General features: G+C 63.9%; 58 protein-coding genes and 1 tRNA gene. 27 read left to right on the top strand and 32 right to left on the bottom strand.

Annotated features, from left to right (window positions below; genetic code table 11):
* Positions 1 to 9: 9 nt before the first annotated feature.
* Both HMP06_RS04330 and HMP06_RS04325 read left to right on the top strand, forming a co-directional pair.
* A complete protein-coding gene (locus HMP06_RS04330) occupies positions 10 to 927 on the top strand; it encodes a haloalkane dehalogenase (RefSeq protein ID WP_176495998.1) in 918 nt (305 codons plus the stop codon).
* Positions 924 to 1340 (top strand): DUF1330 domain-containing protein, encoded by a 417-nt coding sequence (locus tag HMP06_RS04325; protein ID WP_176495997.1) that lies wholly within the window; start codon positions 924 to 926, stop codon positions 1338 to 1340. Before HMP06_RS04330 ends, HMP06_RS04325 begins: the two co-directional genes overlap by 4 nt.
* A gap of 11 nt (positions 1341 to 1351) precedes the next feature.
* On the opposite strand, the gene HMP06_RS04320 is transcribed toward HMP06_RS04325, so the two are convergent.
* Positions 1352 to 1726, bottom strand: coding sequence for a hypothetical protein (locus HMP06_RS04320; RefSeq protein WP_176495996.1), 375 nt, complete (start codon positions 1724 to 1726; stop codon positions 1352 to 1354).
* A gap of 112 nt (positions 1727 to 1838) precedes the next feature.
* Positions 1839 to 2924 carry an MBL fold metallo-hydrolase gene (locus HMP06_RS04315; protein WP_176495995.1) on the bottom strand — a complete coding sequence of 362 codons (1086 nt, stop codon included), beginning with the start codon at positions 2922 to 2924 and terminating at the stop codon, positions 1839 to 1841.
* A 116-nt stretch (positions 2925 to 3040) separates the two neighbouring features.
* On the opposite strand from HMP06_RS04315, the gene HMP06_RS04310 reads away from it, so the two are divergent.
* The 3 genes from HMP06_RS04310 to HMP06_RS04300 are packed head-to-tail and all read left to right on the top strand — an operon-like array spanning position 3041 to position 5702.
* Positions 3041 to 3439, top strand: coding sequence for a hypothetical protein (locus HMP06_RS04310; protein ID WP_176495994.1), 399 nt, complete (start codon positions 3041 to 3043; stop codon positions 3437 to 3439).
* Positions 3436 to 5127 carry a sulfatase-like hydrolase/transferase gene (locus HMP06_RS04305; RefSeq protein ID WP_176495993.1) on the top strand — a complete coding sequence of 564 codons (1692 nt, stop codon included), beginning with the start codon at positions 3436 to 3438 and terminating at the stop codon, positions 5125 to 5127. The genes HMP06_RS04310 and HMP06_RS04305 overlap by 4 nt, the downstream gene beginning before the upstream one ends.
* A gap of 8 nt (positions 5128 to 5135) precedes the next feature.
* The gene (locus tag HMP06_RS04300) at positions 5136 to 5702 is read left to right on the top strand and encodes a TetR/AcrR family transcriptional regulator (protein WP_176495992.1); all 567 of its coding nucleotides are present in this window, start codon (positions 5136 to 5138) and stop codon (positions 5700 to 5702) included.
* Positions 5703 to 5715: 13 nt separating this feature from the next.
* On the opposite strand, the gene HMP06_RS04295 is transcribed toward HMP06_RS04300, so the two are convergent.
* Positions 5716 to 7536 (bottom strand): DUF885 domain-containing protein, encoded by a 1821-nt coding sequence (locus tag HMP06_RS04295; RefSeq protein WP_176495991.1) that lies wholly within the window; start codon positions 7534 to 7536, stop codon positions 5716 to 5718.
* A 126-nt stretch (positions 7537 to 7662) separates the two neighbouring features.
* Here HMP06_RS04295 and HMP06_RS04290 point away from each other — a divergent pair, with 126 nt between their 5' ends.
* Both HMP06_RS04290 and HMP06_RS04285 read left to right on the top strand, forming a co-directional pair.
* On the top strand, positions 7663 to 8646 hold the full coding sequence (locus HMP06_RS04290) for a polysaccharide deacetylase family protein (RefSeq protein WP_176495990.1): 984 nt from the start codon (positions 7663 to 7665) through the stop codon (positions 8644 to 8646).
* A 49-nt stretch (positions 8647 to 8695) separates the two neighbouring features.
* Positions 8696 to 9358, top strand: coding sequence for a hypothetical protein (locus tag HMP06_RS04285; RefSeq protein ID WP_176495989.1), 663 nt, complete (start codon positions 8696 to 8698; stop codon positions 9356 to 9358).
* 109 nt (positions 9359 to 9467) lie between these two features.
* Here HMP06_RS04285 and HMP06_RS04280 read toward each other — a convergent pair whose 3' ends face one another.
* Entirely contained in the window at positions 9468 to 9740 is a 273-nt protein-coding gene (locus HMP06_RS04280) for an HU family DNA-binding protein (protein ID WP_133191967.1), read from the bottom strand.
* Between the two features lie 138 nt (positions 9741 to 9878).
* Positions 9879 to 12308 carry an endopeptidase La gene (gene lon, locus HMP06_RS04275; protein WP_176495988.1) on the bottom strand — a complete coding sequence of 810 codons (2430 nt, stop codon included), beginning with the start codon at positions 12306 to 12308 and terminating at the stop codon, positions 9879 to 9881.
* Between the two features lie 190 nt (positions 12309 to 12498).
* Between lon and HMP06_RS04270 the strand changes: the two genes are divergently transcribed.
* Together HMP06_RS04270 and HMP06_RS04265 are read left to right on the top strand one after the other, a co-directional pair.
* A complete protein-coding gene (locus tag HMP06_RS04270) occupies positions 12499 to 13050 on the top strand; it encodes a hypothetical protein (protein ID WP_232089860.1) in 552 nt (183 codons plus the stop codon).
* Positions 13047 to 14774: a M1 family metallopeptidase gene (locus tag HMP06_RS04265; RefSeq protein WP_176495986.1), complete on the top strand. Its 1728-nt coding sequence runs from the start codon at positions 13047 to 13049 to the stop codon at positions 14772 to 14774. The genes HMP06_RS04270 and HMP06_RS04265 overlap by 4 nt, the downstream gene beginning before the upstream one ends.
* 65 nt (positions 14775 to 14839) lie before the next feature.
* On the opposite strand, the gene HMP06_RS04260 is transcribed toward HMP06_RS04265, so the two are convergent.
* The 5 genes from HMP06_RS04260 to HMP06_RS04240 form a co-directional block, all read right to left on the bottom strand.
* Entirely contained in the window at positions 14840 to 15490 is a 651-nt protein-coding gene (locus HMP06_RS04260) for a DUF4893 domain-containing protein (RefSeq protein ID WP_176495985.1), read from the bottom strand.
* Between the two features lie 118 nt (positions 15491 to 15608).
* Positions 15609 to 16196 (bottom strand): GNAT family N-acetyltransferase, encoded by a 588-nt coding sequence (locus HMP06_RS04255; RefSeq protein ID WP_176495984.1) that lies wholly within the window; start codon positions 16194 to 16196, stop codon positions 15609 to 15611.
* Entirely contained in the window at positions 16193 to 17461 is a 1269-nt protein-coding gene (gene clpX / locus HMP06_RS04250; RefSeq protein WP_176495983.1) for an ATP-dependent Clp protease ATP-binding subunit ClpX, read from the bottom strand. The genes HMP06_RS04255 and clpX overlap by 4 nt, the downstream gene beginning before the upstream one ends.
* Before the next feature lie 143 nt (positions 17462 to 17604).
* Positions 17605 to 18279, bottom strand: a complete 675-nt coding sequence (locus tag HMP06_RS04245; protein WP_176495982.1) for an ATP-dependent Clp protease proteolytic subunit — start codon at positions 18277 to 18279, stop codon at positions 17605 to 17607.
* Between the two features lie 75 nt (positions 18280 to 18354).
* The gene (locus HMP06_RS04240; RefSeq protein WP_176495981.1) at positions 18355 to 19308 is read right to left on the bottom strand and encodes a glycosyltransferase family 2 protein; all 954 of its coding nucleotides are present in this window, start codon (positions 19306 to 19308) and stop codon (positions 18355 to 18357) included.
* 104 nt (positions 19309 to 19412) lie between these two features.
* On the opposite strand from HMP06_RS04240, the gene HMP06_RS04235 reads away from it, so the two are divergent.
* Entirely contained in the window at positions 19413 to 20006 is a 594-nt protein-coding gene (locus HMP06_RS04235; RefSeq protein WP_176495980.1) for a DUF4328 domain-containing protein, read from the top strand.
* Between the two features lie 54 nt (positions 20007 to 20060).
* Here HMP06_RS04235 and tig read toward each other — a convergent pair whose 3' ends face one another.
* Together tig and HMP06_RS04225 are read right to left on the bottom strand one after the other, a co-directional pair.
* A complete protein-coding gene (tig, locus tag HMP06_RS04230; RefSeq protein WP_176495979.1) occupies positions 20061 to 21701 on the bottom strand; it encodes a trigger factor in 1641 nt (546 codons plus the stop codon).
* 64 nt (positions 21702 to 21765) lie between these two features.
* A tRNA-Leu gene (locus HMP06_RS04225) sits at positions 21766 to 21850 on the bottom strand.
* 132 nt (positions 21851 to 21982) lie between these two features.
* On the opposite strand from HMP06_RS04225, the gene HMP06_RS04220 reads away from it, so the two are divergent.
* Both HMP06_RS04220 and HMP06_RS04215 read left to right on the top strand, forming a co-directional pair.
* Positions 21983 to 22156, top strand: coding sequence for a hypothetical protein (locus tag HMP06_RS04220; RefSeq protein WP_176495978.1), 174 nt, complete (start codon positions 21983 to 21985; stop codon positions 22154 to 22156).
* Complete coding sequence (locus tag HMP06_RS04215) at positions 22153 to 22362, top strand: hypothetical protein (protein ID WP_176495977.1); 210 nt, start codon at positions 22153 to 22155, stop codon at positions 22360 to 22362. Before HMP06_RS04220 ends, HMP06_RS04215 begins: the two co-directional genes overlap by 4 nt.
* 33 nt (positions 22363 to 22395) lie before the next feature.
* Here HMP06_RS04215 and HMP06_RS04210 read toward each other — a convergent pair whose 3' ends face one another.
* From HMP06_RS04210 to HMP06_RS04200, 3 genes are read right to left on the bottom strand one after another with little or no spacing between them, the layout of a single operon-like run.
* Entirely contained in the window at positions 22396 to 23004 is a 609-nt protein-coding gene (locus HMP06_RS04210) for a hypothetical protein (RefSeq protein ID WP_176495976.1), read from the bottom strand.
* Positions 23005 to 23015: 11 nt separating this feature from the next.
* Positions 23016 to 24218 carry a M48 family metallopeptidase gene (locus HMP06_RS04205; RefSeq protein WP_176495975.1) on the bottom strand — a complete coding sequence of 401 codons (1203 nt, stop codon included), beginning with the start codon at positions 24216 to 24218 and terminating at the stop codon, positions 23016 to 23018.
* A complete protein-coding gene (locus HMP06_RS04200; RefSeq protein WP_443026496.1) occupies positions 24218 to 24805 on the bottom strand; it encodes a hypothetical protein in 588 nt (195 codons plus the stop codon). Before HMP06_RS04200 ends, HMP06_RS04205 begins: the two co-directional genes overlap by 1 nt.
* Before the next feature lie 206 nt (positions 24806 to 25011).
* Here HMP06_RS04200 and HMP06_RS04195 point away from each other — a divergent pair, with 206 nt between their 5' ends.
* The gene (locus HMP06_RS04195; protein WP_176495974.1) at positions 25012 to 25833 is read left to right on the top strand and encodes an IS5 family transposase; all 822 of its coding nucleotides are present in this window, start codon (positions 25012 to 25014) and stop codon (positions 25831 to 25833) included.
* Between the two features lie 187 nt (positions 25834 to 26020).
* Here the strand turns inward: HMP06_RS04195 and gatB are convergent, their stop codons facing one another.
* From gatB to HMP06_RS04165, 6 genes are all read right to left on the bottom strand, one after another.
* On the bottom strand, positions 26021 to 27496 hold the full coding sequence (gatB, locus tag HMP06_RS04190; protein ID WP_176495973.1) for an Asp-tRNA(Asn)/Glu-tRNA(Gln) amidotransferase subunit GatB: 1476 nt from the start codon (positions 27494 to 27496) through the stop codon (positions 26021 to 26023).
* On the bottom strand, positions 27493 to 27906 hold the full coding sequence (locus HMP06_RS04185) for a type II toxin-antitoxin system VapC family toxin (RefSeq protein WP_176495972.1): 414 nt from the start codon (positions 27904 to 27906) through the stop codon (positions 27493 to 27495). Before HMP06_RS04185 ends, gatB begins: the two co-directional genes overlap by 4 nt.
* Positions 27903 to 28202 carry an AbrB/MazE/SpoVT family DNA-binding domain-containing protein gene (locus tag HMP06_RS04180; protein WP_232089859.1) on the bottom strand — a complete coding sequence of 100 codons (300 nt, stop codon included), beginning with the start codon at positions 28200 to 28202 and terminating at the stop codon, positions 27903 to 27905. Before HMP06_RS04180 ends, HMP06_RS04185 begins: the two co-directional genes overlap by 4 nt.
* A gap of 47 nt (positions 28203 to 28249) precedes the next feature.
* Positions 28250 to 29734: an Asp-tRNA(Asn)/Glu-tRNA(Gln) amidotransferase subunit GatA gene (gatA, locus tag HMP06_RS04175; protein ID WP_176495971.1), complete on the bottom strand. Its 1485-nt coding sequence runs from the start codon at positions 29732 to 29734 to the stop codon at positions 28250 to 28252.
* A complete protein-coding gene (gene gatC, locus HMP06_RS04170) occupies positions 29734 to 30036 on the bottom strand; it encodes an Asp-tRNA(Asn)/Glu-tRNA(Gln) amidotransferase subunit GatC (RefSeq protein WP_176495970.1) in 303 nt (100 codons plus the stop codon). The genes gatA and gatC overlap by 1 nt, the downstream gene beginning before the upstream one ends.
* A gap of 65 nt (positions 30037 to 30101) precedes the next feature.
* Entirely contained in the window at positions 30102 to 31901 is a 1800-nt protein-coding gene (locus tag HMP06_RS04165; RefSeq protein ID WP_176495969.1) for a DUF4153 domain-containing protein, read from the bottom strand.
* A gap of 132 nt (positions 31902 to 32033) precedes the next feature.
* On the opposite strand from HMP06_RS04165, the gene HMP06_RS04160 reads away from it, so the two are divergent.
* Positions 32034 to 33137, top strand: coding sequence for a DUF3089 domain-containing protein (locus HMP06_RS04160; protein WP_176495968.1), 1104 nt, complete (start codon positions 32034 to 32036; stop codon positions 33135 to 33137).
* Positions 33134 to 33598, top strand: coding sequence for a Holliday junction resolvase RuvX (gene ruvX / locus HMP06_RS04155; protein WP_176495967.1), 465 nt, complete (start codon positions 33134 to 33136; stop codon positions 33596 to 33598). Before HMP06_RS04160 ends, ruvX begins: the two co-directional genes overlap by 4 nt.
* On the opposite strand, the gene HMP06_RS04150 is transcribed toward ruvX, so the two are convergent.
* Positions 33595 to 34008, bottom strand: coding sequence for a hemerythrin domain-containing protein (locus HMP06_RS04150; RefSeq protein WP_232089858.1), 414 nt, complete (start codon positions 34006 to 34008; stop codon positions 33595 to 33597). The genes ruvX and HMP06_RS04150 overlap by 4 nt on opposite strands.
* A gap of 191 nt (positions 34009 to 34199) precedes the next feature.
* On the opposite strand from HMP06_RS04150, the gene HMP06_RS04145 reads away from it, so the two are divergent.
* The gene (locus tag HMP06_RS04145; RefSeq protein WP_176495965.1) at positions 34200 to 35186 is read left to right on the top strand and encodes an aspartate carbamoyltransferase catalytic subunit; all 987 of its coding nucleotides are present in this window, start codon (positions 34200 to 34202) and stop codon (positions 35184 to 35186) included.
* On the top strand, positions 35183 to 36424 hold the full coding sequence (locus HMP06_RS04140; protein WP_176495964.1) for a dihydroorotase: 1242 nt from the start codon (positions 35183 to 35185) through the stop codon (positions 36422 to 36424). The genes HMP06_RS04145 and HMP06_RS04140 overlap by 4 nt, the downstream gene beginning before the upstream one ends.
* On the opposite strand, the gene HMP06_RS04135 is transcribed toward HMP06_RS04140, so the two are convergent.
* The 3 genes from HMP06_RS04135 to HMP06_RS04125 are packed head-to-tail and all read right to left on the bottom strand — an operon-like array spanning position 36421 to position 39074.
* Entirely contained in the window at positions 36421 to 37746 is a 1326-nt protein-coding gene (locus tag HMP06_RS04135; RefSeq protein ID WP_176495963.1) for a tetratricopeptide repeat protein, read from the bottom strand. The two genes, HMP06_RS04140 and HMP06_RS04135, sit on opposite strands and share 4 nt — an antisense overlap.
* Before the next feature lie 22 nt (positions 37747 to 37768).
* Positions 37769 to 38353: a hypothetical protein gene (locus tag HMP06_RS04130; protein ID WP_176495962.1), complete on the bottom strand. Its 585-nt coding sequence runs from the start codon at positions 38351 to 38353 to the stop codon at positions 37769 to 37771.
* A 1-nt stretch (position 38354) separates the two neighbouring features.
* The gene (locus HMP06_RS04125) at positions 38355 to 39074 is read right to left on the bottom strand and encodes a ParA family protein (protein WP_176495961.1); all 720 of its coding nucleotides are present in this window, start codon (positions 39072 to 39074) and stop codon (positions 38355 to 38357) included.
* Between the two features lie 229 nt (positions 39075 to 39303).
* Here HMP06_RS04125 and HMP06_RS04120 point away from each other — a divergent pair, with 229 nt between their 5' ends.
* Positions 39304 to 40251, top strand: coding sequence for an SPOR domain-containing protein (locus HMP06_RS04120; RefSeq protein ID WP_232089857.1), 948 nt, complete (start codon positions 39304 to 39306; stop codon positions 40249 to 40251).
* Between the two features lie 603 nt (positions 40252 to 40854).
* Here the strand turns inward: HMP06_RS04120 and HMP06_RS04115 are convergent.
* Positions 40855 to 41055 carry a hypothetical protein gene (locus HMP06_RS04115; protein WP_176495959.1) on the bottom strand — a complete coding sequence of 67 codons (201 nt, stop codon included), beginning with the start codon at positions 41053 to 41055 and terminating at the stop codon, positions 40855 to 40857.
* Between the two features lie 88 nt (positions 41056 to 41143).
* Complete coding sequence (gene serB / locus HMP06_RS04110; RefSeq protein WP_176495958.1) at positions 41144 to 42025, bottom strand: phosphoserine phosphatase SerB; 882 nt, start codon at positions 42023 to 42025, stop codon at positions 41144 to 41146.
* A gap of 114 nt (positions 42026 to 42139) precedes the next feature.
* Here serB and miaA point away from each other — a divergent pair, with 114 nt between their 5' ends.
* From miaA to HMP06_RS04080, 6 genes are all read left to right on the top strand, one after another.
* The gene (gene miaA, locus HMP06_RS04105) at positions 42140 to 43054 is read left to right on the top strand and encodes a tRNA (adenosine(37)-N6)-dimethylallyltransferase MiaA (protein ID WP_232089944.1); all 915 of its coding nucleotides are present in this window, start codon (positions 42140 to 42142) and stop codon (positions 43052 to 43054) included.
* Positions 43055 to 43144: 90 nt separating this feature from the next.
* Complete coding sequence (locus HMP06_RS04100) at positions 43145 to 44890, top strand: acetolactate synthase 3 large subunit (protein ID WP_176495957.1); 1746 nt, start codon at positions 43145 to 43147, stop codon at positions 44888 to 44890.
* Positions 44890 to 45102: a hypothetical protein gene (locus HMP06_RS04095; protein ID WP_176495956.1), complete on the top strand. Its 213-nt coding sequence runs from the start codon at positions 44890 to 44892 to the stop codon at positions 45100 to 45102. The genes HMP06_RS04100 and HMP06_RS04095 overlap by 1 nt, the downstream gene beginning before the upstream one ends.
* 3 nt (positions 45103 to 45105) lie before the next feature.
* On the top strand, positions 45106 to 45621 hold the full coding sequence (gene ilvN / locus HMP06_RS04090) for an acetolactate synthase small subunit (protein ID WP_176495955.1): 516 nt from the start codon (positions 45106 to 45108) through the stop codon (positions 45619 to 45621).
* 120 nt (positions 45622 to 45741) lie between these two features.
* The gene (gene ilvC / locus HMP06_RS04085) at positions 45742 to 46761 is read left to right on the top strand and encodes a ketol-acid reductoisomerase (protein ID WP_176495954.1); all 1020 of its coding nucleotides are present in this window, start codon (positions 45742 to 45744) and stop codon (positions 46759 to 46761) included.
* 160 nt (positions 46762 to 46921) lie between these two features.
* Entirely contained in the window at positions 46922 to 47551 is a 630-nt protein-coding gene (locus HMP06_RS04080) for a YceI family protein (protein ID WP_176495953.1), read from the top strand.
* Positions 47552 to 47600: 49 nt separating this feature from the next.
* Here HMP06_RS04080 and HMP06_RS04075 read toward each other — a convergent pair whose 3' ends face one another.
* Positions 47601 to 47993, bottom strand: a complete 393-nt coding sequence (locus HMP06_RS04075) for a BLUF domain-containing protein (RefSeq protein WP_176495952.1) — start codon at positions 47991 to 47993, stop codon at positions 47601 to 47603.
* A gap of 241 nt (positions 47994 to 48234) precedes the next feature.
* Here HMP06_RS04075 and leuA point away from each other — a divergent pair, with 241 nt between their 5' ends.
* Positions 48235 to 49893, top strand: a complete 1659-nt coding sequence (leuA, locus tag HMP06_RS04070; RefSeq protein ID WP_176495951.1) for a 2-isopropylmalate synthase — start codon at positions 48235 to 48237, stop codon at positions 49891 to 49893.
* A 50-nt stretch (positions 49894 to 49943) separates the two neighbouring features.
* Here leuA and HMP06_RS04065 read toward each other — a convergent pair whose 3' ends face one another.
* The 4 genes from HMP06_RS04065 to folE all read right to left on the bottom strand — a co-directional run bounded on the left by HMP06_RS04065 (position 49944) and on the right by folE (position 52286).
* The gene (locus HMP06_RS04065) at positions 49944 to 50276 is read right to left on the bottom strand and encodes a hypothetical protein (protein WP_176495950.1); all 333 of its coding nucleotides are present in this window, start codon (positions 50274 to 50276) and stop codon (positions 49944 to 49946) included.
* A 256-nt stretch (positions 50277 to 50532) separates the two neighbouring features.
* Complete coding sequence (locus HMP06_RS04060) at positions 50533 to 50892, bottom strand: dihydroneopterin aldolase (protein WP_176495949.1); 360 nt, start codon at positions 50890 to 50892, stop codon at positions 50533 to 50535.
* Positions 50889 to 51659: an SDR family oxidoreductase gene (locus HMP06_RS04055; protein ID WP_176495948.1), complete on the bottom strand. Its 771-nt coding sequence runs from the start codon at positions 51657 to 51659 to the stop codon at positions 50889 to 50891. Before HMP06_RS04055 ends, HMP06_RS04060 begins: the two co-directional genes overlap by 4 nt.
* 6 nt (positions 51660 to 51665) lie before the next feature.
* Positions 51666 to 52286 carry a GTP cyclohydrolase I FolE gene (gene folE, locus HMP06_RS04050; protein ID WP_176495947.1) on the bottom strand — a complete coding sequence of 207 codons (621 nt, stop codon included), beginning with the start codon at positions 52284 to 52286 and terminating at the stop codon, positions 51666 to 51668.
* 243 nt (positions 52287 to 52529) lie between these two features.
* On the opposite strand from folE, the gene HMP06_RS04045 reads away from it, so the two are divergent.
* Together HMP06_RS04045 and HMP06_RS04040 are read left to right on the top strand one after the other, a co-directional pair.
* Positions 52530 to 55205: a TonB-dependent receptor gene (locus HMP06_RS04045; protein WP_176495946.1), complete on the top strand. Its 2676-nt coding sequence runs from the start codon at positions 52530 to 52532 to the stop codon at positions 55203 to 55205.
* A 197-nt stretch (positions 55206 to 55402) separates the two neighbouring features.
* On the top strand, positions 55403 to 55684 hold the full coding sequence (locus HMP06_RS04040; protein WP_176498353.1) for an SWIB/MDM2 domain-containing protein: 282 nt from the start codon (positions 55403 to 55405) through the stop codon (positions 55682 to 55684).
* Positions 55685 to 55725: the final 41 nt, after the last annotated feature.

Here is a 55725-nt window from a genome sequence, read left to right as displayed (position 1 = left end):
GAGCGTGCGATGGAGGTTTTGAGAACACCGGAGGATCGCTTTGACAATCTCCCCGATTACCCGTTCGCTCCGCAGTATCTGACGGTCACCGACGCGGACGGTACCGATCTGCGGATTCATTATGTCGATGAGGGTCCACGCGATGCCGCGCCGATCCTGCTGCTGCACGGCGAACCGAGTTGGTCGTACCTGTACCGCAAGTTCGTGCCCGATCTGGTCGCGCGCGGGCACCGGGTGATCGCGCCCGATCTGGTCGGCTTCGGCAAATCGGACAAGCCCGCCGCGCGCAGCGATTATACCTATGAGCGCCACGTCGCCTGGATGAGCGCGTGGCTGACCGCGCTCGACCTGAGCGAGATCACCCTCTTCTGCCAGGATTGGGGTGGGTTGATCGGGCTGCGGCTGGCTGCGGCGTTCCCGGAGCGTTTCGCGCGGCTGGTGGTGGCGAATACCGGGCTGCCGACGGGCAGCGGCTCCTCGGAGGGGTTCGACGCGTGGCTAGCGTTCAGCCAGAACGTGCCGCAATTCCCGGTCGGCTTCATCGTCAATGGCGGCACCGGGCGCGACCTGTCGCCCGAGGAGATCGCCGCTTATGACGCGCCTTTCCCCGATGAGACGTACAAGGAAGGCGCGCGCGAATTCCCCAAGCTGGTGCCGATCACGCCCGAGCATCCCTCGGTCGCGGAAAACCAGGCGGCGTGGAAGGTGCTCGAGCAATTCCACAAGCCGGTGCTGACCGCGTTCAGCGACCAGGATGCGGTCACCAAGGGCGGCGAAAAGGTGTTCATCGAGCGCATTCCCGGTGCCAAAGGCGAGCCGCACACGATCATCGCGGGCGGCGGGCATTTCCTGCAAGAAGACGCGCCAGTCCAGATCTGCGCGCTGATCGATACGTTCATCCGCTCCAGCCAAGGCCATCCCGCATGAACGTCACCAACGCGGTTTTCCCGGGCCCCGAACAGATTGCCGCCTTCTTCACCGGTGAAGAGGACGGACCGTTCGTCATGGTCAATCTCCTGCGCTTCAAGCCGCACGCCGAATATGCCGATGGCAGCGACAGCGATCTGACCGGTCGCGAAGCCTATGCCCGCTATGGTGCGGCAGTACAGGCGTGCCTCGCATCGGTCGGGGGCAAATCGGTGTTCGCCGGCGCCGTCACCGAGTTGATGCTCGGGCAGATGGACGAACCGTGGGACATGGTCGCCCTTGCGCAATATCCCAGCCGTGCCGCGATGATGACGATGGTGCAGTCGCCCGAATATCAGGCGATCGAGAAGCACCGCGTGGCGGGTCTCGAAGGGCAGTTGAACATCCGCACCAAACCGCTCTCGACCGGCTGAGCCGCGCGCAGTCAGGGTTGCGGTGCGGGGGCGGCGAGCCAAGCCTTCGCCTGGTCGACCGCGCGGAACACACGAAGCCGCGGGTGGACCAGCGTGCGTTCGGCTTGCAATTTATTGAGCTGACTGCCGACGACGACCGCCGAACGCCCTGCGGTGAAGGCGAAGCCCGCCGCCATCACGTTCGTCATCAGATCGGCAACTTCGTTCGACTGGACCGGAAACTCGAGCGATTCGACGAGCACGTCAAAGGCCCGCCCTGCGTCCTGCAAAGCGCGCGCCTGCTGCATCAGCGCGCCGCTGAATGCGGGTACCATGTCCCGCGTCCAGAACCCCTTTACCTGAATCGTCAGGATGTTGGTCCCAGCATCATAATCCAAACGGAACATTCGACGGCCCATCCCCACCGGGCCCTTGCGCAACGCGGCACCGTGTCGCGCCTCTAAAAGCGAACCCGGCGGCGCTGCGCAAGTGTTTTGGCACGCCGCGTGCCACGCAGGGTCAATTCACCGGCAGGCGCGCAAAGTCGATCGTGCGGCTTCCAGCCGGCAGACTGAAAAGCATCCCGTCCTCGCCCACCGTGATCGGCCCGTCGTAGAACTTCCGCGCGCTGCCCAGGAAAGCGGGGTACGCGATGCGCGAGGGCACCGGCGGCAGGATGTGGGTGAAGAGCAAATGCTTTACCCCCGCCGCCTGCGCCTCCTGCGCGGCGACCTCGGGCGATGTGTGATAGGTCAGGATATCGCGCGTGATCTGCGCCGTGCCCGGCTGGTGGCGCGCGACCAGCGCGGCGGTCATGCGCTTGACGAGCGCAGGTTGCAGCCCTTCGTGGACCAGCAGATCGGCGCCCTTCGCGTTGGCGACCAGCGCCGCGCTGGCCGCGGTATCGCCGCTGATCACCGCCGATCGGCCCTTGTAATCAAAGCGATAGCCGACCGCTGGTTCGACCGGGCCATGTTCGACGCTGAAGGCGGTGACGCGCAGACCGCCGCCGCGATACACTTCCACCGCACCGAGTGATCCGCGCACCGGCGGCGTGAAGCTGACGGCCTTGCCGCCTGCGCCAGATGGTGGCGCGATTTTTGTGCCGTGATGCTCGGTACGATAACCGTTGTCGGTAGCATAAGCCGCGTCAAACCCGGCGACGATCCGCTCGACCCCCACCCCGCCGTAGATCGGCAGCGGCTTGGTCGCCCCCGCCCCCGTCCAGCGCAGCAGCATCATCGGGCCGAGGCCATCGATGTGATCCGAATGAAAGTGCGTCAGGAAGACACCTTCGATCCGCCCGTTGGGGATGCCCATCAGCGCGATGTGCTTTGCCGCGCCCTCGCCCGAATCGACGACGAAGATATGCTTGCCCGCAATCACCACGGTGCACGCCCCCGCGCGCCCCGGATCGGGCAAGGGCGCGCCCGTTCCGCAAAGAGCGACGTGCAATCCATCGGGCAGATCCGCAGTCGTATCCACGCCAGCGCGCTCGTGAAACACGGCACCGAGCAGCGCGGCGCCGATTTCCCCCCAGAACAGCGCCGCGCCGACGACCAAGGCGGCCACGGCCGCGGTCGTGAGGATTCCGGCAGTACGCATCGTTTCTCCCCCTCGTGAAAACAGACTGCCCGTTTAATGTGGCATAATCAATGCCGAAAGATTGCGCTCTGTCCGAACGGTGCTAGTCTGCGGCAAAATAGCGGAGGGGATGCGCAATGCGGAACGTGGGGCGGAACGTGGTGCGGGGGCTCGTCGGGCTGACGGCAGTGTTCAATATCGTGCTCGGAATCGCCTTTCTGGTTGATCCAGCACAGATGGGCCTCGCCTTCTTCATCACCGCGTTCGGCACCCAAGGGCTGGCGACGATGCGCGCCGATTTCACCGCCTTCTTCCTGACCGGCGGGATCTTTGCGCTGGTCGCCGCGTGGCGGGCGTGGCGCACGCCGCTGCTGGTTCCGCTTTGCCTGCTAAGCATCGCCATCACTGGCCGCGCGATCAGCCTGGTCGCCGATGGCGCGCCGGGCAAGGCCTTCCCGCCAATGGTGATCGAGGCGGTGATGATCGCGGTCATCGCGCTCGGCTGGCTCAGCTTCTCGCGGGAGAATGGGCGGTGAAGCGCTGGGTCAAGGTGACGCTCGCCTCGGTCGCAGCACTGGCGGTCGCGGGCTATGCCGCGAAGGGCTATATTTTCCTGCATCTGCCGGGCTGGATCGCCCCGCATGTCGAGGACAACCATCCCGTCACGTGGCAGCAGGGTCCTGCCGCAGCCGCCCTGCCCGCCGATCAGCGCCCGCCCAACATCGTGCTGATCGTCGCCGACGACCTTGGCTATAACGACATCAGCTTCAACGGCGGCGGCGTCGCGGGGGGGCTGGTCAAGACGCCGAATATCGATGCGCTGGGGCATCAGGGTGCGTCCTTCGCCAATGGCTATGCCGGCAATGCGACCTGCGCGCCGAGCCGCGCGGCGTTGATGACCGGGCGCTATGCAACGCGCTTCGGCTATGAATTCACCCCCGCCGACGTTCATCCCCCTGCCTGGTTCCCCTCGAGCATCATCCGCACCGACGCGGCGTTTTCGCGCACGATCGCCAGCTTTCCGACGACGTGGGAGCATAAGACGATCTTTGACGAGGATGCCGCCCGCCTCCCGCCAGTGCACGACAAGGGGATGCCCGCGAGCGAGATCACCATCGCCGACATGCTCCGCGGTCGAGGGTATCACACGATGCACCTCGGCAAGTGGCACCTTGGCGACACCAAGGGGATGCGGCCCGAACAGCACGGCTTCGACGAAAGCCTGGGCTTCATGATCGGCGGGCAGAAATATCTGCTCGACGACAGTCCGGACGTCGTCAATTCGGTGCAGGATTTCGACCCGATCGACAAATTTCTGTGGGCCAATCTGCCGTTCAGCGTGCAATACAACGGCAGCAAGCCGTTCCGGCCCGATCGCTACATGACCGATTATCTAACGACGCAGGCGCAGGCCACGATCGTCGCCAACCGCAACCGCCCGTTCTTCCTGTATCTCGCTTATAACGCGCCGCACACGCCGCTACAGGCGGCCAAGGCCGATTATGACGCCTTGCCGCAGATCACCGACCACCGCACGCGGGTCTATGGCGCAATGATCCGCGCGCTCGACCGCGGGGTCGGACGCGTGATGGCGACGCTCAAGGCACAAGGGTTGGACAAGAACACGCTGGTCATTTTCACCAGCGACAATGGCGGCGCGCATTACGTCGGCCTGCCCGACATCAACAAACCGTACCGCGGGTGGAAGGCGACGTTCTTCGAAGGTGGCGTCAAGGTGCCGTTCTTCATGCGCTGGCCCGCGCAGATCAAGGCGGGCACGGCGATTCAGGGGCCGGTCAGCCATTTCGACATTTTCGCCACCGCTGGCGGCAGCGCGGGTGCCACGCTGCCGCATGACCGGCCGATCGACGGCGTCAATCTGCTCCCGTTCGTGCAGGGCAAGGCTGTGGGCACGCCGCACAACACGTTGTTCTGGCGCAGCGGTCGCTACAAGGTCGTGCGCGATGGCGACTGGAAGCTGCAAGCGCTCGACATGCCGCACGTCAAGCTCCTCTACGACCTGAAAGCCGACCCGACCGAACGGCGCGATGTCGCAGCGGCGCATCCCGATGTCGTTGCCCGCCTGACGCAGCTGCTCGCCGCGCACGACCGCGACAGCGTCAAACCGGCCTGGCCCTCGCTCATTCGTTCGCCGATTGCTATCGATCGTCCGCTCGGCACCAAACCGAAGGCTGGCGAGACGTATATCTATTGGTCGAATTAGGGATATCGATGAATGAAACCGACGGGCGCCGCAAACGCGCCCAGACCAGCCGCGACCGGATCGTGGCGGCGATGCTCGCTTTGGTCGAGGAAGGCCATATCACGCCCAGCGCAGAGCTGGTGGCAGGCCGTGCGGCGGTCGGCCTGCGGACCGTGTTCCGGCATTTTGCCGATATGGAGACGCTCTATACGGCTATGACGACCGAATTGACGCACCACTACGTGCACGGCCTGCGACCCTTTTCCGCCATGGATTGGCGCGGGCAGTTGCGCGAAATCGCCGAGCGCCGGATCACGACCTACGAAGCGCTGCTACCGTTTAAACGGGCTGCCGACGCCCATCGCCATTCGTCGCGCGCAATTCAGGAAGAACACGATCGCATGCTCGCGCTGATGCGGGCGCGCCTCGTGTCGATCCTGCCGCAGGAGAAGCTGTCGCAGACCCGCCAGGTCGAGACGATCGACCTACTGCTCAGCTTCGACGTGTGGCAACGCTTGCGCGGCGACCAGAAACTCTCGGCGGATCAGTCGCGCGCGATCATCCTCGCTGAGATCGACCAGCTGTCGCGCGACTGAAAGGGCGCGGCATCTATCCGCGTGCGCCCCTGATGTAGCGCGTGACATTCTCCCCAAGCACGTCGAGCGGGACGTTGCCGCCGTCGACCACCGCTTGGTTGAAGTCGCGCAGATCGAAACGCGCACCGAGCGCTGCCTTGGCGCGATCACGCTGTGCGACGATTTCGGTCTGGCCCAATTTATAGCCGCACGCCTGCCCCGGCCAGGCGCAATAGCGATCGATCTCGCTCGCCGCATTGGACAGCGGCAGACCGGTCGCGGCGATGAATTCGGCCAGCGCGCGCTCGCGCGTCCAGCCCATCGCATGAATCCCGGTATCGACCACCAGCCGCACCGCGCGCCACGACAGTCCCATCAGATACCCCAGCCGCCCCGCCGGATCACCGTCATACAGGCCGAGTTCGTCGGCAAGTTGCTCGGCATAGAGCGCCCACCCTTCCGAATAGGCATTGAAGGCAAGGATCGATCTAATCAGCGGCAATTGCTGCGCATATTCACCTTGCCAGACATGGCCCGGTATCCCCTCATGAAACACCAGGTCGGGGATCGTCACCTTATTGTGGATCGACGGATCGCCGAGATTGACCCAGACCCGCCCCGGGATCGACCCGTCGAGCGAGCCCGGACCGCCATAGGCCGCCGGAGCACCCGGCTCCTGCGCCAGCGGCATCCGGCGAATTTCGAGCTTTCCGGCGGTGGTGCGGCGAAACGCATCGGCCAGACGCGGGCGAATCGCATCGATCTTGCCTTGCATGTACGCGACGATCTGACGCCGTCCGTCATCGTTGTTCGCGAAGACCATCTCGGGACGACGCTGCAAGGCCGTCGCGCGCTCGGCGATCGAACCTTGCGTCAGCCCGAAGCCCTTGAGAATCACGTCCATCCGCGCGTGGAGGTCGACCAGTTGCGCGATGCCGAGCGCGTGGATCTCCGCCGGCGTGCGCCGCGTGGTGGTGCTGGCGCGCAGGCCCCAGGCGTACCATTCTGCCCCATGCGGCCGCGCACGCAGGCCAGCCGCATCCGTCGCCACCTCACGTTGCGCGCGTAGCTCGGCCACTTGCCGCTCCAACGCCGGGATCACCGACCCGCGCACGATCTTGATCGCGCGATCAACCCACGGCCCTGCGATCGCTTGCGCTTTGCGCGCCAGCGGGGCGATGAGCGGGCCATCGGTGCGCGCCGCTTCGCTGATCGTGCGCGTGACGCCCGCAATCGTCTTGTCGAGCAGGAACGACGGCGGCACCAGCCCCTGCCCGCGCGCGATCCGCCCGCGCCCCGTCTCGCCATCGAGTTGCACCGCCATCGCCGACAAGCGCGCGAGATACGCCTCGGCATCGGCGGCGTTGCCCAACGGCTGATCCCCGTCGAGCAATTGCGGGACGTCAAGCCACGCGCCGACATTCTGCACCACCGTATAGGGCGTGTTACGCCAATTCCCGATCGTCGCGACGCCGTAGGGCAGCTTCATGCCGTCAAGCGCGGTGCGGAACGCGCTTTCGGTAACGGCGAGGCTGGTTAGCGTGGCGGCATCCAGCCCGCCGCGCGACACGCGCCCCAGTGCGACCAGGGCATCGCTCAGAAAAACCCGCGTCTTCGCCACGCCCGCCGCCGAGCGATCATCCAGCCGCGCGCGCAGACCCGCGTAACGCCCGGTATCGACCCCAAGCCGAGTCGCCTCGGCCGGTTGGAGCGTCAGCAATTGCCATGCGAGGCGATCCAGCAGTGCTGCGGCGGTCTGCGGTGCGGCAAAAGCACGCTCCGGGGCGGTGGCGAGCGCCGCGCTGGCGGCGAGCCCGGCAAGCGCGGTGCGGCGATTTGGGGAGAAGCTGTCCATGCCGCCATCGATACCGCGCTGATCGGCCAGGTCAAACGCGCGCTGCGCGTTTCGGAATGCTGCCGTTACGTCGATTTTAACCTGCGCGTGCGATGTGCGATGCTCCTATGGCAGGCCACCGCTCTCATGACTGACGTTCTCGTCACCGTCGATACCGAGCTATCCGCCGGGCTGCACCAGCGTGGCGTCGTGGCCGGGTGCAATGTCGAAAATTCTATTAGTGGGATCGTCAGCGCGGGCACGTACGGCATCGGCTGGCAGATGGACCGGCTGGAGGAGCATGGCCTGAAAGGCGTGTTCTTCGTCGATCCGCTGCCCGCGCTCGTCTATGGCAAGGCGATCGTGGCGGACATCGTCGGGCCGATCCTCAAGCGTCGCCATGAAGTGCAGCTTCATGCCCATACCGAGTGGCTCGCTTGGGCCAAGGCATCCCCGGTCGGCGACCGACGCGGTCAGAACATCGGCGACTTCGAGCTGGCGGACCAGATCGCGCTGCTGAAATGCGCGCGCGATCTGCTCGAGGACGCCCATGTCCCCCGCCCGATCGCCTTTCGCGCGGGCAATTACGGTGCCGACGACCGGACCCTCATCGCGCTTTCCCATCTGGGCATTTCGTGGGACAGCAGCTTCAACGCTGCCTATCTGGGCGCCCCTTGCCGGATCGCCCTGACCCAGGACGACCATGCTCCTGTGCGACGGCACGGCGTCATCGAAATGCCCGTGTCGGGGATTTTCGATCGCGCTGGCATGGTTCGTCCCGCGCAGGTCTGCGCGCTGTCGCGCTGGGAGATGACCGACGCATTGCGCCACGCTGGGCGGATGGGCGAACCAGCTTTCGTCATCGTCACACACAGTTTCGAAATGCTGTCGCGCGATCGACGTCGGCCAAATCGGGCGGTCATGGCGCGCTTCATCGCAATGTGCCGCGAGATCGCCGACAATCCCGATCTGCGCAGCGCCGGCTTCGCCGACCTTGATCCCTCGATCGCCTCGCCTTTGCGCGCGCGATCGCCCCGCCTGGCTCCGAATTCAGTCCGTACGATCAGCCGTATCGTGCAACAGGCGGCCGGAACACTGCGCTACGAACGCCACTGGTTGCCATCCCGATGAGCGCGGCTAATGCTGGCTGCGTCCATTCCAAATGCGAGGCGATCGGCCGGTGACATCCCCCATCGCGACGTTGACCGACCTCACGAAGCGTCTCGTCCGCCATGTCGTGCGGGATTATCGGCTCAATTGGGTCCTGGCGTCGAGCGGCGCGGAACCCTTGCCGCCCTTGCCCGCCGCGCTCAATTTTATGCCGTTGGACGAGGCAAGCCTGCAAACCATCGCGGCCACCGCTGACATACAATTTCGCAAGTCGGTCGGCTATGACCGGATCGGCGCGACCGGCTATTTGCTGTCGAAGCAAGGCGAACCACTGAGCGCCGCGCATTTCGTCGATCTCACGCGCTATGAAAATGCGGCGATCTGGCCGCTTGGTACGGACGAGGTGGCCTTGCTCAACATCGTAACCCAGGATGCCGCGCAGGGGCTAGGTTATGCCCCAATCCTCATCGCGCACGCGACGGCGGCAATGCTCTCGCCGCGGTACCGACGGGCGATTGCCTTCATCTGGTGGAACCACCGCGCGTCGCTCCGCGCGTTCAAGCGTGCCGGCTGGCACCGCGTCGGCTTCTCGGTCGGGATCGTTGGAAAGGGCGGCACCGAACGACACCTCCACATACCGGTGCCCCGCTTTGGCACGCATCAGCTGCGCGTTGCGAACTCTGCACCCGAACCGCCCGACACGGGCGGGGCGCACATATCAGAGCGCCAGTAAGGCGCTTCGCATACCGCTTTTAGAAGCTCCCCCACCCTCGGCGAGGAGCCCGACGCCGCACGCATCGCGGTATCTGCGCTCCCCAGCCGAATGGGTCAGATCCTTTGGATCAGTTGACCGAGTCCTTAAGGCCCTTGCCGGCCTTGAACTTGGGCTGCGACGATGCCTTGATCGTCATCGGTTCGCCCGTGCGCGGATTACGGCCGGTCGAGGCCTTGCGCTTGCTCACCGAAAAGGTGCCGAAGCCGACCAGACGCACTTCATCGCCCTTCTTCAATGCCGCCGAGACCGCCTCGAAAACGGCTTCAACGGCCTTGCTTGCATCGCCTTTAGTCAGGCCCGACGTGTCCGCCACTGTTGCAATCAATTCTTGTTTGTTCATCGCCACTAACCCCCCGTTACGGATAGATAAATGATTCTCGGTCCAACGCCGGTCGCGCAATAAGGCCGCTCACGCCGGGGCTGTCAAAGCAAAAGCGCAGGCCCCGGCGCGTTTTTAACGCATCTCGGGGCCAAAACATCAATGATGGAGTTCGCCGCCGATCGCCGGAACGCCCGCCGGAGGCTGCGCTGCCAGATCATCCGCTTCGGTCCAATCGATCGCTTCAAGCGGCCCGGTAAGAGCTAGTCGCAAAACTTCATCAACATGGGCAACCGGAATAATCTTCAATCCGTTCAGAATGTTGGCCGGAATGTCCGCCAGATCTTTCTCATTTTCCTGCGGAATCAGGACCGTCGTGATACCACCACGCAACGCGGCAAGCAGCTTCTCCTTCAGCCCGCCGATCGGCAAAACGCGACCACGGAGCGTCACTTCGCCCGTCATCGCAATATCGCGACGCACCGGAACCCCGGTCAACGTCGAGACAATCGCAGTCACGATCCCGATGCCAGCCGACGGCCCGTCCTTGGGGACCGCGCCTTCGGGCAGATGGATATGGATGTCCTTGCGCGCGAAGATGCTCGGCTTGATCCCGTACGACGGTGACCGCGCCTTGATGAAGCTGAACGCCGTCTCGATCGATTCCTTCATGACGTCGCCGAGCTTGCCGGTGATCTTCGCCTGTCCACGCCCAGGCACAGTGACGCTTTCGATCGTCAGCAATTCGCCGCCGACCTCGGTCCATGCCAACCCGGTGACCGCGCCGATCTGGTTCTCTTCTTCGCCAAGTCCGTGGCGATATTTCTTTACCCCGGCGAATTCGGAAAGATTGTCGGGCGTCACGGTAACGCTCTTGGTCTTGCCCTCGAGAATCTGGCGCAGCGCTTTCCGCGCGAGTTTAGCGATCTCACGCTCGAGCGTGCGGACACCCGCCTCGCGCGTGTAATATTGGATCAGCGCGCGCAGGCCTTCAGTCGTGAGCGCGAACTCTCCGTCCTTGAGGCCATGGGCTTCGATCTGTTTGGCAATCAAGTGCCGCTCGGCGATCTCGACCTTCTCGTCCTCGGTATACCCTTCGAGCCGGATGATCTCCATCCGGTCGAGCAACGCCTGCGGCAGATTCAACGTGTTGGCCGTCGTCACGAACATGATGTCGGACAGGTCGACATCGATCTCGAGATAATGGTCCTGGAACTTGCCGTTCTGTTCCGGATCGAGCACCTCAAGCAGCGCCGACGCCGGATCGCCACGGAAATCCTGACCGAGCTTGTCGATCTCGTCGAGCAGGAACAGCGGATTGCTGGTGCCCGCCTTTTTGAGGTTGGTGACGATCTTACCCGGCAGCGAGCCGATATAGGTACGGCGATGACCGCGGATCTCGGCTTCATCGCGCACGCCGCCGAGCGACTGGCGAATGAACTCGCGGCCCGTCGCCTTGGCGATCGACTTGCCGAGGCTGGTCTTGCCGACGCCGGGAGGGCCGACGAGGCACAGGATCGGGCCCTTCAATTTGTTGGTGCGCGCCTGCACCGCGAGATATTCGATGATCCGGTCCTTGACCTTCTCGAGCGCATAATGGTCCTCGTCGAGTACCGCTTGCGCCGCCGAAATATCCTTGCGGATCTTCGACTTCTTGCCCCACGGCAGCCCCAGCAGCACGTCGAGATAATTGCGCACGACGGTCGCCTCGGCGCTCATCGGTGCCATCGTCTTGAGCTTCTTGAGTTCTGCGGTCGCCTTGGTGCGCGCCTCCTTCGACAGCTTCATCGTGGCGATTTTCTGGGTCAGCTCGGCGATCTCGTCGCCTTCGCCCTCGTCGCCCTCATTGCCGAGCTCGCGCTGGATCGCCTTCAACTGCTCGTTGAGGTAATATTCGCGCTGGGTCTTCTCCATCTGACGCTTCACGCGCGACTTGATCTTCTTCTCGACCTGCAGAACGCCCAGCTCGCCCTCCATGAAGGCATAGACCATTTCCAGCCGCTTGGCGGCATCGCGCTCGATCAACAGTGCTTGCTTGTCGCTCACCTTGACCTGGATGTTGGCGGCGACCGCATCGGCCAGCTTCGAGGGATCCTCGATCTCACCCAGCTGCACCGCGGTTTCGGCCGGCAGCTTGCGGTTGAGCTTTGCATAGTTCTCGAACTGATCGATCACCGAGCGCATCAGCGCGGAGACTTCGGTGCTGGCGGCCTCAAGCGTTTCCGCCCCAGCCTCCCCTTCGAGCATCTCGACCTCGGCCGACAGATAGCCATCGACCGCGACCAGCCCGGTCAGCGACGCGCGGCGCTTGCCCTCGACCAGCACACGCACCGTGCCATCGGGCAGCTTCAGCAATTGCAGCACCACCGCGGTGACGCCGACTTCGTACAGATCGTCGCGATCCGGGTCGTCCTCGGCCGGATCGAGCTGCGCGACCAGGAAAATCTCCTTGTCGGCGGCCATTGCGGCCTCCAGGGCAGCGACCGACTTGTCGCGGCCGACGAACAGCGGCACGATCATGGCAGGGAAAACGACGATGTCGCGCAGCGGCAGAACGGGATACGACGGGGTGGAAGAGACTTGGGTCATGCAAACTCCGGGGCGGCGCGAAACACGCGCCTCTGATCCCTTATATGGGGGGGATTGCCATTCCATCAATCGCCGAACGATTTTGGCAGCGACGATTGCCTGCGTCGCTTGGCCGGCGGGCGCGCAGACGCGTTCCGGTGCCGTCGCGCGCGCTCTGGCAGCAGCGGGAGGCGAGGCTAAGTTACGGCGCGTGCGGGCGATCTCCTGGACCGGCACGATGCGAATGCTGCTTGAGGGGGTACCGGTCGATCTCGCCGTGGAGGCGCGAATCGAGCCGTTCGCTCGCGCCCGGTTTGAGAGTTGGGTGCCAAGCGACGGGCGCAGCACGCGGCGTACGGTGATGATCGAACGCGACGGCGGGTTTGTCGTCCACGCCGGCGCGCAGACCGCGCTGTCGCCCGAACAGGCGCGTTTCCAGCGGCAGCAAGCAGGAACATATGCCTACCTCCTGCTGGCCCCCGCCTTTGTCAGCGCGGCGAGCGGTACGCGGCTCAACGCCAGCCGCGACGGCTACCCGCCGATCGTGCTCACACTGGCGCGCGACGGGCGGATTGCCGCCGCCGAGTATCGCATCGCATCGCCCGATCGGGACGGCATGGCGGTGCGACAACGGCTCGGATTTACAGGCACGGTCTCCTCGGGCGGCGTGCGCTTTCCGCGCGGCATGACCCTCGTTCAGGACGGACGGCTGGTGTCGCGGCTGACGATCACCGACTTCTCCGCGGAACTGGACCCGGCATGAGCCGCTACCCGATCGCTGCTGCGCTCGCCTGTGTCGCACTGACCGCGGCCAGCTTGCCCGAGAAAGGCAAACCGCCGCTTTCGGCGCAGACGCAGAAATCCGGCGGGCCGATCGACCCCGATCAGGCGCGCCTCCGCTTCGACGCGGCCGATCTGGCGTTCGACGTGCTGCCGGACACCGAAACATTGCGCGGCGTCGCCACGCTGTCCTTCACCGCGAAAGCGCCACTGGAGCGTCTGGTGGTCGATCTCGATCCCAATCTGCCGGTCGATGCGATCGCGATCGACGGCGCGGCGCTGCCCGCTTCAGCGTGGCGCAACCCCGAGGGCAAGCTGTCGATCACCCTGCCGCGCTCGATCGCAACGGGCGGCACGGTCACCGCACAAATCCGCTACGGCGGGCAACCGCATGTCGCGGTAAAGGCGCCGTGGGACGACGGTATGGTCTGGGCGAAGACACCGTCGGGCGAACCGTGGTTCGCGACGACCGCGGAGGCATCGGGCTGCGACCTGTTCTGGCCGTGCCTCGATTTTCCCACGGGCGAGCCGGGCGTGGTCACGCTGCACATCACTGTGCCCAAGGGGTTGAAGGCCCCGTCCAACGGCATCCTGCTGGGCGTCGATCCGCTGCCCGACGGACGCACAACCTGGAACTGGCGGGTGAAGCGGCCCAACACCTATGGCATCGCGCTGACGGTTGGCCCGTATGAGGAGATTTCGGGCAGCTACAAGAGCCGCTACGGCAACACGATTCCGCTGTTCTATTGGTATCTTCCCGGGGAAGCGGACAAGGCGCGCGCGCTGTTCGACGAATTCGCACCGACGCTTGATTTCTTCGAGGGCGAGATCGGCCCCTACCCCTTTGCCGACGAGAAGCTCGGCGTGGTGGAGACGCCGCACAAGGGCATGGAGCATCAGACGATCAACGCGTACGGCAATGGCTATGCCAAGGCGCCCGAGGGGTTCGACTGGCTGTTCCACCACGAATTCGCCCACGAATATTTCGGCAACCAGATGACCGTCGCCAATTGGGACGATTATTGGCTGCACGAGGGCTATGCCAGCTACATGCAGCCGCTCTACGGGCGCTGGCGCGAGGGGAACGCACGCTACGCGACGATGCTGGCTGATCAACGCAAGAGCATCGCCAACCTCCGCCCCGTCATCTCAGGGAAGCTCCGCAGCGAGGATGAGGTGTACGATCTCGCCAAGGGCGGGCCGGGGCAAGACATTTACTACAAGGGCTCGTGGATGCTCCACACGCTGCGCGGCCTGATCGGCGACCGTGCGTTCAAGGGCGTGACGCGGCTGGCGGTCTATGGCCGCAGCGATCCGCGGCCGGGGAATTTCGTGCCGCGATATACGTCCAGCGAAGAGTATGAGCGGATCGTCCGTCGTGTAACCGGCAAGGATTATGGCTGGTTCTTCGACGTCTATCTGCGGCAAGCGGCACTGCCTGACTTGATCGAGACCCGCACTCCGCGACGCCTGTCATTACGCTGGGATGCGCCCGGAGGGCGCGTATTCCCGATGCCCGTAGAAGTGCAGGTCGGCGGCCGAACCGTGCGCGTGCCGATGACCGGGGGAACCGGATCGCTGCCGATTCCGAAAGGCGCGCACGTCATAATAGATCCCGATGCAAGACTGCTACGGCGATCGGCTGCGATGGAAGCGTTTCAAGCCTGGCGTGATGCGCAGGCACGAACGACGAAGTCGGCGAACTGACCCATCAGTATGAGTTCAGTAATCCTACTCCTGTCGCGCGGGTGAAGTGGCTCGTGCGCGGAATTCTATGACCCCGGCACGCGCGGGGTCATCGGCACCAGCTCATAGATATCGACTGCCGCCCCGCCACCGGCGCGGGTCAACACCAGGCGCCAGCGGAATGGCGCGACCCGCTCGACTACGCCGACGACATCCTGCGCGGGATTGACGCTATACGCGGGCGCGCTCTTCATCCGCGCGCGGCGGAACGTGCCCAGGAAAATTTGGCGACGGTCGGTATCGGCGAACAGCCACCCGCCCGGCAGGATCGATCCGCTTTGCTTGGTCAGCGACAGGCTGCGTGCCGACCCATCGACCGTACAAAGATCGGGCTTGAAGGTGGCAAATCCGGCGCGGCCGCCAAGCCTGACCAGACGGCACGAATAAGGCCCGGGCGGCAAGGCGGGTAGATCGAGTGCCGCTGCCGGGTCGACCAGCGCCCCCTCCCGCTCGAGCTGCGCCTTTGCCCGCGCGGGAACGCTGGCGCGCGTCTTCGCCCACACGTCGGGCAGCGATTCGAGCCGCGCGCGGTCCGACGCCGTGATCGCGGCTTCCCACCCGGCCGGCTCAACCGGCTCCGCACGCACCAAGGCTTTCGAAGCCGGGTGCCGCGCCCCGGCCGCGCAGCCGGACAGCAGCAGTGCGACGGAGGCGAGCAAGATGGAGCCGTGCAGCATCGCGGAGAAATCCTTGATCAGGGATGGACTGATACGCGGCGGGTCGCGTTAAGATTTGGTAAATGCCAAAGGTTAACAGATCGTAAAGATCACAGCCTTCGCACTCTCGGTGCGACGGTCAGGCGCGAAGCAGCGACCAAAAGCGCGGGCCACCGCGTGGCACCTCCCACGTGTCGGTCACGGCGAAGCCGAGCGCCTGATACAACCCGAGATTCTTCGGGTTCGCAGTCTCAAGATAAGTTGGCAGCCCGCTCCCCGCGATGCGCGCCAGACCCGAGCGGATCGCCGCACCGCCAAGGCCCTTGCCCTGCGCCGCCGGGTCGCATCCGGCGATGTGGAGATACCAATGCGGTGTCGGCGGAAGATGCGCGTCGATCGCTTGAGACACCGCCAAGCCGCGGCCCAGCCCGAACCCAAAGGTGCGCAAGATCGGCCATGCCTGCGGCAGCAGCCCAAGGAGCCCGGTCTGGCTCTGGCCCGGCCCCCGCCACAAAGTCGCAGCCTCACCGGCTGGCGTAATCAACCGCATTCCGCCGAGCGCGTCACCATCGAACAACGTTGCGAACAGCCGGGGCAAGCGTTTCTCGCGCTTTACGGCGTCGGGAAACAGGTACGCGATCGCCGGATCATCGGAGAAGGCCCGTGCGAGGAGCGCGGCGATCCGGGCGCGGTCAGCGGTTCCCGCAACCCGGACGGCGTCGCTCACGCAGCCCCGGTGCCGGTCTTTTCCTTCTTGGCATAGACGCGGATCGGTTCCTTGCGGCCTTCGATCACATCCTTGTCGATCATCACTTCATCGACCGAGTCCATTCCCGGCAGATCGAACATCGTGTCGAGCAGGATGCCCTCCAGGATCGAGCGCAACCCGCGTGCACCGGTCTTACGGTCGATCGCCTTGCGCGCGACCTGCACGAGCGCGTCGTCGGTGAAGCCGAGCTTGACGTCCTCCATCTCGAACAGCTTCTGGTATTGCTTCACCAGTGCGTTCTTCGGCTCGGTCAGGATCGTGACCAGCGCGGGGATGTCGAGATCCTCGAGCGTCGCGATCACCGGCAGACGACCGACGAATTCGGGGATCAGGCCGAACTTCAGCAGATCCTCGGGCTCGACCGCCTTGAGCGTCTCGCCAGTACGGCGTTCCTCAGGAGATGCGACATAGGCCCCGAAGCCGATCGACTTGCCCTGAAGGCGGTCGCCGATGATCTTCTCAAGGCCGCTGAACGCGCCGCCACAGATAAACAGGATGTTGGTCGTATCGACCTGCAGGAACTCCTGCTGCGGATGCTTGCGGCCACCCTGTGGCGGAACACTCGCGGTGGTGCCTTCCATCAGCTTGAGCAATGCCTGCTGCACGCCTTCGCCCGACACGTCGCGCGTGATCGAAGGATTCTCGGCCTTGCGACTGATCTTGTCGATTTCGTCGATATAGACGATCCCACGCTGCGCCCGCTCGACGTTGTAATCAGACGCCTGCAGCAGCTTGAGAATGATGTTCTCGACATCCTCGCCGACATAGCCGGCTTCGGTCAGCGTGGTCGCATCGGCCATGGTGAACGGCACGTCGAGGATGCGGGCGAGCGTCTGCGCGAGGAGCGTCTTGCCGCAGCCGGTCGGGCCGACGAGCAGGATGTTCGACTTGGCGAGCTCGACGTCGGCGCCCTTTTGGCCGTGATTGAGGCGCTTATAGTGATTGTGCACCGCAACCGATAGCACGCGCTTGGCGCGCTTCTGGCCGATCACATAATCATCTAACACGTCGCAGATTTCCTGCGGCGTGGGCACGCCGCCGTCCTTCTTGGACACCAAGGCGGACTTGGTCTCCTCGCGGATGATGTCGTTGCACAGTTCGACGCATTCATCGCAGATGAACACCGTCGGTCCGGCAATGAGCTTGCGGACCTCATGCTGCGATTTCCCGCAGAAGGAGCAATACAGCGTGCTCTTCGAGTCGCCACCGCTGAGTTTCGTCATTCAAACCATCCTTGGCGCCACCTGCTGGCGCACATATGCGGAGCATCTATCCTAGACCGCCCCCGCGCGATCCGACAATGACCAAAATTGCCGTTCGAAATCGGCACCGGAGCGTAACCCTGCGCCCCGATGCCGAAAATGCCTCAGGCCGAGGTCAGCGCAGGCGGCGTGCTCGAATCGTCGGGCAGCGCTGGACGCTTGTCAAACACCTCGTCGACGATGCCGAAGGCCTTAGCTTCAGCAGCCTCAAGGAACGTGTCGCGGTCCATCGCGCGCTCGATCTCGTCCAGCGGCTTGCCGGTGTATTGCGCGTAAAGATCGTTCATGCGGTTCTTGATCCGCTGAATTTCCTTGGCCTGGATCTGGATATCCGACGCCATGCCCTGCGCACCGCCCGAGGGCTGATGGATCATGATCCGCGCATTGGTCAGCGCAACGCGCATCCCCGGCTCGCCGGCAGCCAGCAGAAACGAGCCCATCGATGCGGCCTGCCCCATGCATACCGTGCCGACGCGCGGACGAATGTATTGCATCGTGTCATGGATCGCCATGCCCGCCGTGACGACACCGCCCGGCGAGTTGATGTACATGAAGATGTCCTTCTTCGGATTTTCCGATTCCAGGAAGAGCAACTGCGCGCTGATGACCGAGGCCATATGGTCCTCGACCCCACCGGTCACGAAGATGATCCGCTCGCGCAGCAGTCGCGAATAGATGTCGAAGCTGCGCTCGCCGCGGTTGGATTGCTCGATGACGATGGGCACGAGACCGTCATTGATGGGTGCCAGAAAGTCGCCAGTGTCGAACGGATTGCGCATAATGAGCCTGTAAGTCCTAAATGCCCCAAAGGACGGGAACGCCGAATCCCTACATCGGCGCTGGCGGAAGCGAGTTCAAGCCCCAGCCGTATCGCCGCGCCGCTCTTCGCCGCCCGGCGCGCGGTGACCAAGATACGCGAGGCGGCGAACCTCGCGCCGGCCGCGCACCACCGTGTCGAGGATCAGCCCGGTAAAGACGTTCAGCGCGGAGAGGATCGTTAGCCCCGTTACCAACACTGCGGTCGGCAAGCGCGGCACGAGGTGGGTATTCATATAGGTGACGATCAGTGGGACCGCGAGCGCGAATGCCGCGACCAGCAACGCGCCAGCGATCACCCCGAAGAACAGCAAGGGCCGCTCGATCCGGTACAGCGTCACGATCGTCCGCGCGATGCGAAAGCCATCGCGATAGGTGCTCAATTTCGATTCGGACCCCTCCGGCCGCGCGAAATAGGGCGTCTCGATCTCGCCCACTGGCATCTTGAGTTCGAGCGCATGGACGCTGATTTCGGTCTCGATCTCGAAGCCCGATGACAGCACCGGAAAACTCTTCACGAAGCGCCGCGAAAAGACCCGGTATCCTGAGAAAATATCGGTGAAGCTGCGCCCGAACAATTGCGCGAGCAGCCCGGTCATCGCGCGGTTGCCGAGCACATGGCCGCGCCGATAGGCGGCGCTGACCTGCGTCACGCGGCTGCCGACAACCATATCGAGTTGTTCTTCGAGCAATCGCGCGACGAGTGCAGGCGCCGCGCTGGCATCGTAGGTCGCGTCACCATCGGCCATCACATAAATGTCGGCATCGACATCGGCGAACATGCGGCGCACGACATTGCCCTTGCCCTGCATCCGCTCGGTGCGCACCACCGCCCCCGCCGCCTGTGCGACCGCAACCGTGTCGTCGGCGCTGTTATTGTCGTAAACGTAGATCGTCGCATCCGGCAGCGCGGCGCGGAACCCCGCGACCGTCTGCGCGATCGCGGCGCTTTCGTTATAGCAGGGCAGCAGGACGGCAATGCGCGGTGTCATGCTGCCGCCATAAGCACGAATTGGTTACCGCTTCGACAGTTTTATGATTTGACGCTGGCGCGCACCTGCGAACAGGATGCGGGATATTCCGGGGGGAGTTTCACATGCCTGTTCGAAGTCTTCGATTCCTCACGGTGCTGTTAGTGGTCCTGGTCGTGCTTAATGCAGCCTTTGCGCCATTCGTAGCGCTGACGGTGACGCTGGTGCCGGAATGGTTCACGCTCCACGTCACACCCGTCGCCGCGATTGGCGATGCCTGCCTAATCGTCATACGAATTCTAACGATGATCGCCTTTGGGCGCTGGATCTATGTCGCGGGCAGCAATCTGGTCGTGGTTGGGACGGAAGACCTGGATTTTACACCAGGGGCACGCATCTGGTGGTTCGCTGTCCCGTTGGCGAACTGCTTCAAGCCGTATCAGGGCATGCGGGAATTGTGGAACGCCAGCCGCCGGAGTTGGCCGCACAACCAAGATCATCCGTTGCTCGCCGCCCGGTGGGCCTGTTGGCTGCTCGACGCAGGCGTCGGCTACGCGTCGCGAATTGCGGCAGAAAGCGCGGAAGCGGCCATACCCATGTTATATGCCAACGCTGTGGTTAGCACGGCACTCGCCGCTACCGCGATCGCAGTCGTTCTAGGCATTGCGCGCGGTCAAAGCGCGTTGGGGCAAGACGATCTGAGTACCGTCTTCGCCTGACCGGTCGACCACCCGGCCGCCCTCGCCATTGGGCGGGGCGGCGGGGCTGGACGCTTATTCGGCCTTCTTCGCCGCCGCCTTCTTGGCAGCAGGCTTCTTGGCGGGTGCCTCGGCAGCAGCTTCCTCGGTCGGTTCTGCTTCGGTCTTTGCCTTAGCCGGAGCCTTTTTGGTCGCAGCCTTCTTCACGGGCTCAGCCTCGACCAGCTCATCACCGGGTGCGGCCGGCTCGATGTCAGCCGCTTCCATCTCGTGCGCGTCGTCGGCCGAAGCCTTTGCAGCCTTCTTGGCAGCGGGCTTGGCCGCTGCCTTCTTCGCCTTGGGCTTGTGGTTTTCGTGATCGTGGCTGTGCGTGCCGGTCGAGAAGCCTTCTTCGCTCTCGATCGCGGCTTCCAGCTCTTCGCGCGTCACTTCGCGGTCGCTGATGTCGGCCTTGGCGAAGAGCCAGTCGACGACCTTGTCCTCATACAGCGGGGCGCGGAGCTGCGCTGCCGCCATTGGCTCCTGCTGAATGTACTGCATGAAGCGCTGACGATCTTCCGGGCCGTACTGCTGCGCAGCCTGCGCGATCAGGCGGTTCATTTCCTGGCTGGTGACTTCGACGCCGTTGGATTGGCCGATCTCGCTCAGCAGAAGCCCCAGGCGCACGCGGCGCTCGGCGATCTTGCGATAATCGTCGCGCTCGGCTTCCATTTCGGCGAGTGCGGCGGCGGGATCTTCCTCATGCGTCGCTTCGTGCTGAAGCTGCTGCCAGATCTGGTCGAATTCGGCCTCGACCATCGACGGCGGCACTTCAAAATCATGCCCCTCAGCGAGCTGGTCAAGCAGCTTGCGCTTCATGTGGGTGCGCGTGAGGCCGTTGAGCTCCTGCTCGATCTGACCCTTCAGCAGGCCGGTGAGCTGCTCGAGGCTTTCGAGGCCCAGCGACGTCGCGAGTTCGTCGTCGATCTTGGTTTCGCCCGCGGTCTTCACCGCAGTGATCTTCAGGTCGAAGGTCGCGGGCTTGCCGGCGAGTTCCTTGGCCTGATAGTCCTCCGGGAAGGTGACGTTGATCTGGCGCTCTTCACCGGTCTTCACGCCAACAACCTGATCCTCGAAACCGGGGATCAAGCGACCCGTGCCGAGCTCGACCGACATGTCGCTGCCGGTGCCGCCATCGAACGCGACATCGCCGACCTTGCCGACGAAATCCATCACGACCAGATCGCCGATCTTCGCCTTGTACGTCGCCTTGGCATCGTCCCAGCGCTTCTGCTGGTCGGCGAACTTCTTGAGCTGCTCGTTGACGGCGGCATCATCGGCCGCAACGCTCAGCCGTTCCAGCTTCAAACCGTCGATCGCCGGGGCAGGAACGTCGGGGAGCACTTCCAGCTCGACCTTCACGTCGGCATCCTTGCCGAGTTCATAGCCATCATCAAGGCTGACCGAGGGCTGCAGCGCGGGGCGCAGCTTCCGCTCTGCGATCAGGCTCTGAATGCCCTCCTGGATCGAGGTGTTGAGTGCGTCCTGCATCAACGCCTCTCCGTGCATCTTGCGCACGAGGTTGGCGGGCACCTTGCCCGGGCGGAAGCCAGGCATCTTGATCGTCGGCGCAACCCGCTTCAGTTCGGCATCAACGCGCGAATCGATATCCTTCGCGCTGATCTTCAGGGTGTAGGCGCGCTTCAGGCCTTCGTTCAACGTTTCGACAGTCTGCATTTCAGATCTCACGCCTTATTCGGGAATATTTAGTGCAGTCTCCAGCGCGGATAGCGCGAGAGACTGGTGCGGGCGAAGGGACTCGAACCCCCACATCTTGCGATGGCAGGACCTAAACCTGCTGCGTCTACCAGTTCCGCCACGCCCGCATCGGACACCGTCGGTGTGGGGGGCGTCTATACCAGCGATGCGCGGCGGGGCAAGCGGACTTACGCAAGGTGGCGATATCGCTTGCAACCGCGCGTGCTACCGTGCGTTTGATGCAGCAGAGGAGAGACGACATGGCAACCACCCCCCCGACCGAATTGCCCCCGATCCCGAGCGAGCCGGGCCAGCCCGATCCCGTCCCCACCGAATTGCCGAGCCCGACCCCCGACGTCGATTTTCCAGACCCCACGCCACAGGGTGACCCGAGCCAGCCGATGGACACCGGCATGACGGGCGATTTCGCGTGAGCGACCCCGATCCCCATCCCGACAGCCTGCCCGAGGCTGATCACGACGATCGCAGCGACATCGAACAGGCGGTCGAAGCCCGCAAGGATGCGGTCGAACGCGGTGAAGGTGGCGACGAGCCCGATGTTTTCGCATCCCCCGGCATGGCGGACGGCGTTGGCGGGACCGGCGGCGTGGTGAAGAACCAGGAGGGGGATGCGCAGTAGCCGATCGGTTTACCGCTGGCCTTTGTCGCTGCCTCAGCTTTGCGGCAGCCCGAGCTTAGCTGCAGCGACAATATTCCGGTATCCCGCCACATCTCGGTCGAAATAGAAAAGTTCCGGTGCCTCGAAGGATATAAGGTACAGCTTGCCGCTGATTATGGCACCCGACGCTTCGCCTTTACGGCGAACGTCCTCGCCTTTGAGCGAAAACGAATACATAAACCGAACACCCTTTTGACCAAGAAAAGTTGTGGGTTCGACCTGATCAATCTTCATCAATTGGGTGTCTAGCGCAATACTGTAGCTGTTTTCAAACAACGCAGGAATATCCGTTAGCAGCATCGTCGAAGAATATCGTGGCAGCGGCTTGAGTCGCTTGCTTACCTCGCGGAAGAGCGTCGAATTGCTCTCAATGCCGCCATAAAAGGTGAGATCATTCAGACCATCGCCGTCAATAGTCCACGTCTCCGACCGCCGCCCTGGGCGGGCACCCATTTTGTTCCATTCACGATCGGGAACCACGGTAAGCGGCGATTTTGCGACAGCGACCCCAGTCCCGGAAGTCACCAAGGTATTGCTTGCGAAGGCGGGGGTGGAAAACGCAAGTGCGATCATTAAAGGCGCATTGGAAAACTTCGGTTTCATCGGTCGCACTTTCATTGAACCAACATGGAAATCATCGCTCGGTCGGACGCGTCGGGCTTTAGCGACAGATAGCGCTTGAGCGCATCGACGCCCGCGGGGTCATGATTGCGCATTTGGGCAAGTCCGATGCCCCGATAGGCCTCAGCGAACGTCGCATTCCCCGAAAGCGCCTCGCGATAAAATCCGATCGCGGAAACAAGATCGCGCGGGTTACCGCGACCGCGATAGAGTTCTCCCCTCGCGTACAGCAGGTCAGGCGTCCATTGCGCCCCAGCCAGTTCGCCAAGGAGGAAGTCCGTGCCTTCGAAGTCGTTCAGTTTTAGCTGGTCATCCAGAAATTCGGGCCGCCACGCGGTCATGGCCGTCATAAAGCTGACCTGACCCTCGTCGCCTGCCTTGCCTGTCTCGCTTGCGATCGCTCGAAGGTACGTCGCCCGGTCGAGCGATGTCGGGTGAGTGGCAAAAAAAGCGACACGATCGTAGCGCGTACTTCGCTGTTTTCGGCCACGTGCGGTTGCGTCGGCTTCGTTCATCTGGCGATTCCAGAGGTCCGCGAAACAGTGCGGTTCGTAAGGCGACGCCTTCAGATACGCCATTGAAAGAAGGTCCGCTTGGCGCTCCTGCTCGCGACCGTTGGCATATAAGCCGCCGATCACCGCCGTTTGCACGGACTGTGCATTACGGATAACCGAGTAGGTATTGGCGCCGCCATAGGCATAAGCGCCGACCGCCGCGACGCCCACCCAAGCGACAATGTCACCCGCCGTACGACGCCGTTTGAACTGGGCCAATGAGTGCCGCAGTTCGAAATGGGCAAATTCATGCCCGAGGACAGCGGCAAGTTCCGCTTCGTTGCGGGATCGCAACAATAGCCCGCTGTGGATAACCATCATTCCGTTTGGCGCCATCGAAGCATTGAAGCTGGCATCGCGCACTACGTAAATTCGAACGGTTTCGCAGCGACTCGATCCCACCGTGCGGCAAACGACACCGCGAAGGTACGCCATGAGAGCCGGGTCATTTATGACGGCTTTCGAATCCCGCAGAGTGCGCTCGAACTCATCGAATTCCATCCACAAGCCACGCTCGTCGACGCCCTGGGGCTGATAGGCCGCCGTGTACGGTGGAAGCGTAGGGATCGGTTCGGCATGGGCACAGGTCGCAGCGGCGCCAACTAGACACGCGGCGGCGAACGACGCACTGGCCGCGCGCATTACTTCGCCGCCGGTTGCGGAGCCGTGCTTCCGGGAAAGTCCTCAAGCAATTGGCTAACCCGCTTCTGCGCGCCTTCGGGCGTTCGTACGTCGCCCCCCATTTGAAGATCAGCGTTCAGCCAAACCAGATCGCCAGTGCGAAGATCAACCAGACCTGCGAACCCCTTGTGATTCCCGGAAATTACCGAAACGCCGCCCATCGCCGCAAAGACTTGCAGCATCTTCCGCCCAGTTGATCCGTATTCATCGTCGTTCGTCAGAAAAAGCGCGTAATCGGCGCCGCTCCCTCCCGCAATCTCGGCTACGCCCGGACCCAGGGTCCATTCGAACGCGCCTTTACGCTTCTTCGTGGGCAAACGATTACCCGGAAAAAACTGATAGGTGATGACCGACTGCGCCAGTACGGCGAATAGAGCACGATAGTCCGCCATTACCTGAGCAGACTGGCCAACCGGCTCCTCAGCGACGATCACTTCGTTGCCCAATTTGGTCTGCGCAGCCGCGAGTGCGACACCGAGGTTATCTTTCGCTTGCGCGGTCCAATCGGCATTGGGTTCGAAAGATCCGCCAGTCGATTGAGCGCCCACTTTGATCGTCGGACGGACCAGCAGGATTTTTGCACTTCCCGCCTTGAGCGAGAACCCAGGCTTGATGCCCGATTTTTCCTGAGCGTGCGCCGATGTTACGCTTAGAGCCTGATCCGAAACTAAGTTGAGTGGTGTCAGCGGGTTAGCTTGACGGCCTACCCAATCGTTGATTCAGGGGTTTTGCGAAAAACTACCGGAGATCAACGATGTGGACCGACACCACTCGGGTACAATATGCCCGTGCAGAACTGGCTTTGCCAAGCGATTTGACCGATGGAGAATGGGCGGTGCTGGAGCCGCTTCTGCCGCCGCCCTCGCATGTGGGGCGTCCGCGCAAATGGCCACTGCGCAGGATTGTCGAGGCGATCCTCTATCTGCTGCGCGGCGGCTTGCCGTGGCGGATGTTGCCGCCGTGCTTTCCGCCGGTTTCGACGGTGCGGCGCTGGTTCTATCTGTGGCGCGACAACAAGCTTTGGTTGTCGCTCAATCATACGCTGCTGCTGATGGCACGCGAAGCGGTTGGCCGCGAGGCTTCGCCCAGCGCCGGCGTGATCGACAGCCAGAGTGTCAAAACCACGGAGAGCGGCGGCCCTCGGGGTTATGACGCGGGCAAGAAGGTCAAGGGCCGCAAGCGCCATATCCTCACCGATACCCAGGGCAATCTGGTCCACGCCGTGATCCACACCGCCGACATCCAGGATCGCGACGGCGCACCGCTGGTGCTGGCCGAGATCATCAGACGCTTCCCTTGGCTGCGTCATGTCTTTGCCGATGGCGGTTATGCAGGTGAGAAGCTCAGGGACGCCCTGCGCCGTCTCGGCAAATGGACCGTCGAGATCGTCAAGCGTTCCGATACCGCCAAGGGCTTCGTCGTCCTCCCGCGCCGCTGGGTCGTCGAGCGCACGCTGGCATGGCTCAGCCGAAACCGCCGCCTCGCCAAGGACTTCGAACAAACCATCGCTTCGGCCACCGCATGGCTGTTCATCGCCTCGATACAACTCTTCGCTCGTCGAATCGCAAGATCATGAAATTACATCGGATAATTATGAATCAGGCTCTTAGAACCAAGGCCAATCCGAAACAGACCGACGAAATGATTCCACGCATTTTTGGTGCCCCCCGGACGCGACATCGCCCCCGCGCTGCCTCTCGATGAACCTTAAGCAGGCCATCCCGACGTGGCAAGGCCCTTAAAAAACAGTCAACTTAGCGCGGTCACCCAAGCGCCTTCTTCAGCACATCATTCACCACGCCAGGATTGGCCTTCCCCCCCATCGCCTTCATCGTCTGCCCGACGAAGAAACCGAAGAGCTTGTCCTTGCCGCCGCGATAATCGGCGACCTTGTCCGCGTTCGCGGCCATCACATCGGCAATGACGCGTTCGATTTCGCCGGTGTCGCTGGTCTGCTTGAGGCCCTTTTCCTCGACGATCGTGGCCGCACCCTGCCCGGTCTCGAGCATGATTTCGAACACTTGCTTGGCAAGCGTGTTCGACAGCGTGCCATCCACAACCAGGCCGAGCAATTCGGCAGCCTGAGCCGGGCTGACGGGCGAGTTCTCGATGTCCCGCCCGGTGCGGTTGAGTGCGCCGAACAGTTCGGACGTCGTCCAATTGGCGGCGGCGACCGGCGCCGCGCCGGCCTCAAGCAGCGCATCGAACCACCGCGCCGCCTCGACCTCGGCCGTCATGACGGCAGCGGCATACGGTGTGATACCGAGCGCTTCGTAGCGCGCGCGCTTGGCATCGGGCAGTTCCGGCAGCGAGGCGCGGCATTCCTCCAGAAACGCTTCATCGAGTTCGAGCGGCAGCAGATCGGGGTCGGGGAAGTAGCGGTAATCATGCGCATCTTCCTTCGACCGCATCGACCGGGTCTCGTTGCGGTCGGGGTCGTAGAGCCGCGTTTCCTGGACGATCCGGCCACCGCTTTCGATCACTTCGACCTGCCGCTTGGCCTCCTGCTCGACCACCGCCATCACGAAGCGGACAGAATTGACGTTTTTGGTTTCGGTCCGCGTGCCGAGCGGATCGCCTGCCTTGCGCACGCTGACATTGACGTCGGCGCGCATCGAACCCTGGTCCATATTGCCGTCGCACGACCCGACATAGCGCAGGATCGACCGCAGCTTCGCCAGATACGCGCCTGCCTCGGCGGGGGATGTCAGATCGGGCTTGCTGACGATTTCCATCAGCGCCACGCCACAGCGGTTGAGATCGACATAAGAGCGCGTCGGATGCTGATCGTGCATCAGCTTGCCCGCATCCTGCTCGACATGGATGCGCTCGACGCCGATCCGTTTTCCGTGCGCATCGGGGTTCTTGTCGTCGATGCTGATATCGACATGCCCTTCCCCCACGATCGGGTGATAGAGCTGGCTGATCTGATAGCCCTGCGGCAGATCGGCGTAGAAGTAATTCTTGCGGTCGAAGCGCGACCAGCGGTTGATCTGCGCGTCGATCGCCATCCCGGTGCGCACCGCCTGACGGATGCACTCGCGGTTCGGCACCGGCAACATCCCCGGCATCGCGGCGTCGATCAGCGACACTTGCGTGTTCGGCTCCGCCCCAAATGTGGTGGCGGCCCCCGAGAACAGTTTGGCGTTGGAGGTGACCTGCGCATGGACTTCGAGGCCGACCACGACCTCCCAATCGCCGGTTTCGCCGCGGATGGTGTAGGTGGGGGCTTCGGTCATGGATGCGTCTCGGGGGTGATGAGGGTCAGGTCGGGGAAATAGGTTTTGTACAGACGAGGGTCTCGCGTGAGCAATGGAACCGCTAACGAAAGGGCGTGCGCGCCGATAAAAAAGTCCGGAAGCACGCGACGCTCCTCTCGGTTGCCCGCCGCCCGATACGCGCCGAACGAATTTCCCGCGCGGAAAGCAGCGTCGAGTTGCAACGGCAGCACCTCGACCGACATTGCGTTGAGTTTCGCGGTCAAGTTCTCAGGGGACTCATAGTCGCGCGCCAGTTCAGCCGCCACCACGACACTCGTCATCGCGCCGCCATCCGTTGCCGCCTGTGACAGCTTGGTCACCGACCAGTCGAACCAACACGAATCGCGCGTCAAGATATCGATGATGATGTTGGTATCGACAAAGGTCACAGCGGCTCGTGACGATAAGGCCTGATGAAATCCATATAGTCGTCAGTCGTCGCGAACCCGGTGTCGAGCGTCCCGGCAACAGATTCGATGTTCGCCCTTATCCGCGCCAAACGCTCGTCCGGGGTTTCCTGGCGCTCGGGCGGCAGGACGACAATCTGCCCCGCATCATTCTTGCCAACACGGACCGGCCCATTCGGTACGAGACCGACGCTGTCGCGCAAAGCCTTCGGAATGAGCACCTGCCCCTTGCTGGTCATGTTCATGTCGATAAAATCATTAGACGAATGCGCGTTCATTGCCATTCTCCGGTGTTACCCGCAGTAACACCTTGGTTCGAAAAAAGCTACCACCAAGCCTCCGCCCGCGCCGTAAAGCCCGCGCGTTCCTCCAGCGCCAGCCCCGCGTTCAGCACGCTCTGCTCGTCCAGCGCCTTGCCGATGATCTGCAGGCCGAGCGGCAATCCCTGCCCGTCCAGCCCGCCCGGCACGCTCATCGCCGGGAGCCCGGCAAGCGACGACGGCACGGTGAACACGTCGTTCAAATACATCGCGATCGGATCGGCCGACTTCTCACCGAGTGCGAAGGCGGCCGATGGCGCGGTCGGCGTCAACAGCACGTCGCACTTTGCCCAAGCCTGTTCGAAATCCCGCGCGATCAGCGTGCGGACCTTCGAAGCCTGTGTGAAGTATGCGTCGTAAAACCCTGCGGATAGGACATATGTCCCGATCATGATCCGGCGTTTCACTTCGTCGCCGAAACCGGCGGCACGCGTTGCCGCATACATGTCCTGCAAGCCCGCTCCCTCGGGCAAGTTGCGTAAGCCGTAGCGCACGCCATCATACCGCGCGAGGTTGGACGACGCTTCCGCAGGAGCAATGATGTAATAGGCCGGCAGCGCATATTTGGTGTGTGGGAGCGAAACCTCGACGATCTCGGCGCCAGCGTCTTTCAGCCAGTCGATCCCTTGCTGCCACAATGCCTCGATCTCGGGCGGCATGGCGTCGACCCGATATTCCTTGGGAATACCGACGCGTTTACCCTTGAGATTGCCCGACAATCCCGCTTCCCACTGCGGCACGGCGAGATCGAGCGAAGTCGCATCCTTCGCATCGAACCCGGCCATCGCCTCCAGCATGATCGCGCAATCGCGCACATCGCGCGCCATCGGACCGGCCTGGTCTAGCGAGGAGGCAAACGCAATCGTGCCCCAGCGCGAGCAGCGGCCATAGGTCGGCTTGATCCCGCTGATGCCGGTAAAGGCGGCAGGCTGGCGGATCGATCCGCCGGTATCGGTGCCGGTCGCCGCCGGGCACAGCCGCGCGGCAATTGCCGAGGAGCTTCCCCCCGAGGAGCCGCCGGGCGCAAGCGGCGCGTTGCCGCCGTCATTGCGCCGCCACGGCGAGATGACGTTGCCGAACGCGGAGGTCTCGTTGGACGATCCCATCGCGAACTGATCCATGTTCAGCTTGCCGAGCATCCCCGCGCCCGCCGCCCACAAATTGGCGGAGACGGTCGATTCATAGGGCGGCGTAAACGTCTCGAGGATCAAGCTCGCGGCGGTGGTCGGCACCCCCTTGGTGCAGAACAAATCCTTCATGCCGATCGGCACGCCCGCGAGCGGCTTCAACGTCTCGCCCGCCGCGCGCGCGGCATCGGCGGCATCGGCAGCGGCGAGCGCGTGATCCGGGGTTTCGACCAGAAACGCATTCAGCGCCTTGGCGTTCGAGACGTTGGCGATGAAGCCCTCGGCCACTTCGCGCGCGGAAAACGTGCCGTCGCGTACGCCGTCACGGATGGCGGCAACGCCGAGATCAGTAAGGTCGGTCATTATTCGATCACCTTCGGCACGGTGAAGAAGCCGTGTTCGCCCTGCGGGGCGTTTGCGAGCACCGCGTCGCGGATATTGCCGCCGGTCAGCGGATCGGCATTGACGACATCGTCGCGCAGCCGGAGATGGTTGGGGATCACCGCCATCATCGGCGCGACGTCGGTCGTATCGACCTCGCCCAATTGTTCGATCCAGCCCATGATGTTCTCGAGCTCCGGCGCAATCCGCGCGGCCTCTTCCTCGGTGATGGCGATCCGGGCTAGGCTCGCGATCTTGGTGACGGTTGCGATGGTGACTGACATGATGGCCTTTGGTTTGTCACGAGTGCGTGACGGGCGGCTAGCAGAGCGAGCGCCGCGCGCGCAACCTATTCGAACGGGTCACCGACGGGAACGCCGCCGATGAACATGCGACGCGCTGGCGCCATGCGGATTTCGACCCTGCCCGAGACAGCCCCGGCCTTGAGCGCGGCGCGCTGTGCTGCGGTCAGTGTGGGGTTCTGCTCCTCGACGACCCGCTCCCATCGGTCACCGACAAGCCGATAGCGCGACGGTCCGCAGCCTTCGAACGCTGGCATTTTGATTGAACCGCGCGCGTCGCCTTTCTCCACCGGATCGCGCGCGATGTTATCGATGCACGTTTGGGCGATCGCGATCGCCTCAGTGGCTCCGGTCGCGTAAAGCAACGTGCAGCGATCTTGCGCGGCGTTGCTGCACCCCTGCCAACCGGTAAGTTGTTTGACCAACGGACGCGGCACCGCGACCTGGGCGGGTAAGACCCGCAAGCGCTTCATCAGCGAGTCGGCATCGCGTTCCTCCTCATCAATCACGGCCACATCCCAGCGGGTCTCCTTCTTCGCCACGTCCCTCGCTCGCGTTGCCACCGCAGGGTTCTTGGAGCTCGCCAGGCGCCTCAGCGCAGCCTTCCCCGGATCGCCGAAATCGAACGCGAGCGCCGCCCAATCGAATTTGTCGGGCGCGATCTTGCCCGACTCCAGTCGCGCAACCTGATCCGCAGTCGAAAGCGCATTGAAGCTGAGAAGCGGCGTTGCGAGCACCAAAGCGATCACCACTACACCCAACGCCAGACGAATGTTGCCCGGCCGGACCAGCGTCGCCCAGCGCCCCCGCCCGCGTACCACGGCGAGCAGATACACGAGGCCGTAAGCGCTCGCCAAGGCGACGAAGACCACGGCCCAGAGCCGGTCGGGCGTCAGGCCATATTGGCTGACCCGAAGTCCTGTCGCATTCGCCGCCACCACGGCGAGCGGAAAGATCGCGACCGCCAGCGCCATCGCGCCATAGCGCAGCACCGGATTCGTCGCTTCCTCATCCTCGCCATTGCCGATCACCGCATTGGCGAGGATCAGCGCGCCAATGACGCAACTGAGCAAAATCGGCGTGGTCGATCGCGTGGCGTCCCACAAAGCGTTCAGCCCGGTGAAGGGCAAGGAGACGAGGAAAATCAGCAGCCCGACACCGAGCACCGGCGCGAGCACTGCCAACACCGCTGTCACCACGCGCTGGAGCAAGCGCACAACGTGATCACGTTCGCGCAGCAAGCCCAGCGCCGCGCCGAACCCGCCACCGAACAGCAGCGCGATGAACCAGCTCTCCCGCAGTAGGTCGCGCAGGAAATGCAGGCCGATCAGATCGAACAGCGCCGCCAGCAGCCAGGCAAGCGCGAACACAACGCCTACGAACAGCCAGCACGCGACCCACAGCACCACGTTGGTCCAGGCATGGCCGTGGACTTCGGCATAGGGAAAGCGCCACGCCCCCTCGTCGCGCGCGGTCTGAAACAGCGGCACGGCGATGGCGATGGCCAGGAACAGGCTGGCGGTGTGCCAGTCGCTCCACGCCCGCCATCCGCCGCCATTCCAATAGAAGATCAGTCCGGCGAGGGCACCGGCCACGGCCGCGAACACCGCCGCCCACGGCCAGCGGCTGCGCTCCATCCCGAAACCGAGTGCGCCCGCGGCTGTGCCAATCCCGGTCGCCAGCGCGATTCGCCACGCGGCGGGTTCGATATAGGGGAACGTGCCCGACTGGCCGCGGTCGAGCAGTTGCTGCACGGCCAGCGCGGCAAGTGCCCCGACAAGGGCCAGCAGCGGCGGGCGTAACCGCCAGCCGGCCCGCGCGGGTTGAAAGTCGTGCACTGCGCTCATCGGTCGTTACCCCTGCCCTCACTTGGCAACAACGCGCCCGCGAAGCCGATTGCAAGCGTCGCGATCCTGCTGCACGGAAATCACACCGCTGCTGCACCTCTTGTGCCGGCCGGCGGGGGAGATGACAGGTTCGTGGCGCGCAAATTCATCTATTTCGTGGCGGTGTTGATCGTGCTGACGATCGCGGGGGCGTTCGCGTATCGCATCTGGGGCAAGGAATTGCTCGCGCTGGCGACGGTGCCCACCGCGCAGTTCGAGACGCTGCCCGCGCAACGCGCTGAGGCATATCGCGATGCCAGGATGTGGCTCGCGCGGCCCGACAAGCCGGGCAATCCGGCGCTGTGGACACCCGCAGGGTACAAGGTAGGGGCTGCCCCGAAGGCGGCGGTGTTCTTCATTCACCCGACCTCGTTCCTCGCCCGCACGCACTGGAATGCGCCGCTCGACGACCCGGAGGCGAATGCCCGCGCGGAACTGTTCCTGCGGGCACAGGCAAGTGCGTTCAACGAGGTCGGTGCAATCTGGGCACCGCGCTATCGCCAGGCGGCTTTCGGCGCATTCCTCACCACCGATGGCAACGCCGCCAAGGCGCTCGACCTCGCCTATCGCGACGTCGCGGCGGCATTCGACGCGTTCGTGGCACAAGCGGGCGATCGGCCGATCATCCTGGCCGGTCACAGCCAGGGCGCGCTGCACCTGATCCGCTTGCTCCGCGAGAAGGTCGCCGGAACCCCGCTCGCGAAGCGTGTGGTCGCGGCCTATGTCGTCGGCTGGCCAGTGTCGCGGACGGTCGATCTGCCCGCGCTTGGGCTCGCCGAATGCAAGACCGCCGATCAAGCAGGCTGCCTGCTATCGTGGCAAAGCTTCGCCGAGCCGGCCGAGCCGTCGCTGGTGATCGATGCCTATGATGCCAGCAACGGCGTGGACGGCAAACCGCGCCGCGGCACGCCGATGGTCTGCACCAACCCACTGACCGGGACGCCGGATGCCGCTGCGCCCGCCAGCGCCAATCTCGGTACGCTGTTCCCCACCAAGGACCTCGCCAGCGCGACGATCGAGCCGAAGCGCGTGTCCGCACGCTGCGACGCACGCGGGCTGCTTTTGATCGGGGAGCCGCCCGAGGTGGGCAGCTATGTCCTGCCGGGCAACAATTACCACGTCTATGATTACAGCCTGTTCTGGGCGAACGTGCGGGCCGATGCCGCGCGGCGTCTGGCGGCGTTCGGTCGCAAATGATCACCACCGACCGCGCCGAATTCCGTGCTGCGCTGCCGGGCGGCGGGCGGCTGATCGGGCTCGACGTTGGCACCAAGACGATCGGCACTGCGCTCTGCGACGCGGGGTGGAGCTTCGCCTCCCCTGCCGTGCTGGTCCGCCGCACCAAGTTTCAGAAGGACAAGCTCGCGCTGGCCGAGCTGATCGCGGCGCAGCAGGTGAAGGGCATCGTCATCGGCCTGCCGCTCAACCTGAACGACGGCAGCGAAAGCCCACGCAGCCAATCGAGCCGCGCGTTCGCGCGCAACATGGCGGATCTCGGCTTGCCGATCTTCCTGCAGGACGAACGCTGGTCGACCGTCGCGGTCACGCGCACGCTGATCGAACAGGATGCCAGCCGCGCGAAACGCGCCGAACTGGTCGACAAGATGGCGGCTGCTTACATCTTGCAAGGTGCAATCGACGCGCTGGTGGCAGTTTAAGCCGCGGCCGAAGAGATAAGCGTGATCCGGGGATACAGATCGCGCTCCTCGCGCAGAATCCGGCGGCGTAGAGCGCGCATGATGGTCCGCGTTGCATCACCGAACCCGCGCCAATCCGCCTCGACGCGCTCGATCGGCCAACTCGATGCATAGGCGAGATACGTCTGTGCAAGTGCCCCCATCTCGATTTCAAACCGCAGTGCCAAGGCCCGCGTTTCTGGGAGAAGCTGAAGATAGGGGTACAGAACCTTATCTTCCTTCGCGAGGTGAACCATCAGGACATGGTTCAGCCGCCAGCGTAGCGCCGACAAAGTCTTGCCCGGCGCGGCGGCTTCAACCTCCTCGAGCAATTTCACCGCCAACGCTTCGAGTTCTGCGTGCTCTTTTGATAAAATTAGGCGATCCAGCACACTACACCCCCTCGCGGCCACCGTACATTGGTGAACCGACTCGGATCTTAGGCCGTTTTAATTGCTGAAATCTTAGCGACTTATGCATTCGGTGCCGAAACAATCGGGCTAGCGCCCCGGGCGTCCAACGCGACATCCGCCGGCCGGCCGATCTTGCCACCCGCCGCTCGTGGCATTAAGGCGCAGCTTCGATGCAGCCCTCCGATCACCGCCCCGCCTCGCTCATCCCGGGCCGCGCTGTTTTTCCGCATCGGCACCTCACCGGCATCGACGGATTGCAGCCGCACGAAATTCTGTTCCTGCTCGATGAAGCCGATGGCTGGGTCGCGGCGAACCGGACGCGGGCGATCGCCGACAAGCGGCTCGGCGGGCTGACCGTGATCAACGCCTTTTTCGAAAATTCGACGCGGACGCTGCTGTCGTTCGAGATCGCGGGCAAGCGGCTAGGAGCCGACGTCGTCAACATGCACGCCGCACAAAGTTCGGTGAAGAAAGGCGAAACGCTGATCGACACGGCTATGACGATCAACGCGATGCGCGCCGATGCGATCGTCATCAGGCACATGAGCTCGGGCGCGGTACGGCTGATCGCCGACAAGGTCGATTGCCCGGTTCTGAATGCCGGCGACGGGCAGCATGAACACCCGACCCAAGCCCTGCTCGACGCGCTCACGATCCGCCGTCGGCGTGGCCGGATCGAGGGGCAGCGCGTGGTGATCTGCGGCGATCTGCTGCACAGCCGCGTGGCGCGCTCGAACATCCTGGCGCTCACAGCACTCGCCGCCGAAGTTCGCGTCTGTGCGCCCGCCACGCTGATGCCAGCGGGTCTCGAGCGGATGGGTGTTACCCCCTTCACCGATTTCGACAAGGCGCTGGAGGGGGCCGACGTGGTCATGATGCTGCGTTTGCAGACCGAGCGGATGAGCGGTGGCTTCGTCCCCTCGAACCGCGAATTCCATTTGCGCTACGGGCTGACGCTCGCCCGACTGGAACGCGCCGCGCCCGATGCGCTGGTGATGCACCCCGGACCGATGAACCGCGGGGTCGAAATCGATTCGAACGTCGCGGATCACGCGCGTTCGGCGATTACCGAGCAAGTCGAAATGGGCGTCGCGGTGCGAATGGCGTGCCTCGACGTGCTGACGCGCCGGTCGCGCGGCGTGGCGGGCTGGGCATGAGCCGGATGCTGGCCTTGACCGACGCGACGTTGGTCTGCCCGGTGGCGGGCCAGTCGCACGGCGGCGTGCTGGTTGCGGACGACTGTATCGTCGCGACCGGCGTGATCGAAATTCCCGAAGGTGCCGAGGTGATCGCATGCAATGGCGCGCTGCTCGCGCCTGCCATCGTCGATCTCGGCGTGTTCGCGATCGACGTCCCCGCGTTCCATGCCGGCGGCATCGTCCGCGTCGGATTGATGCCCGATCAGTCACCCGTGCTTGACGATCCGGGCGTGGTACAGCGTGCCGCGCTGATCGGTCGCCCGGGGCTGTGGATCCACCCGATTGCCGCGGCAACGCGCGGACTGGCGGGCAAGGATCTCGCCGAAATGGCGATCAACCGCGATGCCGGCGCCCGCGCGATCGGCACCGGTGCCGGATGGATCGCCGATTCGGGGCTGATGCGCAAAGTGCTAGCGTATGCCGGGGACCTCGGGCTGACCGTCATCGCCCATGCCGAGGATGCCGGGATCACCGCAGGCGCCGTCGCGACCGCGGGCGAGACGGCAACGCGGATGGGCTTGCCATCGGCTCCAGCGGTCGCCGAGGCGCTCGCCGTCGCGCGCGACCTGATGCTGGCGGAGGAAACCGGCGCGGCCCTCCATATCCGCCAAGTCACGACGGCCGCTGGGTTTGATCTGGTCCGCGCGGCGAAACGGCGCGGCGTGCGGGTGACGTGCGGCATCACGCCCGCGCACCTTTTCCTATCCGACATCGCGATGAGCGACTTCCGCACCTTCGCGCATCTTTCGCCGCCGCTGCGCTCGGAAAGCGACCGCCAGGCCGCGGTCGCAGCACTGGCCGACGGGACAATCGACGTGCTCTGTTCTGGGCACGATCCGCGCGGGCCGGAGGAGAAGCGCTTGCCCTTCGCCGATTCGGCGTCGGGCATGGCCGGGGCGGAGACGCTGCTTGCGCTTGGGCTGGGACTGGTGCGCGACGAGACGATCGATCTGCAGCGGCTGTTCGCGTTGCTCGCGGCCCATCCGGCCAGGGTACTGGGCGTCGATGCGGGCACGCTAACGCGCGGCGCGCCCGCTGACCTGGTGCTGATCGATCACGACGCCCCGTGGCAAGTGAATGGCGAGCGTTTCCACGCCCGCGCCGGCAATACGCCCTTCGACGGGCTGCCGGTTCAGGGCAAGGTGCTACGCCTGTTTAAGGGCGGCACCGCTCTCCCCTTGCCGTCGCGGGTTTAGCGCGAGGCGAGTTCGCGGCCCTTGGCCCACATCGCGACCTGATCGCCCGCGCCTGCGCGAACGAAGCACGCCCCGCCCTTCGCGCGATAGGTCTGGCACAAGGCGACCGCATCAGGACGCGCGAACCCGCCGACCGACAGACGATAGAAGGTCTTGCCCGCGGCCGTGACGCTCATGCCCTGCGGTGTGTGCCCCCCGAACGCAGCATTGCGCCGCGTGACCCGGCCCCACGCATCGTGTGCGACACCGGCATTTTCATAAGCGCCGAGCTGGACGTAGAAATTCCCCTTTGCAGCCACGCGCGGCTGCACTGCGGCTGGCGCAACCTTAGCGAGCGCAACGCGCGCCACGACGGCCTTGCGCACGCCGCGCGCAGACACCGGGATCGCCTGGACGACCTCCTTGCGCTCGGCAAACACCACGCCGGCGATGCTCGGCCCGACCGGCGCCGCCTGCATTTCGGATACCGCGGCCACTTCGACCGGGGCAGCAGCCTCGACCTTGCCGGGCATATAAGTATCGATCGGCTCCGCCGCAGCCATCGCGGTCGTGGCGACTTGCGGCGTGTTCAGCGCCAGCGCAACCGGCCGGCCCGGATCCATCGACGGCGTCACACCAAGCAGGCTGGCGACCTGATCCGATGCCGATTTCGGCTGTGCAAAATTCGCCCATTCGAGAATGCGCTTGTCGGCATCGACCGGCGCGAGATCGACCCCAACCACCGTGCGCGCCTCACGCCAGCGCCCCGCCAGCGCGAGGCTCAGCGCGAAATTCTGCCGCAGCGTCGCATCGGCATCGGGGGCGCGTGCGGCAGTGGCGAGCAATTCGACCGCCGCCGCCGGATCCCCGGTCAGCGCGATCGCGAGGCCACGGTCGGCAACCGCAATCGTGTCGGCATGCGCGTCGAGCGTCTTTCGTGCTCCGGCCCAATCACCCGTCGCGATCTGCGCCAGCGCACAATCGAGCGCGGCCTTGCCATTGCCCGAATCGAGCGTCAGCGCATCGGCAAACGCGTCGCGCGCCGAGGCGAAGCGCCCGGCCTTGAGATAACTTTGACCCAGCGTCATGCGGTACGACACGACTTGTGGCTGATAGGCGACGGCGGCCTCGGCATGGCGGATTGCAGATCCGATCTGCCGTTGCGACAGCGCGATCTGCGCTGCCTTGGCTTCCCCTGCCCCCTTCTTTTCGCCGCGCGATTGCTCGCGTGCGCTGGCCGCGGCGATCGTCGAGGTGGCAACCGCACCGACCGTGCCGACGAGTGCGAGAACGGATAGGCCCAGCGTGAGGGGGCCGAAAGTGATGGCGGACCGGGTCTTCATCGTAGCTCTCCCCCAGGGACGTTCATCGCGCCGACCGCGTCGGAATCTGGCGGACCAGATCGTCGACTTCGGGCAGTGATTGCAGGAATTGGTCGAGCGCCGCGGTCACCAGCGTCTGGGCCGAGGCATTGTGGAGCGCACTCGCCAATCGCAGTCGCAAGTGCCGATCATGGTCCAGCCGCAGCGTGAAGGCGGATTTCGCATGTTTCTTGGTATGCTTCTTGGTCGTCTCGCGCCCGATCCGGGCGGCGGTCGCGACCGAGATCGGCTTGATCATCGCAGGCGCCGGTGCTTCGGGCTCGGGCTCCGGTTCGGGTTCGTACGCCACCGGCATGGGTGCCGGCATCGCGAATTCCTCACGCAGCACTTCGCGCTGAACGAGCACCGGCGGAACCGGCTGATGCGGGGCATAGGAGTGCTGCGGTGCATCGACCGGGTGGCCCATGTCGTTCCAGCCGAGATCGTCCTGCCCTTCGGGGCCAGCACCGGGGAAGGTGCCGAATCCGCCAAAGCCTTGCGGCCGCATCGCGGGTTTCGCCTGGCCCTTGCGAGCGAGCAACGTCGAAGACAACGACGCGGTCGGTTTGGATTGGCTGAACATATTCATTTCAGCTCACCACCCGGCGGCCGAAGCCACCGCCTGCCGAAGGCCGCTGCGCGCCATATCCGTTGACCGCAGTGGGTGCGGCAAACACGGTACGGCGGAAATTCTTTTCGAGCCGGTCGGAGATATACGTCCACAGATCGCGCACTTCCTGCGCCGATTTGCTGTTGCCGTCGCACTCCATAACGGTTCGACCATCGATCATCGATGCGGCGAAATCGGTACGATGGTGGATCGTGATCGGTGCGACCGTGCCATGCTGCGACAAAGCGACAGCGGCTTCGGAGGTGATCTTGGCCTTGGGTGTCGCGCCGTTGACGACGAACAGCAGCGGTTTGCCCGCGCGTTCGCACAGATCGACGGTGGCGCCGACCGCGCGCAGATCGTGCGGGCTCGGGCGCGTCGGGATGACGATCAGTTCGGCGACGGCGATCACGCTCTGGATCGCCATCGTAATGGCGGGCGGTGTATCGATCATCGCCAGGCGGAAGCCCTGCTGGCGCAGCACCTCCAGATCGGCGGAAAGCCGCGCGACAGTGGTCTGCGCGAACGCCGGATATTCCGCGCTCCGCTCATTCCACCAATCTGACAGCGAGCCTTGCGGATCGATATCGATCAGCACGACCGGTCCTGCTCCTGCAAGCTGTGCCTGCACGGCCAGATGCCCGGACAAGGTTGTCTTGCCCGAACCGCCTTTTTGAGATGCCATCGCGAGAACGCGCATGTTGCCCCTTTGAAACCCGCTATTCGAGACCCTGAAATGCCATGGCAGGGGTCAAGGAAAGGTTAACGGCTGCAGCGACTTCGTACTTTCGGATGAGCGTCCATAACGAAATCTTTGCCAAACTTCGGCTAGAGGGCATTGTAGGGTGGCAGACACGGGACGAGACGGGACAAAGACGATGCGAAGCCGTGCAATGTTTGGGGTGCTGGCCGCAGTAGGCGGGCTAGCGATGGCAGTCGCGCCTGCGCTTGCGGATGTGAAGCAGGGCGTCGATGCCTATGGCCGCGGCGAATATCGCAAGGCGATCGAGGAATGGCGCCCTGCGGCGAATGCCGGCGACGCCGATGCGCAATTCAACCTCGGACAGGCCTATACGCTCGGGCGCGGCGTACCGGTCGATATCGCGATGGCCGCGAGCTGGTTCCGCAAGGCGGCGTTGCAGGGCCATTTCGAGGCCGAGGCGAAATTGGGCCTGGTGCTGTTCGATCAGGGCAAGCGCAGCGAAGCCGCACCGTGGCTGGAGAAAGCCGCGAAACGGGGCGAACCGCGCGCCGAACTGGTGCTCGGCACCATGCTGTTCAACGGCGACGGGGTGGAGAAGGATTGGCCGCGCGCCTACGCGTTCCTCGTCCGCTCCGCCGCCGCCGGGATGCCCAACGCATCCGAAGTGCAAGCGAAGATGGACACGATGATCCCGACCGATCAGCGCCAGCGCGGGCTTGAGCTCGCGCGGCAATATGAGGCCGACGCGCAACGCCCACAATTGCCGTCCGAGATGTCAGGCCAGGGCAGCGTCGCATCGATCCGCGGGACCGATCTACCGCCGTCGAACTATGATCCGAGCGTTGAGCGCAAGCCCGAGGTCGTTGCGATGCGCCCCGAACGGCCCACATCCACACCGCGCGCCGCGCCACCGACGGTGGCCGCGGTGCGCACCCCTGCCCCCGGCCCGGTCGCCAGCGGCCGTGGTGGCTGGCGCTTGCAGCTCGGCGCCTTCGGAGACCCCGGCAATGCCCGCAAACTCGGTGGCCAGGTCGCCGGTCGCTTCCCCGGCGCGAGCGTGACGTATGTGAAAGTCGGCGCGCTCACCCGCGTCATGGTCGGACCGTACGGATCACGCGCGGCGGCGGTGGCAGCGTGCGACTCGGTCAAACCCTGCGTCCCGGTGAACGAGTGAGGTTTTGGAAGTCAGAGTATAGACTGAAGGTCTGAAAGTGGTGGCAAGCGGACGTTCCCGGATCAACAAGGGTCGTGCCAGAACACTCCTTTGCTGACCTCAGAGTAGCACCCGTCGAGCATTGGTAGGTCGCGCCTCTGCCTGGCAACATGATAGCCCCATCCCCCGTCGAAATAGGATTTGACTAAGATGTCGACGCCCCACTCGTGAACTACGACCCGTTCAGGGTCGAGGCTTGCGATGGCGGCGGGCCATTGAACTTTCGGGACGTCCGTGTAGCGAAGGGGCGGCTTTGCCGGATGAGTCGCCATCAAAGATATGGCCTCCATACCAGCCCTTTTCAGCTTTGCCTGATCTGAAATGGGCGACCGGCAGCCGCTAAGCAGCGTTAGTGCTGCAATGGCAGGAAGCATAATGGAAGGGAGTATGTGACGGCCCATCGGCGAAGTTAAGCACGTTAGCAGCCTGTCCGCTATTGGGCGGAACCAGTCTGGCCGCTTTTGATGTCGAAACCTGCGGGTCGGCTTTTAGGCGACGTGATCGCGACGGCACCACGGGACCGACGAAACGTGCGGTAACCCGCCATAACCGCCACGCCTCGAATCAGCCTTTCGGCGTGACCCAGACCGTTACCGGCGCGACGAATTTGCCCGGTGCAGGTTTTCCGACTTCGACGCGGTCGGCAGTCACCAACTCGCCGCTTTCCAGATTGAAGGAAACCCACGGTTTCGGCATCCGGCCAAAGGTGAATCGTTGTATTGGCTGACCGGTTACGGTGTTGATGATCGTCGCTGTGATACCCATTCCGGGGCATTAGCGGCGCGGTCTCACGGATGTCCACCCAGATGCGTGCGCACGCGCAAACTACGGATTTTGGTGGCCATGTCACGCCCTAGCCCAGCACCCACTCCCCCCGCGGAATGCCCTGCGCGTAGAGCAACGCCGACAGATCGCCATGATCGATCCGCGCGGCGGCGGCGGCGGCGACGATCGGTTTTGCGTGATAGGCGACGCCGAGCCCAGCGGCCTTGATCATCGCCAGATCGTTCGCGCCGTCGCCGACCGCGAGCGTCTGCTCGGGCAACAGCCCGAGTTCCAGGCTCGCCGCAAGCAACGTCTGCAATTTGGTGTCGGAACCGACGATCGGCTTGGCGACCGCGCCTGTCAGCATGCCGTCGGCGATCTCCAGTCGGTTGGCGATCGCGCGGTGGAAGCCGATCTGCGCCGCGACCGGCTCGGCAAAGCGCGTGAAGCCGCCGGACACAAGAATGGCGGTAGCACCCCGCGCGCGCATCGTGCGGATCAACACCTCAGCACCGGCCATGATCTTGACTCGCTCGGCCAGGCAGCGCTCGATCACGGCCTCCTCAAGCCCGGCGAGCAGCGCCACCCGCGCATCAAGCGCGCCCTCGAAATCGAGCTCGCCGCGCATCGCGGCCTCGGTAATCGCGGCGATCTGCGGCTTGATCCCGGCATAATCGGCGAGCTCGTCGATGCACTCGACCGTGATCATCGTCGAATCCATGTCGGCGATCAGCAGCTTCTTCTCGCGTCCGGCGACCGCTTGCACGACGACGTCGATCCCTCCCAATGCGCCTTCCAGTGCAGCGCGAGCCGCGTCCGGAGCGGCGCCGAAAAAGATGTCCGCGGCCTTGTCCGTGTCGATCCAACCGTGGACGCTCGGTGCGCAACCCGCCGCCTCCAGCCGATCCATTGCCGCCGAAATATCGCCTGCGCTCAAGGAATCCGATGCTATCAGCGTGGCAATGAACATGCGCGCGTCCCCTTCTTCCGTTCGCCCTGAGTCTGTCGAAGGGCTGTTCTTCGCCACCGTCAGTCATTGCAGGGCTTCGACAGGCTCAGCCCGAACGGAGTTTGGGGCGTGAAGCTGCCGAAAGTGGTGCTCATCGCAGGGCCGACCGCCAGCGGCAAGTCCGCGCTGGCTTGTGCCGTGGCGGAACGCCATGACGGCATCGTGGTTAACGCGGATTCGGCGCAAGTCTATCGCGACCTGCGCGTGCTCACCGCCCGTCCCGCTCCTGAAGAGGAAGGCCGTGCCCCGCACCGGCTGTTCGGCCATATCGACGGCGCGGAGAGCTATTCCGCCGCGCGTTGGGCGTACGAAGCGCGCGCCGAGATCGACCTCGCCCACGCCGCGGGAAAGCTGCCGGTTCTGGTCGGCGGCACCGGCCTCTATATGCGCACGCTGCTCGACGGCATCGCGCCCGTCCCCGAGATCGACCCGGCGATCCGCGCCGAGGTCCGCGCGCTCCCGGTGGCGGAGGCACACGCGGCGCTGGCCCAACGCGACCCGGACGCCGCAGCACGCCTCGCCCCCGCCGATACCACCCGCGTCGCCCGCGCGCTGGAGGTCGTGCGCTCAACCGGGCGGACGCTGCACGACTGGCAGGCGGCGAAAACCGGCGGAATCGGGGACCGCATCACCCTCGCCGCGCTCATTCTGTTGCCCGACCGCGACTGGCTGATGGAACGCTGCGACGCGCGCGCCGCCGCGATGTTTGCGGAAGGCGCGCCTGATGAAGTCCGCGCGCTCCTCGCCCGCACCGACATCACGCCTTCTGCACCGATCCGCCGCGCGATCGGGGTGCCCGAAATCGCCGCGCTGATCGCCGGAGAAAGCACCAAAGCCCAGGCGCTTGCCCTGACCAGCCTCGCAACACGCCAATACGCGAAACGCCAATATACGTGGTTCCGCAATCAACCGCCGGCCACCTGGCACCGCAGCGACGCGATAGAAAACACCGCTCGCATCGATCAAATAGCAACATTATTACGTGGTTAGCGCTTGACGCGCATGTTTCGTTTCTCTAGCAGCGCCGCTCCAACGCTGCTAAAGCCCGCAGCGCCAAGGCATTGCCAAGGGAGACGAGACGTGACCGAGAAAAGCGGAGCAGACATCCTGATCGAGGCGCTGTGCGATCTCGGCGTGGAGGTCATCTTCGGCTATCCCGGTGGCGCCGTCCTGCCGATTTACGACGCGCTGTTCCGTTCCGGGCGGATCAAGCACATTCTGGTGCGCCACGAACAGGCCGCGACGCACGCGGCCGAGGGCTATGCCCGCTCGACCGGCAAGTGCGGCGTCGTGCTCGTCACCTCCGGCCCCGGCGCGACCAATGCCGTGACCGGCATTACCGATGCGCTGATGGACTCGATCCCGATGGTCGTCATCACCGGCCAGGTGCCGACCGCCTTGATTGGCACCGACGCGTTCCAGGAAGCCGACACCGTCGGCATCACGCGCCACTGCAGCAAGCACAATTATCTGGTAAAAGACCCCGCGCGGCTCGGCGAGACGATCCACGAGGCATTCCACATCGCGACCTCGGGCCGCCCCGGCCCGGTCGTGATCGACATCCCGAAGGACGTGCAGGTCGCGACCGCACGCTACAGCAAGCCCGGCCCGATCCGCCACAAGACCTATCGCCCGCAGATAAAGGCCGACCAGCCGAGCATAGAAGCGGCGATGGACATGCTCGCCGCGGCGGAACGCCCGATCCTCTACACCGGTGGCGGCATCATCAATGCCGGGCCAGCGGCGAGCCAGTTACTGCGCGAACTCGCGCGGATCAGCGGCGCGCCGGTCACGTCGACGCTGATGGGCCTCGGTGCTTATCCGGCAAGCGGCGACCAGTGGCTCGGCATGCTCGGCATGCACGGCACCTACGAAGCCAATCTGGCGATGAACAAGGCCGATCTGATCCTGTGCCTCGGCGCGCGCTTCGATGATCGCGTGACGGGACGGCTCGATGCCTTCTCGCCGTTCAGCCGCAAGATTCACGTCGATATCGACCGTTCCAGCATCAACAAGAACGTCCGCGTCGATCTGCCGATCGTCGCCGATGTCGGCCATGCGCTCGAGGATATGGTCCGCGTGTTCAAGGCGCGGCGGCATCCCAAGCCCGATCTCAACGAATGGTGGCGGATGATCGCGGGCTGGCGCGCAGTGAAGAGCCTCGATTTCACAGAAACGGTCCCGGAAATCGCCCCGCAACGCGCGATCCGTGCGCTGTGGGAGGCGACGCACAAGCGGAACCCGATCATCACCACCGAAGTCGGCCAGCATCAGATGTGGGCAGCACAGCATTTCGGCTTCGAAGGCCCGAACAAGTGGCTGACGAGCGGCGGGCTTGGCACGATGGGCTACGGCCTACCCGCCGCGATCGGCGCGCAGCTCGGCAACCCCAAAGCGCTGGTGATCGATATCGCCGGTGAAGCGTCGATCCAGATGAACATCCAGGAACTGGCGACCGCGACGCAATATCGCCTGCCGGTCAAGATCTTCATCCTCAACAACGAATATATGGGCATGGTCCGCCAGTGGCAGGAGCTGACCTATTCCAGCCGTTATTCCGAGAGCTACAGCGATTCTTTGCCGGACTTCGTGAAGCTGGGCGAGGCGTATGGCTGGAAGGGAATCCGGATCGAGAAGATCGACCAGCTCGACGACGGCATCGCCGCGATGCTCGATCATGACGGCCCGGTAATCGTCGATTGCCGCGTCGCGAAGCTCGCCAACTGCTTCCCGATGATCCCGTCGGGTGCCGCCCATACCGACATGATCCTGCAATCGAGCGAAGTGTCAGGCGAGATGGACGACGAAGCGAAGGCGCTGGTGTGATGGAGAGTATACAAAATCAATTTTGGATGATGCAAATTCAGGGTTGGCTGATGATTGTCGTCACGATCTTCTGCGGCGTTCGAACCTATCGTGATTTCGCCAGCGGCAACGTGACCTGGGGGACGATAAGCTTAGTCGTCACCATCGGGGCTCTCATCGCGATCCTCATACCGATCCCAACCCACGCCATTAAAATAGATTTGCCACGGTAAGCCATGCACATCACCACCGCCCCCGCCTCGCGCCACACGCTCGCCGTGATGGTCGACAATGAACCCGGCATCCTCGCGCGGATCGCGGGGCTGTTCACCGCGCGCGGCTATAATATCGAGAGCCTGACCGTGTCGGACGTCACCGCCGACAAGGCGGTCAGCCGCATCACGATCGTCACGACCGCCAGCGATGCGACGATGGAGCAGATCCTCGCGCAGCTCGACCGGCTGGTGCCGGTGCATTCGGTCACCGATCTCACCGCGCTCGGGCCCCATGTCGAGCGCGAACTCGCGCTGCTCAAGGTCGCGGGCACCGGCGATCACCGGATCGAGGCGCTGCGTCTCGCCGATGTCTACCGCGCCCGCGTGGTCGATGCGACGACCAGCAGCTTCGTGTTCGAAGTGACCGGCGGGCGCGAGAAGATCGACACCTTCATCACGCTGATGCGCGAAGTCGGGCTGATCGAAGTCGCCCGCACCGGCATCGTCGCGATCGCGCGGGGGAATTCCGGCGTCTGACCAAGCATGATCCGTCACCCCGGCCCTGTGCCGGGGTTCCCTTATCCCAACATACCACCGTGCGTGAGGCGCGGTGGACCCCGGAACAAGTCTGGCGTGACGACTTAGGAGCTTAAACCAATGCGCGTTTATTACGATGCCGATGCCGATCTCAACCTGATCTCGACCAAGAAGATCGCCATCATCGGCTATGGCAGCCAGGGCCATGCCCACGCTCAGAATTTGCGCGACAGCGGCGTCAAGGATGTCGCGATCGCGCTGCGCGAAGGCTCGGCCACCGCGCAAAAGGCCTATGCCGCGGGCTTCACCGTCAAGACCAACAAGGAAGCCGCCGAATGGGCCGACATCATCATGATGCTCGCCCCCGATGAGCATCAGGCGGCGATCTATGCCGAGGACCTCCACGCGCATATGAAGCAAGGTGCAGCACTCGCCTTCGCGCACGGCCTCAACGTGCATTTCGGCCTGATCGAGCCGCGCGCCGATCTCGACGTCATCATGATCGCACCCAAGGGCCCCGGCCACACCGTCCGCAGCGAGTACGTCAAGGGCGGCGGCGTGCCGTGCCTGATCGCGGTCGACAAGGATGTCAGCGGCAACGCGCATGACGTGGCACTCGCTTATGCCAGCGGCGTCGGCGGCGGGCGCAGCGGCATCATCGAAACCAACTTCCGCGAGGAATGCGAGACCGATCTGTTCGGCGAGCAAGCCGTGCTGTGCGGCGGCATCACCCACCTGATCCAGGCCGGGTTCGAGACGCTGGTCGAGGCCGGCTACGCCCCCGAAATGGCCTATTTCGAATGCCTCCACGAAACCAAGCTGATCGTCGACCTGCTCTATGAGGGCGGCATCGCCAACATGCGCTATTCGATCAGCAACACCGCCGAATATGGCGACATCACCACCGGCCCACGCATCATCACGGCGGAGACCAAGGCCGAGATGAAGCGCGTCCTCGCCGACATTCAGGGCGGTCGCTTCGTCAAGAACTTCGTCCTCGACAACCGTGCGGGTCAGCCCGAATTGAAGGCCGCGCGCAAAGCCGCCGCTGCGCATCCGATCGAAAAGGTCGGCGCGGAACTCCGCGCGATGATGCCGTGGATTGGTGCCAACAAACTGGTCGACCAGACAAAGAACTGAGGCCGCCGCCCGCGCATCCCCGCTAAGACGGGCCCGCTAAGACGGGCCCGCTAAAACAGGGAATGCGCGGGGCGCCTAGTGAAACGGTCCGTTGCCGAAACGGCGTTTGACGCTACCCGCGGCGCGCACCATTTGGGCTGTCACCAACAGGAGACACCCCATGCGCCTCGTCCACCTCTACGCCGCCACCGCCGCTATCCTGCTTTTCGGCACGCCGCTGCTGGCCCAAACGACCCTGCCTGAAATGTTGCAGGGTGCGGGCAAGGTCGCCGATATCAAGGCGGGCACCTATGCCATCGAGCCGAACCACACCCAGGTCACGTTCAGTGTCAGCCACTTCGGCATCTCGCCTTATGCTGGCACCTTTTCGGAGGCGAGCGGCACGCTGATCGTCGATCCCGCCAAGCCCGCCGCCACCAAGCTCGACGTGACGATCCCGATCGCGAGCGTCCAGACCACCAGCAGCGTGCTGACCGGTGAACTGAAAGGCGCCGACTGGTTCGATGCCGCGCAATTCCCGACCGCGACGTTCAAATCGACCAAGGTAACCCCGGTCGGCGCGGGTTCTGTGAAGGTCGACGGCACGCTGACGCTGCACGGCGTGACCAAGCCCGTCTCGTTCCGCGCCAAGCTGTTCGGTGCGGCGACCAACCCGATGAGCAAGAAGGCCTCGATCGGCTTCCTCGGCCAGATGGTGATCCATCGCGCGGACTTCGGCGTCAGCAAATATGTGCCGATGGTGTCGGACGAAACCGTGCTCGTCATCAACGCGGCGTTCGAACGCCAGTAACCGGACCGCGTCACCGGTGCCTCGTGAAGGGCACCGGCGGCGCTCAGGCTCAGGCCGGCACCAGCGCGCGAAAATAGCCCGCCATTTCGCGCGACACGCCTAGCAGCAGCGCGCGCAGGCGGCGGTCGAACGCATCGACGGTTTCGCGGCGCTCGCGGAACACCATCATCCAGTCGCCAAACTCGCGCTCCTCGGTTTCGCGATCGATGAGGATCCGCAAATCACGGTGCCGCGGGTCGTTCGCAAGGCTCGCCAGCAGGTCGGCGATGCTGTCGTCCGGACCTTCGATCGCTTGCAGGAAATCGCCGTCCTGCGCGTAGAGCAACCCGGTAATCCCATCGAGACCGTTGCGCAGCAACGCTTGCCGCGTAATGCCCACGGCATCGTCCTCGGCACGACCGGTGGGGTTGGTCGTGACGCTGGTATAAATGATTTGCCGCATTGCCGCGTCCTACGCGTGCGCCATCGCCGCGAAAATGATGTCGATCAACCCGCCGATCGTACTGGACAGCCGCGCCCTCCGGGCGCTATTCAACACGCGTGTACCTCGCCCCGGCTCTTACCTCGCTTCGACTTACGCGCCCTTAGGCGTGTACACTGCTGCGCGCCGATCACGGCCAGCGCGGCGCGCCTGAGGAACCACCGCCCCTAGCGACCCTTGCGATTGCCGAGCGAGATTGACCATGCTGCGTGACCCGTCGACCAAATACCGCCCCTTCCCCACCATCGCTTTGCCCGACCGGCGCTGGCCGTCGCAGACGATCACCACCGCCCCGCGCTGGCTCTCGACCGATCTGCGCGACGGCAATCAGGCGCTGATCGATCCGATGGATGCGGAAAAGAAGACCCGCATGTTCGACCTGATCGTCAAGATCGGCATCAAGGAGATCGAAGTCGGCTTTCCCGCCGCGGGCGCGACCGAGTTCGATTTCATCTCCGGCCTCGTGCAATCGGGCCGCATCCCCGACGACACCATGATTCAGGTCCTCACCCAGTCGCGCCGCGATTTGATCGAGACCAGTTTCAAATCCCTGCGCGGCGCCCCGCGCGCGATCGTCCATCTCTACAACGCCGTCAGCCCGGCGTGGCGCAAGATCGTCTTCGGCATGACCCGCGCCGAGGTAAAGAAGATCGCGATCGAAGGCGCGATGATCCTACGGGATCAGGCCGCCGCCCAGCCCGACACCGACTGGTTCTTCGAATACAGCCCCGAGACCTTCTCGACCGCCGAACTCGATTTCAGTCTCGAAGTCTGCGAGGCGGTGATGGACGTGCTGCGCCCCACGCCCGACCACAAATTGATCCTCAATCTCCCCGCCACGGTCGAATGCGCGACGCCCAACGTCTATGCCGACCAGATCGAATGGTTCGGCCGCAATATCCGGGGCCGCGATACCGTCGCTTTGAGCCTCCATCCGCATAACGACCGCGGCACCGGCGTCGCCGCCGCCGAGCTCGGCCTGATGGCGGGCGCGGACCGGGTCGAAGGCTGCCTGCTCGGCAATGGCGAGCGCACCGGCAATTGCGATCTCGTGACGGTCGCGCTCAACATGTACACGCAAGGGCTCGACCCGAAGCTCGATTTCTCGGACATCGATGAGATCGTCAACACGGTGAACTATTGCACGCAACTCCCCGTCCACCCGCGCACACCCTATGCCGGCGATCTGGTCTTCACCGCCTTCTCGGGCAGCCATCAGGACGCGATCAAGAAGGGCTTCGCGGCGCAGGAAGCCAAGAACGATCCGCTGTGGGAAGTGCCCTATCTGCCGATCGACCCGGCCGATCTCGGGCGCAGTTACGAAGCGGTGATCCGCGTCAATTCACAATCCGGCAAGGGCGGCGTCGCCTGGGTGATCGAACAGGACAAGGGCCTCAAACTGCCCAAGCGCCTGCAGGCCCATTTCAGCCGCCACGTCCAGCGCATGGCCGACGAGACCAGCCGCGAGCTAAACGCGGCCGATATCTGGAGCCTGTTCGAAGCGACGTATCTCGCCCGCGATGCAGACCGCTTCCGCCTGCTCGATTACAACGAGAGCGGCAGCGTCGGCGACCGCCTGTTCGTCGGCCATGTCGCGGTCGATGGCGAGGAACGCTCGATCTCCGGGCGCGGCAACGGCCTTATCTCGGGCGTGATCGACGCCCTCGGCGGGTCGACCGGCCCGGCGCTCGACGTCGTCGATTACAGCGAACACGCCATCGGCCACGGCGCCGACGCCCAAGCCGCCGCCTATGTCGAATGCCGCACCAGCGACGGGCGAACGGTGTTCGGCGTCGGCATCGACGCCGACATCGCGACCGCGAGCGTGCGGGCTGTGTTGAGCGCGGCGAACAGGGTGTGAGGGTGGTGCCTTAGACTGGGGTGAGGTCAACTATCGCCCAGTTGCGGACATTACTCCGCTCGCGCTGCTGCCGTTTCGATGATTTTTCGGGTCAGATATTCGTAGATGCCGCGTTGCCGAGTGTCATTCTCGACAATAGCGGCAGCCTCCACGATGTAGTCGGCATTTAGAGCGGCATTCGCATCTGCAAGACCCACCTCGATTGCCAAAGCAATCTCTTGCGCCGTCAAACCGTCGTCATGACGGAATGCACCGATTGGCGGGAGAACTGTAACGACGAAACCTTGCGATTTGCCGCGACCAATTTTCAAACGAAGCATGTTGTGTGTCGGACCGGTCACATGCTGCGCAGTGAACGTGCGATTGTTCTCAGAAATATGCATTGGTCACCCCCACGGCGCGTTTAACACGCAACGGCAGCTTTCCACCACTTTCGGACCTTCGCGCTGTCCTACAGCGCGGCAACGTGTCAGCCTCGGCAAGTCCGCTCTTTCAAACCGTCGATTTGCCCGCCGACCCGCGCTTCAAACATGGCGCGGATGGTGTGACTCGTGCGACTTTAGCCACAAAAACAGGCATCTCCAACTGCCCGTCCACCGTCGTTGGTGCGACTCTATGCGACTTTACGCAGCGGCAGCCCTATCCCCGCCCCCGCACCACTTCGCACCCGACCGCAGCATCTGGATAGATATCCGGCTTGCTCGTCCGCACCGTAACCTGCTCGACCCGCGCATCGCTCAAACACAGTGCCGCGATCGCCTCGCACAGCGTTTCCTGCAGGTGGAAATGCCGGTCGGCGACCAGCGCCTGCACGCCGCTCCGCACGAAATCGTAATCGAGCACAGCATCGATCCGGTCCTCAGCGGGAGCCTCGGGATACACCACGTCCATCCGCACCGAGACGATCACGCGCTGCGGGGCGGCCAATTCCTCCGGATGGATGCCCAGGCCCATGATGACCTCGAGCCCTTCAAGAATGGTGGTGAAGCGAACGCTCATGCCCCTGCCCTCATACGGTCTTCGAACATCACATCGCGGGTCTTGGCCACGAAGCGCTGGCCGCAATCGACGAACAGATCCTGCCCCTGCACGCCCCGCGCCTCCAGCAGGAACGCCACTGCGCGAGCAATGTCCTGCGGATCGACCGGGCGGCGCAGCAGATTGCGCGAGGCCGCCGCCGCAAACTCCGCCTCGGTCTGGTCGGCGCTCGGCAACGACAGGCCCGGCGATACGGCGTTGACGCGAATGCGGGGCCCAAGCGCCTGCGCCAGCATCGTCGTCGCGCCACTCAACGCGAACTTGGCGCAACTGTAGGAGAAGAAATCGGGGTTCGGATTGGCAAGCTTCTGGTCGAGAATGTTGACCACCGCCCCCTCCGCCAGATCATCCTGCGCCGCCAGCGCCGACGCCAGCAGCACAGGTGCCTCAAGGTTGACCGCATGATGCCGCTGCAGCGACGCCGCGGTCAGCGCAGGCGGTGTGTCATATTCGAACAGCGACGCGCTGTTGACGACCGCCATTAGCGGCGCATCGAACCCAGCCCGCGCCGCAGCGATCAACGCCACCGGCGTCTCCGCATCGGCCAGATCGCCCGCCAGCACGATCGACCCCGGCAGTTCCGCCGACAGCGCCTCGGCATCGTCGGCGGAATGCAGATGATGGATCGCCACCCGCCACGCACCGCCTGCCGACTCCGGCCCGGCCAGATGCCGCGCGATCACCGCGCCCAGCCGCCGCGCCGCGCCCGTCACCAACACCGTCCGCATCGGGTTTCAGCAGCCCATCAACGCGAGGATTTCCTTGCGGCTGCGCTCATCGTCGCGGAACACGCCCATCATCCGGCTCGTCACCATCGTGACGCCGGGGGTGCGCACGCCGCGCGCGGTCATGCAGGCATGGCTCGCCTCGATCACCACCGCCACGCCGTGCGGCCGCAAATGCTCCCAGATGCAGTTCGCCACCTCGGCGGTGAGGCGTTCCTGCACTTGCAGCCGCCGCGCATAGGTGTGGAGCACGCGCGCCAATTTGGAGATGCCGACCACCCAATTGCTCGGCAGATAGGCGATATGTGCCTTGCCGATGATCGGCGCCATGTGATGCTCGCAATGCGACTGGAACGGAATGTCCTTCAACAAAACGATTTCGTCATAGCCGCCGACCTCCTCGAAGATGCGCGACAAATGCACCGACGGGTCGTCCGAATAGCCCGAACAATACTCTTTCCACGCCCGCGCGACTCGCTGCGGCGTATCCAGCAATCCTTCCCGCGTCGGGTCGTCTCCCGCCCAACGGATCAGCGTGCGGACCGCATCGGCAACCTCTTCGGGAACCGGAAGCTTGGCCGGGGGCGCCACTAGGTCGCCATTGCCGGGTCCGTCAGAGCTGTCGTCCATCGTCATTCCTTCTAAAATCAGTCGCTGCTGACGTTACGGCACGCGGGTTTCGCCGTACTGCAACATGCAAAAAGTATCGTTTCGAAACTGTCTCATTTGGGCAACGGCCGCGCAAGCCCGCAGATTGCCTAAGATTATGTCATTGACGCTTCATTTAGCGACACGCTATTTCCAACTACCGATCTTTCGAAAAACCGGAACCTAGCCTTTAGACTAGGACCGGCGCTCATAGGGGATGCCATCATGAAGAAATTCGAACTGCTTGCCGCTTCTGCGGTGGTCCTACTGGCCGCCACCCCAGCATATGCGCAGACCGCTCCCGCACCAACCCGAGCGGCACCGCAGACCGCGCCGGCCGATACCGCAGACAACACCGAGAGCGACATTATCGTCACCGCGACGAAGCGCGAACAAACCTTGCTCGATACGCCGGTCGCGGTGTCGGTCACCAGCGGCGCGACGATCGAGCAAGCACAGATCCGCGATCTTAAGGATCTGCAGACGGTCGTCCCGTCGCTGCGCGTCAACCAGCTGCAAAGCTCGGCCAACACCAACTTCATCATCCGCGGCTTCGGCAACGGCGCCAACAATGCGGGGATCGAGCCTTCGGTCGGCGTGTTCATCGATGGCGTATATCGCTCGCGTTCAGCCGCACAGATTGCCGATCTCCCCAATCTGAAGCGCGTCGAAGTGCTACGCGGGCCGCAGTCGACGCTGTTCGGCAAGAACGCTTCGGCCGGCATCATCAGCATCGTGACCGCCGAACCCGCGTTCAAATTCGGCGGCGCGGCCGAGGCCACCTATGGCAATTACAATGCCGTCGTCCTGAAGGCCAATGTCACCGGACCGATCAGCGACACCGTCGCGTTCAGCTTCGGCGGCAATTACAACCGCCGCGATGGCTATGCCTATGACGCGCAGTTGAACAAGGACGTCAACGATCGCGATCGCTGGGGTCTGCGCGGGCAGTTGCTGTTCCAGCCGAACTCGGACTTCAAGATCCGCATCATCGGCGATTATGACAAAATCGACGAGAATTGCTGCGTTGCCGGCAACCTCATAAACGGGCCGACCGGGGCCATCATCAATGGGTTGATCGCGCCCGTCGGAACCGACAAGATCAACCCGAACAACCTGTTTTCCTACCGCGTGTTCAATAACTTCCTGTCGAGCAACAAGATCGAAAATTACGGCGGATCGATCCAGGCCGATTACAATCTCGGAAAGGTAGGCCTGACCTCGATCACCGCCTATCGTAAGATCAATGCCGTCACCAACCAGGACTCGGATTTCACCGGTGCCGATCTGATCGGCCGCAACTCGCAGGACCTGAAGATCGACACGTTCACGCAGGAATTGCGTCTGGCGACCGATTTCGAAGGACCGATCAACTTCCTGCTCGGCGGCTTCTATTTCAACGAGAAGATCAACCAGGGGAACCAGCTCCTGTTCGGCCGCGACTTCCGGACTTATGGCAATGCACTGATCCAGGGCGGCACCGGCGGCGCGCTCAATGTCACGACGCTGGAGAACACCTTCGGCGCGCTCGAAGGCAATCCACTCAAGTATCAGAACGCGTTCTTCCGCGCGGGCGACGGGATGACCGAGCGCTATCGCCTCGCCGACGAAAGCTTCTCGATTTTCGGCAATGCCGATTTCAAGCCCTTCGAAAAGCTAACGCTGACCGCCGGCTTCAACTACACCGACGATCGCAAGCGCTTCTCGACCAACAACGTCAGCACCGACGTGTTCTCGGGCATCAATTTCGACGCGCCGCAATATGCGCCGTTCCGCAATCAGCTGCTTTACCAGGGCGGGCTTGCCCAATTGGTCGGTACGCAATTGGGGCTCGGCCGGTCGGCCACCGCAGCCGAGATCGGTGCCTTCGCAGGCGCCAACCCGGCGGCTTTTGGTGCGATCAACGCCGGCGCGCAGGCCAATGCGAACGCCAACCAGAACAATCCGGCCGCCAATCCGCTGGGTGGGCTTCGTCCGCTGCAGTTCGTGCCGCCGTTCCAGAACTTGCCCAATGCGGTCGAGCCAGGCCGGACCAGCGACGGGAATTTCTCCTACACGCTGCGTGCCGCGTACAAGTTCGACAGTCATCTGAACGTCTACGCGACCTACGCAACCGGTTTCAAAGCCAGCTCGGTCAACCTGTCGCGTGACTCCCGCCCGTCCCCAGCCGATGCGGCGGCCTTGCGCACGGCGGGTCTGGCGGTGGTCAATCTCTCCTCCGGTTCGCGCTTTGCGGGGCCTGAGAAGTCACGCGTGATCGAGGGCGGCATCAAGGGCCAGTATCGGAACTTCGCGTTCAATGCCGCGATCTTCCAGCAGGAAATCACCGGGTTCCAGAGCAATGTCTTCTCGGGCACCGGCTTCATCCTGGCGAATGCGCCCAAGCAATCGACCTTCGGTATCGAATTCGACGGCAGCGTGACGCCGTTCAAGGAGCTGACCCTGAACGGTGCGGTGACGTATCTCGATCCGAAATATGATTCCTTCCCGAACGGCGGCGCGATCGCTTTGCCGAACTTTACCGTCGTTTCGGCTAATCTGACCGGCACGCGGCCGGCAGGTATCCCGAAATTCGCGGTGTCGGTCGGCGGCACTTACACGCGACAGCTGACCGAATCGATCAAGCTGCTGTTCCGGACCGACTTCAACTATCAGTCGCCGGTCCAGATTGCGGAGAGCACGGCCCCCGCCATCATCGGGCTCACGCGTGAGGTGCAGGAACTCAACCTCGCCGCCACGCTCCAGTTCCAGAATGGGCTGGAAGTCTCGGCCTGGGGCCGCAACGTGACCAATAACCGCTACATCACGACGATCTTCTCGTCGGTCGCGCAATCGGGCAGCGTTTCGGCCTATCCGAACCAGCCCGTCACCTACGGCGGGACCGTTCGCTTTAAGTTCTGATCCAGCCGCGATCAGAAATCACGCGACCCGCCGTCTTGGAGCCAGGAATGGCGGGTCGTTCGATTCATAGCTCTATTTGCGCGTCCACACGGCATTGTGGGCGTGGACAAGGGCAAAAAGGCAGCGCACAAGGCGGCAGCGCTGACGAAGGCGTGGAACCGATGTCGGTTGCAACGGCACGACAGGAAGGACAAAAAATGGCGAAGACCCCAACCGCAAAGAGTGACGCTCCCAAGACCGGCGGCATCTTTGCACCGATCACCCCCTCGGCCGAGCTCGGCGCGATCGTCGGCACCGACAAGCTGCCGCGGAGCGAAGTCATCAGCAAGGTGTGGGCTTACATCAAGAAGCACGACCTGCAGAATCCAGAGAACAAGCGCGAGATCGTCGCCGACGACAATCTCCGGAAGATCTTCGGCAAGGACAAGGTGACGATGTTCGAAATGAACAAGCATCTGGCCGGCCACATGAAGGCCTGATCCTCCCCGGATCGATTTGTGCTGCCGAACGCCGGCGTCCC

The organism is Sphingomonas sp. HMP6, from assembly GCF_013374095.1.
Lineage (GTDB): Bacteria > Pseudomonadota > Alphaproteobacteria > Sphingomonadales > Sphingomonadaceae > Sphingomonas.
Note: the sequence above shows the minus strand (reverse complement) of the source record. Positions and strands in the feature narration are given on the sequence as shown.

Bases quoted from the DNA above. Each gene is read 5' to 3' on its own strand.
- HMP06_RS04330 (WP_176495998.1), top strand. From the start codon at position 10: ATGGAGGTTTTGAGAACACCGGAGGATCGCTTTGACAATCTCCCCGAT.
- HMP06_RS04125 (WP_176495961.1), bottom strand. From the start codon at position 39,074: ATGCGCGTTCTCGCGATGGCATCTCAAAAAGGCGGTTCGGGCAAGACA.
- HMP06_RS04180 (WP_232089859.1), bottom strand. From the start codon at position 28,202: ATGAACGCGCATTCGTCTAATGATTTTATCGACATGAACATGACCAGC.
- HMP06_RS04325 (WP_176495997.1), top strand. From the start codon at position 924: ATGAACGTCACCAACGCGGTTTTCCCGGGCCCCGAACAGATTGCCGCC.
- HMP06_RS04220 (WP_176495978.1), top strand. From the start codon at position 21,983: ATGGCAACCACCCCCCCGACCGAATTGCCCCCGATCCCGAGCGAGCCG.
- ruvX (WP_176495967.1), top strand. From the start codon at position 33,134: ATGATCACCACCGACCGCGCCGAATTCCGTGCTGCGCTGCCGGGCGGC.
- HMP06_RS04295 (WP_176495991.1), bottom strand. From the start codon at position 7,536: ATGGACAGCTTCTCCCCAAATCGCCGCACCGCGCTTGCCGGGCTCGCC.
- HMP06_RS04130 (WP_176495962.1), bottom strand. From the start codon at position 38,353: ATGAATATGTTCAGCCAATCCAAACCGACCGCGTCGTTGTCTTCGACG.
- HMP06_RS04115 (WP_176495959.1), bottom strand. From the start codon at position 41,055: ATGGGTATCACAGCGACGATCATCAACACCGTAACCGGTCAGCCAATA.
- HMP06_RS04080 (WP_176495953.1), top strand. From the start codon at position 46,922: ATGCGCCTCGTCCACCTCTACGCCGCCACCGCCGCTATCCTGCTTTTC.
- HMP06_RS04040 (WP_176498353.1), top strand. From the start codon at position 55,403: ATGGCGAAGACCCCAACCGCAAAGAGTGACGCTCCCAAGACCGGCGGC.
- HMP06_RS04095 (WP_176495956.1), top strand. From the start codon at position 44,890: ATGGAGAGTATACAAAATCAATTTTGGATGATGCAAATTCAGGGTTGG.
- HMP06_RS04075 (WP_176495952.1), bottom strand. From the start codon at position 47,993: ATGCGGCAAATCATTTATACCAGCGTCACGACCAACCCCACCGGTCGT.
- HMP06_RS04065 (WP_176495950.1), bottom strand. From the start codon at position 50,276: ATGCATATTTCTGAGAACAATCGCACGTTCACTGCGCAGCATGTGACC.
- HMP06_RS04280 (WP_133191967.1), bottom strand. From the start codon at position 9,740: ATGAACAAACAAGAATTGATTGCAACAGTGGCGGACACGTCGGGCCTG.
- HMP06_RS04235 (WP_176495980.1), top strand. From the start codon at position 19,413: ATGCCTGTTCGAAGTCTTCGATTCCTCACGGTGCTGTTAGTGGTCCTG.
- HMP06_RS04045 (WP_176495946.1), top strand. From the start codon at position 52,530: ATGAAGAAATTCGAACTGCTTGCCGCTTCTGCGGTGGTCCTACTGGCC.
- folE (WP_176495947.1), bottom strand. From the start codon at position 52,286: ATGGACGACAGCTCTGACGGACCCGGCAATGGCGACCTAGTGGCGCCC.
- HMP06_RS04165 (WP_176495969.1), bottom strand. From the start codon at position 31,901: ATGAGCGCAGTGCACGACTTTCAACCCGCGCGGGCCGGCTGGCGGTTA.
- leuA (WP_176495951.1), top strand. From the start codon at position 48,235: ATGCTGCGTGACCCGTCGACCAAATACCGCCCCTTCCCCACCATCGCT.
- HMP06_RS04135 (WP_176495963.1), bottom strand. From the start codon at position 37,746: ATGAAGACCCGGTCCGCCATCACTTTCGGCCCCCTCACGCTGGGCCTA.
- tig (WP_176495979.1), bottom strand. From the start codon at position 21,701: ATGCAGACTGTCGAAACGTTGAACGAAGGCCTGAAGCGCGCCTACACC.
- serB (WP_176495958.1), bottom strand. From the start codon at position 42,025: ATGTTCATTGCCACGCTGATAGCATCGGATTCCTTGAGCGCAGGCGAT.
- HMP06_RS04320 (WP_176495996.1), bottom strand. From the start codon at position 1,726: ATGTTCCGTTTGGATTATGATGCTGGGACCAACATCCTGACGATTCAG.
- HMP06_RS04205 (WP_176495975.1), bottom strand. From the start codon at position 24,218: ATGCGCGCGGCCAGTGCGTCGTTCGCCGCCGCGTGTCTAGTTGGCGCC.
- HMP06_RS04260 (WP_176495985.1), bottom strand. From the start codon at position 15,490: ATGCTGCACGGCTCCATCTTGCTCGCCTCCGTCGCACTGCTGCTGTCC.
- HMP06_RS04195 (WP_176495974.1), top strand. From the start codon at position 25,012: ATGTGGACCGACACCACTCGGGTACAATATGCCCGTGCAGAACTGGCT.
- HMP06_RS04055 (WP_176495948.1), bottom strand. From the start codon at position 51,659: ATGCGGACGGTGTTGGTGACGGGCGCGGCGCGGCGGCTGGGCGCGGTG.
- HMP06_RS04060 (WP_176495949.1), bottom strand. From the start codon at position 50,892: ATGAGCGTTCGCTTCACCACCATTCTTGAAGGGCTCGAGGTCATCATG.
- clpX (WP_176495983.1), bottom strand. From the start codon at position 17,461: ATGACGAAACTCAGCGGTGGCGACTCGAAGAGCACGCTGTATTGCTCC.
- HMP06_RS04240 (WP_176495981.1), bottom strand. From the start codon at position 19,308: ATGACACCGCGCATTGCCGTCCTGCTGCCCTGCTATAACGAAAGCGCC.
- HMP06_RS04245 (WP_176495982.1), bottom strand. From the start codon at position 18,279: ATGCGCAATCCGTTCGACACTGGCGACTTTCTGGCACCCATCAATGAC.
- HMP06_RS04120 (WP_232089857.1), top strand. From the start codon at position 39,304: ATGGCAGTCGCGCCTGCGCTTGCGGATGTGAAGCAGGGCGTCGATGCC.
- HMP06_RS04300 (WP_176495992.1), top strand. From the start codon at position 5,136: ATGAATGAAACCGACGGGCGCCGCAAACGCGCCCAGACCAGCCGCGAC.
- HMP06_RS04315 (WP_176495995.1), bottom strand. From the start codon at position 2,924: ATGCGTACTGCCGGAATCCTCACGACCGCGGCCGTGGCCGCCTTGGTC.
- ilvC (WP_176495954.1), top strand. From the start codon at position 45,742: ATGCGCGTTTATTACGATGCCGATGCCGATCTCAACCTGATCTCGACC.
- gatC (WP_176495970.1), bottom strand. From the start codon at position 30,036: ATGTCAGTCACCATCGCAACCGTCACCAAGATCGCGAGCCTAGCCCGG.
- ilvN (WP_176495955.1), top strand. From the start codon at position 45,106: ATGCACATCACCACCGCCCCCGCCTCGCGCCACACGCTCGCCGTGATG.
- HMP06_RS04290 (WP_176495990.1), top strand. From the start codon at position 7,663: ATGACTGACGTTCTCGTCACCGTCGATACCGAGCTATCCGCCGGGCTG.
- HMP06_RS04310 (WP_176495994.1), top strand. From the start codon at position 3,041: ATGCGGAACGTGGGGCGGAACGTGGTGCGGGGGCTCGTCGGGCTGACG.
- HMP06_RS04265 (WP_176495986.1), top strand. From the start codon at position 13,047: ATGAGCCGCTACCCGATCGCTGCTGCGCTCGCCTGTGTCGCACTGACC.
- gatA (WP_176495971.1), bottom strand. From the start codon at position 29,734: ATGACCGACCTTACTGATCTCGGCGTTGCCGCCATCCGTGACGGCGTA.
- HMP06_RS04210 (WP_176495976.1), bottom strand. From the start codon at position 23,004: ATGAAACCGAAGTTTTCCAATGCGCCTTTAATGATCGCACTTGCGTTT.
- HMP06_RS04145 (WP_176495965.1), top strand. From the start codon at position 34,200: ATGCAGCCCTCCGATCACCGCCCCGCCTCGCTCATCCCGGGCCGCGCT.
- gatB (WP_176495973.1), bottom strand. From the start codon at position 27,496: ATGACCGAAGCCCCCACCTACACCATCCGCGGCGAAACCGGCGATTGG.
- lon (WP_176495988.1), bottom strand. From the start codon at position 12,308: ATGACCCAAGTCTCTTCCACCCCGTCGTATCCCGTTCTGCCGCTGCGC.
- HMP06_RS04140 (WP_176495964.1), top strand. From the start codon at position 35,183: ATGAGCCGGATGCTGGCCTTGACCGACGCGACGTTGGTCTGCCCGGTG.